The organism is Microvirga terrae, assembly GCF_013307435.2.
Lineage (GTDB): Bacteria > Pseudomonadota > Alphaproteobacteria > Rhizobiales > Beijerinckiaceae > Microvirga > Microvirga terrae.
In genome coordinates this window covers 1970804-2027530 of sequence record NZ_CP102845.1, presented here as the reverse complement: position 1 = coordinate 2027530, position 56727 = coordinate 1970804, and the positions used below count along the sequence as shown (strand labels likewise).

55 protein-coding genes, 1 tRNA gene and 1 pseudogene (2 of these 57 only partly in view) are annotated in these 56727 nt (G+C 63.0%); 16 read left to right on the top strand and 41 right to left on the bottom strand.

All coding sequences use genetic code 11. The features are described from left to right. From HPT29_RS09615 to HPT29_RS09600, 4 genes are all read right to left on the bottom strand, one after another. Nucleotides 1-953, bottom strand: partial view of a GAF domain-containing hybrid sensor histidine kinase/response regulator gene (locus HPT29_RS09615; RefSeq protein WP_173947477.1) — the start only. It extends 1927 nt beyond the left edge of the window; only the first 953 of its 2880 coding nucleotides appear in the window; its start codon is at nt 951-953; its stop codon lies off the left edge, out of view. A gap of 56 nt (nt 954-1009) precedes the next feature. Next, a complete protein-coding gene (locus HPT29_RS09610) occupies nt 1010-1201 on the bottom strand; it encodes a type II toxin-antitoxin system ParD family antitoxin (RefSeq protein WP_173947478.1) in 192 nt (63 codons plus the stop codon). A gap of 88 nt (nt 1202-1289) precedes the next feature. After that, nucleotides 1290-1694, bottom strand: a complete 405-nt coding sequence (locus HPT29_RS09605; RefSeq protein ID WP_173947479.1) for a hypothetical protein — start codon at nt 1692-1694, stop codon at nt 1290-1292. A gap of 15 nt (nt 1695-1709) precedes the next feature. Further along, nucleotides 1710-2330 (bottom strand): recombinase family protein, encoded by a 621-nt coding sequence (locus tag HPT29_RS09600; protein WP_173947480.1) that lies wholly within the window; start codon nt 2328-2330, stop codon nt 1710-1712. Nucleotides 2331-2742: 412 nt separating this feature from the next. Here HPT29_RS09600 and HPT29_RS09595 point away from each other — a divergent pair, with 412 nt between their 5' ends. Both HPT29_RS09595 and HPT29_RS09590 read left to right on the top strand, forming a co-directional pair. Further along, the gene (locus HPT29_RS09595; protein WP_210272106.1) at nt 2743-3609 is read left to right on the top strand and encodes a hypothetical protein; all 867 of its coding nucleotides are present in this window, start codon (nt 2743-2745) and stop codon (nt 3607-3609) included. A 110-nt stretch (nt 3610-3719) separates the two neighbouring features. After that, the gene (locus HPT29_RS09590; RefSeq protein ID WP_259060528.1) at nt 3720-7217 is read left to right on the top strand and encodes a DEAD/DEAH box helicase; all 3498 of its coding nucleotides are present in this window, start codon (nt 3720-3722) and stop codon (nt 7215-7217) included. 402 nt (nt 7218-7619) lie between these two features. Here HPT29_RS09590 and HPT29_RS09585 read toward each other — a convergent pair whose 3' ends face one another. From HPT29_RS09585 to HPT29_RS28815, 4 genes are all read right to left on the bottom strand, one after another. Next, complete coding sequence (locus HPT29_RS09585; protein ID WP_173947483.1) at nt 7620-8105, bottom strand: phage terminase small subunit-related protein; 486 nt, start codon at nt 8103-8105, stop codon at nt 7620-7622. 705 nt (nt 8106-8810) lie between these two features. Next, on the bottom strand, nt 8811-11456 hold the full coding sequence (locus HPT29_RS09580; RefSeq protein WP_173947484.1) for a VapE domain-containing protein: 2646 nt from the start codon (nt 11454-11456) through the stop codon (nt 8811-8813). After that, a complete protein-coding gene (locus tag HPT29_RS09575; protein WP_173947485.1) occupies nt 11453-11896 on the bottom strand; it encodes a hypothetical protein in 444 nt (147 codons plus the stop codon). The genes HPT29_RS09580 and HPT29_RS09575 overlap by 4 nt, the downstream gene beginning before the upstream one ends. A 138-nt stretch (nt 11897-12034) precedes the next feature. Next, nucleotides 12035-12187, bottom strand: a complete 153-nt coding sequence (locus HPT29_RS28815) for a helix-turn-helix transcriptional regulator (RefSeq protein WP_432807300.1) — start codon at nt 12185-12187, stop codon at nt 12035-12037. Nucleotides 12188-12910: 723 nt separating this feature from the next. Between HPT29_RS28815 and xth the strand changes: the two genes are divergently transcribed. Beyond that, nucleotides 12911-13696, top strand: coding sequence for an exodeoxyribonuclease III (gene xth, locus HPT29_RS09570; protein ID WP_173947487.1), 786 nt, complete (start codon nt 12911-12913; stop codon nt 13694-13696). Between the two features lie 32 nt (nt 13697-13728). Here the strand turns inward: xth and HPT29_RS09565 are convergent, their stop codons facing one another. From HPT29_RS09565 to lipB, 6 genes are all read right to left on the bottom strand, one after another. Beyond that, on the bottom strand, nt 13729-14571 hold the full coding sequence (locus HPT29_RS09565) for a tetratricopeptide repeat protein (RefSeq protein WP_173947488.1): 843 nt from the start codon (nt 14569-14571) through the stop codon (nt 13729-13731). Then, the gene (ilvD, locus tag HPT29_RS09560; protein ID WP_173947489.1) at nt 14558-16288 is read right to left on the bottom strand and encodes a dihydroxy-acid dehydratase; all 1731 of its coding nucleotides are present in this window, start codon (nt 16286-16288) and stop codon (nt 14558-14560) included. Before ilvD ends, HPT29_RS09565 begins: the two co-directional genes overlap by 14 nt. Before the next feature lie 357 nt (nt 16289-16645). Beyond that, entirely contained in the window at nt 16646-17476 is an 831-nt protein-coding gene (locus HPT29_RS09555; protein WP_173947490.1) for a protein-L-isoaspartate O-methyltransferase family protein, read from the bottom strand. A gap of 56 nt (nt 17477-17532) precedes the next feature. Continuing rightward, nucleotides 17533-19140 carry a carboxyl transferase domain-containing protein gene (locus HPT29_RS09550; protein ID WP_173947491.1) on the bottom strand — a complete coding sequence of 536 codons (1608 nt, stop codon included), beginning with the start codon at nt 19138-19140 and terminating at the stop codon, nt 17533-17535. Nucleotides 19141-19256: 116 nt separating this feature from the next. Continuing rightward, nucleotides 19257-19634 carry a hypothetical protein gene (locus HPT29_RS09545; protein ID WP_173947492.1) on the bottom strand — a complete coding sequence of 126 codons (378 nt, stop codon included), beginning with the start codon at nt 19632-19634 and terminating at the stop codon, nt 19257-19259. 89 nt (nt 19635-19723) lie between these two features. After that, nucleotides 19724-20458: a lipoyl(octanoyl) transferase LipB gene (lipB, locus tag HPT29_RS09540; protein ID WP_173947493.1), complete on the bottom strand. Its 735-nt coding sequence runs from the start codon at nt 20456-20458 to the stop codon at nt 19724-19726. A gap of 253 nt (nt 20459-20711) precedes the next feature. On the opposite strand from lipB, the gene HPT29_RS09535 reads away from it, so the two are divergent. The 8 genes from HPT29_RS09535 to HPT29_RS09500 all read left to right on the top strand — a co-directional run bounded on the left by HPT29_RS09535 (nt 20712) and on the right by HPT29_RS09500 (nt 28973). Continuing rightward, nucleotides 20712-20796: transfer RNA gene (locus HPT29_RS09535), tRNA-Leu, on the top strand. A 222-nt stretch (nt 20797-21018) separates the two neighbouring features. Next, nucleotides 21019-22443, top strand: a complete 1425-nt coding sequence (mgtE, locus tag HPT29_RS09530) for a magnesium transporter (RefSeq protein WP_173947494.1) — start codon at nt 21019-21021, stop codon at nt 22441-22443. A gap of 90 nt (nt 22444-22533) precedes the next feature. Further along, nucleotides 22534-23439, top strand: coding sequence for a glycoside hydrolase family 25 protein (locus HPT29_RS09525; RefSeq protein ID WP_173947495.1), 906 nt, complete (start codon nt 22534-22536; stop codon nt 23437-23439). 141 nt (nt 23440-23580) lie between these two features. Further along, the gene (locus HPT29_RS09520) at nt 23581-25020 is read left to right on the top strand and encodes a calcium-binding protein (RefSeq protein ID WP_173947496.1); all 1440 of its coding nucleotides are present in this window, start codon (nt 23581-23583) and stop codon (nt 25018-25020) included. 187 nt (nt 25021-25207) lie between these two features. Then, the gene (locus HPT29_RS09515; protein WP_173947497.1) at nt 25208-26380 is read left to right on the top strand and encodes an isovaleryl-CoA dehydrogenase; all 1173 of its coding nucleotides are present in this window, start codon (nt 25208-25210) and stop codon (nt 26378-26380) included. A 123-nt stretch (nt 26381-26503) separates the two neighbouring features. Continuing rightward, nucleotides 26504-27157, top strand: a complete 654-nt coding sequence (locus HPT29_RS09510) for a glutathione S-transferase family protein (protein WP_173947498.1) — start codon at nt 26504-26506, stop codon at nt 27155-27157. Nucleotides 27158-27251: 94 nt separating this feature from the next. Further along, nucleotides 27252-27956: a ribonuclease activity regulator RraA gene (locus tag HPT29_RS09505; RefSeq protein WP_173947499.1), complete on the top strand. Its 705-nt coding sequence runs from the start codon at nt 27252-27254 to the stop codon at nt 27954-27956. Between the two features lie 147 nt (nt 27957-28103). Continuing rightward, a complete protein-coding gene (locus tag HPT29_RS09500) occupies nt 28104-28973 on the top strand; it encodes a YdcF family protein (protein ID WP_259060527.1) in 870 nt (289 codons plus the stop codon). Here the strand turns inward: HPT29_RS09500 and HPT29_RS09495 are convergent. Continuing rightward, complete coding sequence (locus tag HPT29_RS09495; RefSeq protein ID WP_173947501.1) at nt 28937-29215, bottom strand: DUF3253 domain-containing protein; 279 nt, start codon at nt 29213-29215, stop codon at nt 28937-28939. The genes HPT29_RS09500 and HPT29_RS09495 overlap by 37 nt on opposite strands. Beyond that, complete coding sequence (locus HPT29_RS09490; RefSeq protein WP_173947502.1) at nt 29208-29900, bottom strand: DUF599 domain-containing protein; 693 nt, start codon at nt 29898-29900, stop codon at nt 29208-29210. Before HPT29_RS09490 ends, HPT29_RS09495 begins: the two co-directional genes overlap by 8 nt. Nucleotides 29901-29970: 70 nt before the next feature. Between HPT29_RS09490 and HPT29_RS09485 the strand changes: the two genes are divergently transcribed. Continuing rightward, on the top strand, nt 29971-30381 hold the full coding sequence (locus tag HPT29_RS09485) for a rhodanese-like domain-containing protein (protein WP_173947503.1): 411 nt from the start codon (nt 29971-29973) through the stop codon (nt 30379-30381). Here the strand turns inward: HPT29_RS09485 and HPT29_RS09480 are convergent. The 5 genes and pseudogenes from HPT29_RS09480 to HPT29_RS09465 all read right to left on the bottom strand — a co-directional run bounded on the left by HPT29_RS09480 (nt 30378) and on the right by HPT29_RS09465 (nt 33999). Further along, nucleotides 30378-30671, bottom strand: coding sequence for an acylphosphatase (locus tag HPT29_RS09480; protein WP_173947504.1), 294 nt, complete (start codon nt 30669-30671; stop codon nt 30378-30380). The genes HPT29_RS09485 and HPT29_RS09480 overlap by 4 nt on opposite strands. Before the next feature lie 178 nt (nt 30672-30849). Then, entirely contained in the window at nt 30850-31356 is a 507-nt protein-coding gene (locus tag HPT29_RS09475; RefSeq protein ID WP_173947505.1) for a gamma-glutamylcyclotransferase family protein, read from the bottom strand. Nucleotides 31357-31471: 115 nt separating this feature from the next. Next, nucleotides 31472-32020: a biotin/lipoyl-containing protein gene (locus tag HPT29_RS28810; RefSeq protein ID WP_432807299.1), complete on the bottom strand. Its 549-nt coding sequence runs from the start codon at nt 32018-32020 to the stop codon at nt 31472-31474. After that, nucleotides 32006-33472 (bottom strand): annotated as a pseudogene (locus HPT29_RS09470) (acetyl-CoA carboxylase biotin carboxylase subunit); the annotation flags it as partial. The gene HPT29_RS28810 and the pseudogene HPT29_RS09470, both read right to left, overlap by 15 nt. A 113-nt stretch (nt 33473-33585) precedes the next feature. Next, nucleotides 33586-33999 carry a hypothetical protein gene (locus tag HPT29_RS09465; protein WP_173947507.1) on the bottom strand — a complete coding sequence of 138 codons (414 nt, stop codon included), beginning with the start codon at nt 33997-33999 and terminating at the stop codon, nt 33586-33588. Nucleotides 34000-34319: 320 nt separating this feature from the next. Here HPT29_RS09465 and HPT29_RS09460 point away from each other — a divergent pair, with 320 nt between their 5' ends. Together HPT29_RS09460 and HPT29_RS09455 are read left to right on the top strand one after the other, a co-directional pair. After that, a complete protein-coding gene (locus HPT29_RS09460) occupies nt 34320-35249 on the top strand; it encodes a ring-cleaving dioxygenase (protein WP_173947508.1) in 930 nt (309 codons plus the stop codon). A gap of 200 nt (nt 35250-35449) precedes the next feature. Next, nucleotides 35450-36067 carry an alpha/beta hydrolase gene (locus tag HPT29_RS09455; RefSeq protein ID WP_173947509.1) on the top strand — a complete coding sequence of 206 codons (618 nt, stop codon included), beginning with the start codon at nt 35450-35452 and terminating at the stop codon, nt 36065-36067. A 160-nt stretch (nt 36068-36227) separates the two neighbouring features. On the opposite strand, the gene HPT29_RS09450 is transcribed toward HPT29_RS09455, so the two are convergent. From HPT29_RS09450 to HPT29_RS09415, 8 genes are all read right to left on the bottom strand, one after another. Next, nucleotides 36228-37316, bottom strand: coding sequence for a PLP-dependent cysteine synthase family protein (locus HPT29_RS09450; protein WP_173947510.1), 1089 nt, complete (start codon nt 37314-37316; stop codon nt 36228-36230). Nucleotides 37317-37423: 107 nt separating this feature from the next. Next, nucleotides 37424-38269, bottom strand: a complete 846-nt coding sequence (locus HPT29_RS09445) for an SGNH/GDSL hydrolase family protein (RefSeq protein ID WP_173947511.1) — start codon at nt 38267-38269, stop codon at nt 37424-37426. Further along, complete coding sequence (locus tag HPT29_RS09440) at nt 38179-39345, bottom strand: OpgC family protein (protein ID WP_173947512.1); 1167 nt, start codon at nt 39343-39345, stop codon at nt 38179-38181. The genes HPT29_RS09445 and HPT29_RS09440 overlap by 91 nt, the downstream gene beginning before the upstream one ends. A gap of 240 nt (nt 39346-39585) precedes the next feature. After that, complete coding sequence (locus HPT29_RS09435; RefSeq protein ID WP_173947513.1) at nt 39586-41118, bottom strand: acyl-CoA carboxylase subunit beta; 1533 nt, start codon at nt 41116-41118, stop codon at nt 39586-39588. Between the two features lie 141 nt (nt 41119-41259). After that, nucleotides 41260-42207, bottom strand: a complete 948-nt coding sequence (locus tag HPT29_RS09430; protein ID WP_173944981.1) for an IS110 family RNA-guided transposase — start codon at nt 42205-42207, stop codon at nt 41260-41262. A gap of 336 nt (nt 42208-42543) precedes the next feature. Continuing rightward, nucleotides 42544-43335 carry an ATP12 family chaperone protein gene (locus HPT29_RS09425; protein WP_432807284.1) on the bottom strand — a complete coding sequence of 264 codons (792 nt, stop codon included), beginning with the start codon at nt 43333-43335 and terminating at the stop codon, nt 42544-42546. Between the two features lie 10 nt (nt 43336-43345). Next, nucleotides 43346-44023, bottom strand: a complete 678-nt coding sequence (locus HPT29_RS09420) for an HAD-IA family hydrolase (protein ID WP_173945675.1) — start codon at nt 44021-44023, stop codon at nt 43346-43348. A gap of 31 nt (nt 44024-44054) precedes the next feature. Further along, on the bottom strand, nt 44055-44180 hold the full coding sequence (locus tag HPT29_RS09415; protein WP_256439450.1) for a hypothetical protein: 126 nt from the start codon (nt 44178-44180) through the stop codon (nt 44055-44057). Between the two features lie 171 nt (nt 44181-44351). Between HPT29_RS09415 and HPT29_RS09410 the strand changes: the two genes are divergently transcribed. Then, nucleotides 44352-45899, top strand: coding sequence for a sensor histidine kinase (locus HPT29_RS09410; RefSeq protein ID WP_173945676.1), 1548 nt, complete (start codon nt 44352-44354; stop codon nt 45897-45899). 25 nt (nt 45900-45924) lie between these two features. Here HPT29_RS09410 and ftsH read toward each other — a convergent pair whose 3' ends face one another. Together ftsH and HPT29_RS09400 are read right to left on the bottom strand one after the other, a co-directional pair. Further along, a complete protein-coding gene (ftsH, locus tag HPT29_RS09405; protein WP_173945677.1) occupies nt 45925-47649 on the bottom strand; it encodes an ATP-dependent zinc metalloprotease FtsH in 1725 nt (574 codons plus the stop codon). Between the two features lie 164 nt (nt 47650-47813). Then, nucleotides 47814-48089: a GNAT family N-acetyltransferase gene (locus tag HPT29_RS09400; RefSeq protein ID WP_173945678.1), complete on the bottom strand. Its 276-nt coding sequence runs from the start codon at nt 48087-48089 to the stop codon at nt 47814-47816. Nucleotides 48090-48231: 142 nt separating this feature from the next. Between HPT29_RS09400 and HPT29_RS09395 the strand changes: the two genes are divergently transcribed. Further along, nucleotides 48232-48699 (top strand): 5' nucleotidase, NT5C type, encoded by a 468-nt coding sequence (locus tag HPT29_RS09395; protein ID WP_173945679.1) that lies wholly within the window; start codon nt 48232-48234, stop codon nt 48697-48699. Between the two features lie 3 nt (nt 48700-48702). On the opposite strand, the gene HPT29_RS09390 is transcribed toward HPT29_RS09395, so the two are convergent. The 10 genes from HPT29_RS09390 to rpsK all read right to left on the bottom strand — a co-directional run. Further along, nucleotides 48703-49293 (bottom strand): GNAT family N-acetyltransferase, encoded by a 591-nt coding sequence (locus tag HPT29_RS09390; RefSeq protein WP_173945680.1) that lies wholly within the window; start codon nt 49291-49293, stop codon nt 48703-48705. A gap of 120 nt (nt 49294-49413) precedes the next feature. Continuing rightward, on the bottom strand, nt 49414-49875 hold the full coding sequence (locus tag HPT29_RS09385) for a hypothetical protein (RefSeq protein WP_173945681.1): 462 nt from the start codon (nt 49873-49875) through the stop codon (nt 49414-49416). Between the two features lie 114 nt (nt 49876-49989). Continuing rightward, the gene (locus HPT29_RS09380) at nt 49990-51249 is read right to left on the bottom strand and encodes an RluA family pseudouridine synthase (protein ID WP_173945682.1); all 1260 of its coding nucleotides are present in this window, start codon (nt 51247-51249) and stop codon (nt 49990-49992) included. 43 nt (nt 51250-51292) lie between these two features. Continuing rightward, nucleotides 51293-51679 carry a fluoride efflux transporter CrcB gene (gene crcB, locus HPT29_RS09375; RefSeq protein ID WP_173945683.1) on the bottom strand — a complete coding sequence of 129 codons (387 nt, stop codon included), beginning with the start codon at nt 51677-51679 and terminating at the stop codon, nt 51293-51295. 3 nt (nt 51680-51682) lie between these two features. Continuing rightward, nucleotides 51683-53002 (bottom strand): replication-associated recombination protein A, encoded by a 1320-nt coding sequence (locus HPT29_RS09370; protein WP_173945684.1) that lies wholly within the window; start codon nt 53000-53002, stop codon nt 51683-51685. Then, nucleotides 52999-53445 carry a GNAT family N-acetyltransferase gene (locus HPT29_RS09365; protein ID WP_210271944.1) on the bottom strand — a complete coding sequence of 149 codons (447 nt, stop codon included), beginning with the start codon at nt 53443-53445 and terminating at the stop codon, nt 52999-53001. The genes HPT29_RS09370 and HPT29_RS09365 overlap by 4 nt, the downstream gene beginning before the upstream one ends. Next, nucleotides 53442-54848 (bottom strand): Do family serine endopeptidase, encoded by a 1407-nt coding sequence (locus tag HPT29_RS09360; RefSeq protein WP_173945685.1) that lies wholly within the window; start codon nt 54846-54848, stop codon nt 53442-53444. The genes HPT29_RS09365 and HPT29_RS09360 overlap by 4 nt, the downstream gene beginning before the upstream one ends. Before the next feature lie 141 nt (nt 54849-54989). Next, nucleotides 54990-55412: a 50S ribosomal protein L17 gene (gene rplQ / locus HPT29_RS09355; RefSeq protein WP_173945686.1), complete on the bottom strand. Its 423-nt coding sequence runs from the start codon at nt 55410-55412 to the stop codon at nt 54990-54992. A gap of 123 nt (nt 55413-55535) precedes the next feature. Further along, complete coding sequence (locus HPT29_RS09350; RefSeq protein ID WP_173945687.1) at nt 55536-56558, bottom strand: DNA-directed RNA polymerase subunit alpha; 1023 nt, start codon at nt 56556-56558, stop codon at nt 55536-55538. 89 nt (nt 56559-56647) lie between these two features. Beyond that, nucleotides 56648-56727: the 3' end of a 30S ribosomal protein S11 gene (gene rpsK, locus HPT29_RS09345; protein WP_009764323.1), read on the bottom strand. The gene runs 310 nt beyond the window's last position; the window shows 80 of its 390 coding nt (coding positions 311-390); the start codon falls outside the window, past its right edge; the stop codon is at nt 56648-56650.

Sequence of the window (56727 nt, the reverse complement as noted above, 5' to 3'; positions counted from 1 at the left end):
CCGTAGCCGGCCCTGCTCACCTCCAGGGTCCGTCCGAGGATCTCAGCCGCAGCAAACGACAATTCGTCGGGATCGCCGATATCGCGGATGCGGTCACCGAGTTCGAGAAGGGCCCGGTGGTGGGTTTCAGCCCGGATCCGATCCGTGACGTCATACCCCTCGATGAAGATGCCCGTCACGGCACCGGTCGCGTCGGTCAGCGGCTGATAGACGAAGTCGACATACCGCTCGTCGATGGAGCCGCCAGGTGCTGTTTGGGCGGCGTACTTCGCACCGATCAGGTTGAGAGCCTTGCCGTTGCGGTAGACCTCGTCCAGCAGACCAAGGTAGCCCTGCTCGACCGCATCCGGCAGGGCCTCTGCGACCGTCTTGCCGATGATGGCGCGATGCCCGACCAGCCGCATGTAGGCGGGGTTGGCGAGCCCGAACCGGTGCTCGGGTCCCTCGAGCATCGCCACAAAGCCGGGCGCCTGCTCGAACATCCGGGTCAGGCGTTCGCGTTCGGCCTGGGTGCGGCTGTAAGCCAGAACTTTCTCGGTTGTCTCCTGGGCAACGCAGAAGATGCCCGTGATCCGGTCGTCGTCGCCCCGCAGCGGCGTGTAGGAGTAGCTGAACCAGCTCAGGTCCCGATCGCGGCCGGCGAGCGCGAACGGCATGTCCTCGAACCACTGTGCCTCACCGGCGAGTACGGCCGCGTTGAGCGGGCCCAGGGTATCCCAGATCTCCGCCCACAACGCCGCAGCGGGCTGACCCAGCCCGGCAGGATGCTTGGTGCCGAGGATCGGAATGTAGCCGTCGTTGTAGAGCGAGATCTGTTCGGGGCCCCAGGCGATGTAGGCCGGCTGGCGCGCGTGGAGCATGAGACTGACGGCCGTCTTGAGCGCCTGAGGCCAGCGTGTGGGAGGCCCAAGTGGCGACTCCGACCAGTCATGGGCCCGGATCAGCGCTCCCATCGTGCCCCCACCGGCTAAAAACCCGGGAGGAGACGGGATGTCAGGCTTGGAGTTCATCATCCACCCGCCGGATCCAGGGGCAGAGCGGCGCCTTTGCGCCGGCTGCGCTGCTCCTGCTGCTGGAGCAGGCGCAGACTGGCCCGCACCACCTCACTGGCATTCTGATATTGGCCGGAGGCGACCTGAGCGCGGATGAACGCGTTCAGCTCCGCCGTAAGGGAAACGTTGCGGGTCTGGTCTGTAGCCATGTAGGAGGTTCCGTGAGAGGAGGCATCTAGTTGTCAAGCATTGATAATCAAGAGAGGCTTAGCATCGTGCGACAAAGGTTGCCCGGGGCTATCGGCTGAGGTCGGGCTTAGGATTGAAGAGCGCCGACGATGCCAAGGCATCTGCTAATGCCAGCTTGTCTTCTTCAGTGACGCGCTTCGAGTAGGGTTCATCCGTAATAGGAAAGAACGTCGATCCGCCAATACACCAGAAGTGCTCCGTCACGAAGTTAGTGACCAACGACCAAAGGTCCGAGACCAAAATAGCGCGCAGGTACGGCGCACCATTTTTCCGAATAAATAGCACTGCCTCAGCGTACACCCTGCGATCTACAAAGATCTCAGTCCCCATACGCCGATCCCAAAGAGGTGTGCCGGGTTTGCTGAACGAGAATAAACTCAGAAGAGTTTCGCCCTTCTGAAACAACGTGGCGAGCACTCGCTCAACGGCTTCGAGATGCACACCTTCGGCCATGATCAACTCCCGCGGTTAGGCAGCCAGTTCGTCGCGAATCCTGGTCACCGTGTTAGTCGAGCATCCTACCACCCGAGCGGCGGCCCTGACACCGAGACCGGCTTCCAATGCATCGCGCACGCGACGATGAAGCTCAGGGTCCGACTTGCGACCTGTGTAAGCGCCCTCTTTCTTCGCTTTCTCAATTCCCTGCGCCTGGCGCTGACGGCGCTGCTCGTAGTCTTTGCGGGCAATAGCCGCCATCATCTCAATCATCATGCCATTAATGGCCGCCAGCATACGACCGGTGAACTCATCTCCCTTGTCGATCACCTTCATGCCCTGATGCGATGTTGGTAGGTCAATCGCCACAACGCGCAGCCCTTTGGAGTCGATGGCAGTTTTCAGTTTGCGCCAGTCGTCTTCCGGCAGACGCGAAAGGCGGTCGATACTTTCCACCAGCAACACATCGCCGGGCTGAGCATCCGCCAGCAGGCGAAGCAGCGCCGGACGGTCAGCGCGGGCGCCGGACTCGTTCTCGATGTAGCGGGAGGCAATCACCTTCCCATGTTCGGCAGTGAACTTGTCCAGCATCTCCCGGGCGCGTTCTGCATCCTGCTCTTTGGTGCTGGCGCGAAGGTATGCGCGGATAAACATAAGGCCCTCATGTCTCATTTTGAATGTCTCAAAAATGAGTGTCTCACTTTGGGTGTATTTTATCAACATGCGCAATGAAAATTTCGCGCATTGCTCATTTTTGATGAACGGTACAAGCGTATCATCTGGGATAGACTCAAAGAAGACAGGCCATTGTGGCTCTTTCTGCCAAAGGTATCTACCTTTGGTCGGGCAGTTGGGAACTAGCCTATGCGGGTGACGCTGAACACATTCACCGCAGCACAGAGAGGAATGCCAAAAATGGCTGCCAAGCACCCACAACTCTAAATTTGCGTCTTCAGTGAGCTTGACCGCTACCGAGCCAAAAGCAAAAAAGGCTCAGTAACTCAATATCGAGTATTCCGAAGTGATCCGTTTCCGGCGCCTTTCACCCCAGCTTCTAAACTCTTGGATGGTCGAAGAGAGCATATCAAGCTCCAATGGTCAGTACCGGCTACGGTTATGGCGCGAGAATCGAACAGCTCTGGGTGCCGTTCTGGCCGAGCTAACTGCCTACATCGACGAGGCCTTCGAGGACACCAAACGACGCCTAAGAAAGGGATTTGAAGATGACCTTTCCCCATTCAACGATCCGGCTACTGATCCGGCGGCCAACTTCCCACGTATGATGAATCGCATCACCCTCCAGGGCTATTTTGGAGAAACCCTCGCAGTGATTGCGGTGGAGCATTGGGGGGCCCACAATACTACTGATTGGATCGTCCCCGCCTTTCTCTTCCGAATGCACGATCAAGAGTTTCAACACTTAGAGTGGATCAATGAACGCCTCCTGGAGGGTCAGACCGTCGACCCAGATCAAGTACAAGAACGTCGACCAGGTCGAACGGGCGACGATGGTTTAGCGTTCCGCGTTGATGCCAGCAACACAATCACAGATATATTAACACTTGAGGCAAAATGCCTTGCTCAGAACAATAACGCGACGATAGCGGAAGCTCATCGTAAACTCGCGCAGACAGGCCTAAAGCCATCTGGGATACGTGAGCTCATCAATCTGCTGGCCGAATACGACACGCCAGAAGCCAATACTTGGCGCGAAGCACTACTCAAGCTCTGGCATGGCGGGTATCGTGTAGCCATTCGCCACGACGGTGTTGCATATGCCTGCGGACACATCCCGCAGCGTGGCACCAGAATCGCTTGGCTTCCGACCGACACTCCACATTCAGAGTACAATATTCAGCGCGGTCTCGAGGGTATGGAATTTCAGTTCGAAGACCTTACTGGGATTGTTGACGCGCTCTATCGGAGGCCATGATGCCTACGGCTGCCACTATCCAGATCGCACACGATGTACGCCGTCAGTTAGCTGGAAATGCGCTCACAACAGGCCAAGCTAGGCTTTACAGCCATCGACTGCGCCTAGACATGGGAAGCGACGGCCTCTCATCCTTCAGAGAAACCGATGTCGAAATATACCTAGATGAGGCAATGCTCCTTGTCGAATGTGCATTGATCGAACTGGAAGACGACCCGGACGGCGAGTGGCGCGATGGACTAAAGCGTGCGGCAGAGATCCTAGAGTGGCTCTCGCAGCCTCGGTTACAGCCGCGTGCGGCACCGCTACGACTATTATCCGCAGCAGCCTATCAACTTGCCGGCTATCCTGCGATGGCTCTCGGCCAGTTACGCAATATGCCCGATGGAGAACAATATTCGACTATCCTTCGGGAATATCTAAGAGCTAATTTTCCAGCCGTATTAGAAGCCATAAGCATCTATTGGCAACAAGACCGTGCCCGTGAGGTCGCAAGAGAAATCGACGAGTCCGACCTTACAATTCAGGCAGCCCGCCATGTCGTAATGTGCATCGGGACGATCTGCAGCTATTTACGGACTGGCTCGGATGGGGTCAACGAGCGCGCCCTACAGAAGATTGATCGGCTAGCAGCGGGGTTCCTCCACAGTCGGGACCCTTACTCCTACCTACTCGCGAAGCTCACTGCGCTGGCAAGCAGACGCTATATCACCTCAAGTATATGGCCACTGATTGACAGCTTACGTGAAGTTTCAAGCTCTGCGGCAGGCGACGCACTGGTTCAGTTTGCTCGCTCCGCATTCGTGAACCGCCGGTCCCTAGTATGGCCGGCTCAGGCAGCAGGAATCGAACGTTTAAGGTCGAATACGTCATTCGTCCTTTGCACTCCAACAGGCTCAGGGAAGACAACAGTCGCCACACTCGGAATTGTCCAAGGCCTATTTGCAGAACAACGCGACACATCTATCCAGCTCGAAGGTTTAGGATCAGGCCTTGAAGGTCTCGCTCCAGGAAATTTGGTACTCTACATAGTCACGTCACGGGCACTTGCCGCCGAAGTAGAAGCTCGTCTTGCTCAAGATCTAAAGGGCATCGCAGCGGAGCCTGTAGTCGTCACTGGCCTGTATGGTGGGACAGATTGGGGTCCTACCGATGCTTGGGTACAATCGGATCGCGCGACCATTGTTATCTGCACGTTCGAAAAGGCAGATGCCCTGATCCGTTACCTCGGAGTAATGTTCTTAGACCGGGTGCGGCTCGTCGTGATTGATGAGGCTCATATGGTAGAGCAGAATGAGTCCTTCAGAGGCGGACTACAGGATGGAAGCTCAAGAGCCTTTCGGCTTGAACAACTTGGCTCGCGACTTCTCCGCGCCCGAGAGGATTATCAGTTTCGCATCATAGGACTCTCAGCTGTGGCAGCACGGGCAGCACCTGCGTTGGCACGCTGGATAGGCGGAGATCGTCACTCACTCCCGACCACATCGTCCTACCGCAGCACTCGGCAGATGCTCGGTCGCTTAGAAGTTAGCCCGTCCGGCAACTATAGCATTCACTATAACCTGATGGATGGGCACTCCCTCCGCTTTGATGACGAGCGAGGAGCTGATACACCTTACGTAAGACATCCGTTTCCCGCTCCCCCTGGCGGAATCGACGCAACTGCCGGCCCCGAGGTCCGAATGCGCGGGCCTACTCTATGGGCAGCGCTTCAACTCGCAGCCGAGCGGCCCGACGGAAGTCGTCCTTCAGTTCTGATATCACTAACGCAACAGGTCGAGGCATTCTCCTCCACTTGTGCCGATCTACTGGAGAGCTGGCCGGAAAACTCGCTGCCTAACTTTCGAAATTTCAATGGAGCTGATGAAGCGTGGACACGCTGCTTGGCGAGCGCAGCTGATTATTTTTCGACCGAGTCAGTTGAATACAGGCTCCTAAGCCGCGGCATCGCTGTACACCATGGTAAGATGCCTGCGTTGCTTGCTAGGCGCCTCAAAGTTGTGATCGACAAAGGTTACATCCGAGTCGTGATTGCAACTTCAACCCTTTCCGAAGGCGTGAACACTCCTGTCAACTACCTCTTGATTCCAAGCGTTCACCGCAGCAATACGCCGTTGAGCCTTCAAGAATTCACAAACCTTGTGGGCCGAGCTGGTCGCCCAGGAGTATCAACTGAGGGTATTGCGCTCGTGGTTCTGCCGGAACGTCAAATGCGACGTGTAGGTGGTGGGCGCGTTCAACCGGTTTATAATCGCGAATGGGCAGGATACGAGAGTTTAGTCAGTCAAATTGAACTGACAGCGACCGCAACGGGCGAAGGTCTGCCACAGGACCAAGCATCAAGCCCGCTATCCCTTCTTCTGCGCTCGCTTGAGGACGCATGGTCCGCCCTCACAGGCAGCGCAGATCAGGATGCATTCCAGCGATGGCTAGAGCAGACTGCTGTCTCGCCTTCCTCGGATGGAGAACTTCCGGAGGCCCAAGCGTATTTGGATACGCTCGATGGCTTCCTAATTGCCGCCGTTCAAGAGATCGAGGAACTTCGCCTCCGCCACCTCGAACCGGAGCTGATAGAGGCAGAGCTTACCAGAGTTTGGCAAAAGACTTATGCATTCGCTGCTGCAACTGAGGAAGATCGCTTAGGGCGTTACTGGCTGGCTCGTGGTCGGGCAATTAAACAGCAATACCCAGATGCGGCACAGCGGCGCCGAATTTACAAGACAAGTCTATCGCCCAGATCCGCCAGCAGCTTACTAACAATACAGGATTCACTTCGCTCTAAGCTGGGAGAAGGTTCAATATATATTCGTTGGAGTACGGAGGAGCGCCTTTCATTCGTGGCCGATGTTCTAGAAACTCTGTCGCATGTGCCATCATTCAGAATCTCTACAAAACTGGGAAGACGACGCAACTTCACTGAATGGCGTAAGTTACTCCAGTGGTGGCTGGCTAAAGCGAGCTTAGCGAGGGGTCCGCGACCCAATGAGATCACAACTTGGTTTGATTTCGTTTCGCAAAACTTCATATATCGCGGGAGTTGGGGGCTTGGTAGCATTATAGGCTTGCTGCTTGACAGTACTGATGGGTCTCAGCCCATAAAGGCCCTCGAAATAAGCGACTGGCCGCGAAGCGGTCTTCCTTGGATTGCATTCTGGTTAAAGGAGCTCCTTACCTGGGGCACACTCGATCCAGTAGCGGCATTCCTTCTTGCGCGCGGCGATGCGATAGACAGAGCGGGAGCCGAAGAAGCTGCGCAGTACTACTACGCTGGCTTGGCAGCAGACATTGATCCCAACGACGCATTGGATCCACGGGCAATCCGCGACTGGGCACAGGCTCAGCGGGTGTCTACGCCCGAACTAAGTGCTATAAGACAGTTCATCATAAGAGCCCGCCTCGAACGCCCCGCAGAAAATTATCGTAAGTCTCAGATGACGGTTGCGCCTATCGACGTAGACGAGGGGCTTACATGGATTGATCCTGCCGGCTACACGGTCGCTCGAAGTGCGAAGCCGTCGGATTGGCCACGAACCCCAGCATCGTATAGTTTTGAGTTAGACGTGGCAGACAGCACAGTTGTAGGCGAGGCTTACTTGCGGCACGTGTAATTTTGCATCAGCTAAAAGGATATTTATCGCTTGAGGTTATTGGTCCCTACTTCACGTCGAGAGTCATCTCTCTGCCGTGCGCAGAGAGCTGCTGCGATTGCCCGATACCCCAAATGTATGTTGTAACTACCTGCGAGGAGTTTCCGCTAAGCACTGCGCCCGCACATCCGATTGCTGGATGCTGTAGCAGTAGCCCGGCTCATGATGCTGTTTCGCTCGGCACATCGCACGCAAATCGGGATTGTTTATCGAGTAACAGTACCCAATGTACCCATTGGCTTCTGAAGCCCCTATTGCTGCTATAAGCGCCAGGATCGATGCCGTAACTTTCATCGCCGCCCCCATTTATCGGGTATCATTTTCGAGCATGATAGCGTCGCTGGCGGCAGGATGTCGTCTGGTTTATTCGCGCTCGATGACTACCTGCACTTTCGTGCCAGCATCGGTATCCAGCCCCCACGCCAGGCGCTCGCCCTTTTGCGTGATAGAGGTTGTTTCAGCCACCACCTTCGCCATTTTTGCCTTATCGGTGGAGCGCTCACGAACAGCCTCAGCCAGCAGCGCGCGAGATACCTGCCATTCACGCCGGTGCCGAACCAGCAGCTCGGCGCGCTCGTCGACGGCCTGCTGCTCAGTAATCGCCTCCACGGCCCTCCCCCGCTCTTCCGGTTTTGCGTCCTCAGGAATCTCCGCCAGTCTGGAGGCAACGCGATGCGCGCGTTCACTCAGCTCTGGGGTAGCCGTCACCCGGACCCATCCATCTGCAGCGCTCCAGCGTTCTACGGTGCGGCTGCTAACACCAATCTCCGCGGCGATCTGCTTGATCGTCCCACGACCAGCCTCATAAAGCGTTTTTGCGGTGGCGCGGAGCGCCTTTTTGTCCGCCATAGGTAAGCCCTCAATTGTCGTTCTTTCCGACAGAGTAGCGTCACGCCCTGTCGGTTAGCCTCAATTTTCAGGCGGGGTAAAAAATACGCGGGCGCGACAGAATGCGGATTTCCCTCGCTTTATGCACCAATGATACGTTCTTTGAACCCTTAGCGGGGCTGGGACGCTGCAATTTTATACAATTTGGGTAGTGTCCCAACCTAAATCTTTGAATCAAAAGTAAAAAATCACTGTTGGGACGCTTGGGACGTTAAAACGCCTCCTGCAAAACATTTTTTCTCTATGCGCGTAACATAAGGTGCATGTGAGGTGCCTTACTACTCAGCTCACATGAGATAAGTTTTTTATAAATATTAGTGTCCCAAGTGTCCCAGCGTCCCATTAACTAATACTCTGATATAAATCAGACACTTACAGACTTCGCTCTGGGACACTAGAAATAGGAGTAGTGTCCCAGCGTCCCACCCGCTTCATTGTATTTGAGCAATATCGTGGTGCTTCGCCTGCTCCCGCATGAAAAGGCGATAAATATAAACGAAAAAGAAGTGTCCCAAGTGTCCCAGTGTCCCAACAGATTGGTCAGCGCAAAGGCCTCGCATCGTGGCTCGTAGCCTCCGAAAACTGGCGGAAACCGCCAGGTAACAAAAAACCCGCCGAAGCGGGTTGTTCTTTGCTCTCTGTCGACAGCGCCACTGTGCCCAGTCATTAGATCGGCAGTTCGTCCTCTGCGTCCACCTTCACCCATGCTCGAAACCGGCGCCCGTCGACTCGCACTCGCTCTGATTTCCAGCCGCATTCGGTTAACGCGGATGCGATGAGTTTGCTCTCGGTGATATCTTTGGCCATCATCGTGCGCCCGGTGAACGCCTCGAAGATGTCACTGGTGGACAGGTAAGTCGGAGCGTAGAGACGCGGCGAGCCCCACTCACCACCCGTAAACGCAGGCGGGTTGTGAGACAGGAACTTGCCTACGCGCACCACCCACGGGTTATCCACGGTGCGATCTCTCTGCACCTCTTTGGCCTCGGCCTCTTCCTCGTCGGTAAGCCACCATTGCTCGCCACGCTGGTAAAGCGTCACGGCTTCAGCCCATAACTGGTCGCGTTCGGCCTTCGCTGTTTCAAGGTCAATCTGGGTACACTTGACCGGCCAGAAGCGACGCCCGCCAGTAGTATCCGTCAGATAAGAGCCGTCGCCCTCCGGGTTGATGGTCCCGATGAAAATACAGCGGCGCGGATGCGACACAGTCCTGCGCCCGTATGATGGACGGTATTTGTCGTCTCCGGATGCCATAAAGCCCTTGATCGCTTTCACCTCGCCGCGGGTCATACCGGTCATCTCGGCGAGTTCAACGATCCAGCGACCGGCGAGAGACTGCATGGAGTCCTTGCTGCCAACCTCGCCATCCAGACGGTCAGTGAACCACTCTCCATTGGGCGCCAGAGCGCGAACCAATGAAGATTTGCGAAGCCCCTGCGGCCCCTCCAGCACCAGCGCCGGGTCATGTTTGCAGCCCGGATTAAATGCCCTGGCAACCCCAGCGATGAGCGTGCGCTTACCTGCTGCGCGGTTGAAAAGCGTGTCCTGCGCCCCGGCCAGGCGAAGCAACCAAGTATCAATGCGCGGAACGCCGTCCCACTCCAGTGACTGGAGGTACTCCACGACCGGGTCTCGGCGGTCTCGCATTGCCAGCAGTTGCACGGCCTCAGCCGCGACGTTGGCACCAACCGCCACGCCGAACTGCGCCTCAGCCCATGCTGCCAGCATATCGTCATGCTCATCGCGCCACTCTGAGGGCAGTTCACCCCACGGCGTTTCGCGCTCGACGCGAATCTTCCCTGAGAACTCATCGTACCAAAACACGCCGGACCAGAGGGAGTTACCCTGCATCAGATCCGCCAATGTCGAGGCGGTTGCGCGCACCCGGAGCTGCGCCAGGCACATCTGGCGGCGGACGTAGTCGGTATCCTCAATGCAAGCCAGTTCTGGTTTGAAGAAGCCGATTTCCATCGACGTTTGGATCAGCCAGTTCGCGGCAGCGGCTCGATATTCCTTCAGGCCGCTATCCAGCGCCCACGCCTCCCAGCGCTGGAGTGAAGCGAGCTGGAACAGTCCATGGTCTTTTCCGAGTTCACTCGGCTTCAGCAGAACGATCCCGCGAGTATCTTCACGCCAAAACGCGTAATACTGTCCAGCTGTCCCAACACAGCGAAAAGGCATTCCCAGGTTGTCAGGGATCGCAACATTGTTATCATTATCGGCAACAGCGATCTCGTTCTGCACCAGCTCCGCTCTAGGGTTCAGCGTCTCCTCAAACGCCTTCGCCACGGCCGCCGCGCCTTGGCGCAGGTGCAGATCGTTGAAGTCGGTCGGGTTCCCCTCAAGACTCTTGAAGTCCGGCACCACCAGCAGACCATTAACCGCCCTCGCGGCAGCCTTCGCATGGTAAACGCCAGGATTCTCGACAGGCTGGGTCGTCCAGCGGTCATTATCAGCCGCGAGAATAATGACGACAGGCTTCTTGAGGGCTTGGAAGCGATCATGGATGGCCTGCGCTACTACTGGCAGGTTGCCTGCGTCGAAGCAGACCAGAGTCAGGTGTCCAGTGCATTCGTGAATGCTGGCGCCAGTGGCATAGCCCTCGCTGAGCACGAAGACGGGCGCGCCGTCGTGCATGATGGGCTTGCTGCCGATGGTGTGGAACAGTCCGCGCTTCGCGCCGCCAACAAGGTAATCCTTGTTGCGGTCGCCCATACTCTTCAGCTTGGACGGGAAAATCGCCTGCAGGGAGTGGATTTTGCGCTGACGATCACAAACAGGGATCAGGAGCGCGTTGTCGCTGATGTGGCGCACCTCGCCGGTGGCCTTGTTGACTTTCTCCCATTTCCCGACGCGCAGGCCATGAGCTTTCACGCCCTTGGCTTTCAGGTAAGGGTGATCTTCCGTAGCTTCGGCGGAGGCGTCCCAGAGCTGGTTGGCAGCAGCAGCAGCGGCTTCGTGGCGCGCCTTTTCGGCAGCATCCTTCTCAGCGCGCTCGCGCGCTACGCGTTCAGCCCAGGCCTTACGCTCTTCTGGCGTCCACGGGGTGGCTTTCCTGTCTGCCTGCCACTGAAATTTGTGGTCGCCGTGGCGCTTATTGCAGCCGAACGTGCCAGCTGGGCGCTCATCAAAATGCAGGCAGTACCAAGCGTTGCGTGCCCCCTTGCGATCGCCTTCGGCATGGACACGGTGAAGGTGTCCATCAGCCACAATCTCATCGCTTGTTTCGATGCCCTGCTCCGCCATGGCAGCACGGAACGCTTCGATGGTTTCAGAGAGGCTGGCTTTTTCTGCCAGTTGGGTAGCGCTCATGCTGCCACCTCACCGAAACGAGTCTCGAACAGGTCAACAACCGCGTCGAGGGCGTCGCCCAGCGGCATCTCAACCGGTTCAGAGCCGCGCTCTGGAGAAAAGTGAACGGTCTGCCCGTCAGCAGAGAAGTCGAGGATTGCGCACCCCTCACCGCTACGAGGAATACTGCCAGGTGTCACACCTACGGCATAGATGCGCCGAAAAGTCGGCATGCCATGCAGGCGGAGGATATCAGCCTGCGGGTTTACACCGGCAACACTACGCCCGGCAGAGATCCATGAGATTGGGCACACCTCAATCAGCGGAACGCCGAATGATTGGAGCACGTGGATAGGGAAATCATCGTCGAACGCGGTACTCGCATCCCCAGCGTTGGCATTGAAACGGTCTAGCGCAGCAATGATCGCGCCACGGTGCAGAGTTGAGTATTTATTGCTCATAAGTGCTCTCAAAAAAGATTAATCATTTTCTGGAGCGAACCTTGACCAGTTTCGGTCGTACATGTACTATTCTCTTATCAAATTTGAGTAGTACAGTGGTTCACGCCACCTATAGAAACCCGCCCGCCAGCGGGTTTTTTATTGCCCGTTCGTAGCCATACGGCGTTGCTCAATGGCCTTCTTCACATCGTCCCTACGCCACGCGTTTTTATTGCGTGTCAGCTTGAATGGCCTTGGAAACAGACCATCCTTGATCTCACGATACAAAGTTGCTCGTGAACATCTCAGCATTTCCATTACTTCCGGGAACAACACGTACTCTTTCATACTTCCTCCCGACTCTTTGGGTTCTTGGTGAGTCTGTCATCACGACGAATCATCGTGAGACGGTTCACCCGAAAAAAAATGCTGCTGAGAGCGCCATGCCGGATAACGGAGTGAACACCACCACCAGCAGCTCAGCAGGCGTGAGGCTGCGCATTTCATCGATGTAACGTTTCATAAAGTATCTCCAGGAAGCCCTTCCTACGGGGCTGAGGTGCAGGCGATGGCGGTAGGATAGGGCCTGGAGAACCCGCGTAATGCGACTTACGCTCGCCACCGCCTGCGATTGTTACCGGCCAATGGGTTCAACAGCTCAAGTTCGACCTATCCTTGATGCAAATGGTATCGTCGTTGGGAGCGAGGCCGCAACATATTTTTCCCTTATACATCAGTTACTTGATTGCTCATTTTTGAGCAAGCCACGCGATTTCCATTGCCGCTGAAAGCAATTCGGGTCTCGGCACACGAGGAAGGAGCGAGACGGTATTAGAAAGTTTTTCAGAAATACGATTTTCGCGGCTGCTGCTAATGATGCTATCCGCTGCTTGCGCCGTTCAACTTTTCCCGCCAAGTATGTGCCGAGCCACACCGTGAACAAGCGGTAACGGCGCAAAAATGCGGGTAATGACAGTGGTAACGCTGCCCGATGCCATAAAATTTCATCAATGAACGCAACGGGATAGCCGACAGATGAAAATTGCCACCTGGAATGTGAACTCCATCAAGCAGAGGCTGGATCACCTCGCAACCTTCGTGAAGAGCGCCGACCCGGACGTGGTCTGCCTTCAGGAGCTGAAATGCGTGGACGAGGCCTTCCCGCGCGCGGAAGTCGAGGCGCTGGGCTACAACGTCGTCACCCACGGTCAGAAGGCCTATAACGGCGTCGCGATCCTGTCGAAGCGTCCGCTCGAGGATGTCCGCCGCGGCCTGCCCGGAGACGAGAGCGACGAGCAGGCGCGCTACCTGGAAGGCGTGGTCTCGACCGCGACCGGAGCCGTGAGGGTGGCGTCCATCTATTTGCCGAACGGCAATCCTGTCGGCACTCCGAAATTCGACTACAAGCTCGCCTGGATGGACCGGTTGCGCGCCCACGCGAAAGCCCTTCTCGCCCTGGAGGAGCCCCTGGTCCTGTGCGGCGACTACAACGTCATTCCGGAGCCAAAGGACGCCCTCGACCCGGCCGCCTGGGCCAATGACGCCCTGTTTCAGCCGGAGAGCCGGGCGAAGTTCAGGGAGTTGATCAATCTCGGCTTCCTGGACGCGGTGCGCGCCTGCAATGATCAGCCGGGGCTCTATTCGTTCTGGGACTATCAAGCCGGCGCCTTCCAGCGTAACAACGGCATCCGCATCGACCACCTGCTGCTCTCGGCCCAGGCGCAGGACAGGCTCAGGACGGCGTCGATCCGCAAGGAGGTGCGCGGCTGGGACAAGCCCTCCGACCACGTTCCGGTGATGGTCGATCTGGATATCGAGTAGCGGTTGACCGGCGATACAGGATCGCCGGTCATCTATCGGCGCGACTGGATGTACTGCTCCAGCAGGGCCAGGGCCAGCTTGCGGTCGCTGTCGTCGGCTGCCGCGAAGGCGTCATCGTAAAGCGAGACGATCCACTGATCCTTGGCCGTATCGGTCGAGGCTTCGCGCGCCAGCGTGAGCCACATGAGGCCCTTGGCTCGCTGGCGCGGCACGCCCTGTCCGGTCATCAGCAGATGGCCCAAGAGCGCCTGCGAGGCGGTGTGCCCCTTCTCGGCCGCCAAGTTGAACCAGCGGGCGGCATGGCGGGCGTCCTTCCGGACACCCGTCCCCTCCAGGTAGAGGCGGGCGAGATTGTACTGCGCGTTGGAGTCGCTGAAATAGGACGCCGCGTAGCTGAACATCTCGACGGCGCGCTCCGGATTGGACATCACATAGGAGTCCTTGATGCCATCCAGGAAATAAGTCCCGAGCGCCACGAATGCGCTGGAGACCACCGCCGCGTTCGGAGAATCGGGGCTCTCGTCCGCATGCTGGTCGGCGAGCCGGGAGAAGTACTCGAAGGCTTTCAGGTCGTCGTGCTCGACGCCGTCGCCGTCGGCATACATCCGGCCGAGCTTCCAGAGCGCCAGCGAATGGCCCTGGCCCGCCGCATATTCGAGCGCGTGCACGGCCCCGATCTTGTCGCCGGCATTGTAGTCACGCATGCCGCTGCGCAGCGCATCGCGGACCGAGCCGTACTTGGTCGCCGGAGCGAGCGCCGGGGACAAGGCAGGCGTGAGCGGTTGCGGACGCGGCGCGGCATCGAGGGCATAAGCCGCGCCGGCCCCGAGAGTGGCCACCCACAAGGTGGCTGCGATGAGTTTAAACGTCCGCATAGGTTTCTTTTTCTGCGGCTCCGCCCGGATGGGTGACCGCCCCATCCCGCGCCGGACCCACTGTTTGCGCGTATTTCCAGAGATAGCCCGAGGTGGCGCTCGTCTCGCGCGGCTTCCATTCGGACCGGCGCTGGGCCAGTTCCTCGTCGGAAAGCTCCACGTCGATGGTGCCCTTGATGGCGTCGATGGCGATGATGTCGCCGTCCCGGATCAGGCCGATCGGACCTCCGATCGCCGCTTCCGGGCCCACATGGCCGATGCAGAAGCCGCGGGTCGCGCCGGAGAAGCGTCCGTCGGTGATAAGGGCGACCTTGTCGCCCATGCCCTGGCCGTAGAGGGCTGCCGTGGTCGACAGCATCTCGCGCATGCCGGGACCGCCGCGGGGGCCCTCGTAGCGGATCACCAGGACCTCGCCTTCCTTGTACTGGCGCGTCGAGACGGCCTCGAAGCAGGCCTCCTCGCCGTCGAAGCAGCGGGCCGGGCCGCGGAACACCTGCTTGTCGGTCGCCATGCCGGCCACCTTCACGATGGCGCCTTCGGGAGCGAGGTTGCCCTTGAGCCCCACGACGCCGCCGGTCGGCGTGATCGGCGTGTTCGCCGGATAGACCACGTCCTGATCGTGGTTCCATTTCACGGATGCCAGGTTCTCGGCCATGGTGCGGCCGGTCACGGTCATGCAGTCGCCGTGCATGAAGCCGTGATCGAGCAACGTCTTCATGAGCAGCGGGATGCCGCCGACCTCGAACAGATCCTTGGCGACATAGCGTCCGCCGGGCTTCAGATCCGCGATATAGGGCGTGCGCTTGAAGATCTCGGCCACGTCGAACAGGTCGAACTTGATGCCGGCCTCATGGGCGATGGCGGGAAGGTGCAGGGCCGCGTTGGTTGAACCGCCCGAGGCCGCCACCACGGTGGCGGCATTCTCCAGGGACTTGCGGGTCACGATATCGCGCGGCCGGATGTTCCGGGCGATGAGATCCATGATCTGCTCGCCGGCTGCTGCGCAGAACCGGTCGCGGATCTCGTAAGGCGCCGGTGCGCCGGCGGAATACGGCAGGGCAAGGCCCATGGCCTCGGACACGGTCGCCATGGTGTTGGCGGTGAACTGGGCCCCGCAGGCGCCGGCCGACGGGCAGGCCACCTGCTCGAGCTCGGTGAGATCCTCGTCCGACATCTCGCCGACCGAGTATTTGCCCACCGCCTCGAAGAGGTCCTGCACGGTCACCTGACGGCCGCGGAAGGAGCCCGGAAGAATAGATCCGCCGTAGATGAAGATCGACGGCACGTTGAGGCGCACCATCGCCATCATCATGCCCGGCAGGGACTTGTCGCAGCCCGCCATGCCGACGAGCGCGTCGTAGGAATGGCCGCGCATGGTCAGCTCGACCGAATCCGCGATCACCTCGCGGGACGGGAGCGACGCCTTCATGCCCTGATGGCCCATGGCGATGCCGTCTGTCACCGTGATGGTGCAGAACTCGCGCGGCGTGCCGTTGGCGGCCGCCACGCCCTTCTTCACGGCCTGGGCCTGGCGCATGAGGGAGATGTTGCAGGGAGCAGCCTCGTTCCAGCACGTTGCGACGCCCACGAGCGGCTGGGCAATCTGCTCTTTGGTCAGACCCATGGCATAGAGATAGGAGCGATGCGGCGCGCGAGCGGGCCCCACCGTCACGTGACGGCTCGGCAGCTTCGACTTGTCGATCACCCGCGCATCCATGGTCCGCACTCTTTTCCACCCGGTTCTCACAAGGAAATCCAAGGGCTTTGGAATTCCCGTGATCTGCCACGTGCCACGCCACCGATGCAACGATCCTTCCGAAGGATCCGCTAACAGTCTTAATCCAGGATCTGCCCCAGGTATCGTACCGTAAAGCTTTGGTTTTGAAGCACTTTAACCTGCCCTAGGTGTAGCGCTTGGTTTATGGCGGCATCGCGGCGGAGCTTGGGCCAACAGAGGCAAGATGTTGAAGGTTTGAGGGTGTTGCTCGGCCGCAACAATTTTGGGACAGAATTCCGCTTGTCCCACGCGGCTTCTGCCCTACTAGGGCCCTTCCTCGCGTGCGATCCGCTTCCCTCAGTGGTCGATTTTCTCGGACGAGAACCAGACGTCGTCGTAGACCGCGACTGCGCTCGAATCGGGCGGGCGCTCGTTCCTGATCCAGACGGATCGGATGGCCGCGACGTCGGACTCGGTCGGCAGCCGTCGGACCGAGATCCGCTCCGTCGTGCCGCTGCAGGAGATGAAGCCGACGGTCATAAGCGCCCGAGCAGACAACCCCGTCTCGTGCCGCGTCACCAGGACGGCCGGCCCCCAGCCCTTGTGCGGCTGCCAGGGGAAGATCAGGCGGCCGCCCGGGTTCAGCGCCTTGAGCCACTCGACGTCGGGCGCGATGACGCCGGCATTGACGTAGATGACATCCGCTTTCGGCAGAACCCGGCCGAAGGCGGACGCGGCATGAACGGACGCATTGGAACAGGCGCTCAGGTTCCGCGCCGCCTCGGCGGCGAGGTCCGGCTCGTACTCGAAGGCGTCGACACGCCCATCCGGTGAAACGAGCTGCGCCAGGATCGCCGTGTAATAGCCTGTGCCGGCACCGACATGAATCACGGTCTCGCCTGGTCCCGGGCCGACCGCATCGAGCCAGGCGGCATGCAGGGCGGGCTCGCCGTTGTTGATGCCCCGTTCGAGGTCGATCGCCACGAGGACATTGTCGTAGATCTCGGCGAGCTCGGAGGTCTGGGTGGCGACGCCCATGGTGATGATGGTCCACGGCGCCGGCGGCAGAAAAGCCTCCCGTGGAACGGCCGCAAAGGACGCCTCGATGCGGGCGTCCCGGACATCCGCCATCCGGGCGACCCGCGCGGCATAAGCCCTGCGATACCTGTCGGACTCTTCCTGGGGCATGCCCGAGAAATCCGTTTCGGGCCGCTCCGGTTCCACGCGGCTAAGGCCCTGATCCGCTACATCCTGAAGACGCCGAACTTCGTCTCCGGGACGGGCGCGTTCAGGGCGGCCGAGAACGCCAGGGCGAGCACCCGGCGGGTTTCCGACGGGAGGATGATGCCGTCGTCCCAGAGGCGAGCGGTCGCGTAATAGGGCGAGCCCTCCTTCTCGTACTTGTCGCGGATCGGCGCCTTGAAGGCTTCTTCCTCGTCCGTGCTCCAGGCTTTGCCCTCGGCTTCGAAGTTGTCGCGACGCACGGTCGCCAGCACGCTCGCCGCCTGCTCGCCGCCCATCACCGAGATGCGCGAATTCGGCCAGGTGAACAGGAAGCGCGGGGAATAGGCGCGGCCGCACATGCCGTAATTGCCGGCGCCGAACGAGCCGCCGACCAGCAGCGTGATCTTCGGCACCTGGGCGCAGGCCACCGCCGTGACGAGCTTCGCCCCGTCCTTGGCGATGCCGCCCGCTTCGTACTGGCGCCCGACCATGAAGCCGGAGATGTTCTGCAGGAAGAGCAGCGGGATGCGCCGCTGGCAGCACAGCTCGATGAAATGCGCACCTTTCTGGGCGCTTTCGGAGAACAGGATGCCGTTGTTGGCGATGATCCCGACCGGGATGCCCCAGATCCGCGCGAACCCCGTGACGAGCGTCGTGCCGTAAAGCCGCTTGAACTCGTCGAACTCGGAGCCATCGACGAGGCGCGCGATCACCTCGCGGATGTCGTACTGCTTCTTGAGGTCGGTGGGCACGATCGCATCGAGATCGTCGATGGCATATTTCGGCTCCACCGGCTCCGCGAGATCGATATCGATGCTCTTGCGGGTATTGAGCGTGCCGACGATGCGGCGCGCGATGGCGAGCGCATGCACGTCGTCCGTGGCGTAATGATCCGCCACACCGGAGAGACGGGCGTGAACGTCCGCGCCGCCGAGATCCTCGGCGGACACGACCTCGCCGGTCGCCGCCTTCACGAGAGGCGGCCCGCCGAGGAAGATCGTGCCCTGGCGGCGCACGATGATCGTCTCGTCCGACATGGCCGGCACATAGGCGCCGCCCGCCGTGCATGAGCCCATGACGCAGGCGATCTGCGGGATGCCCAGGGACGACAGGGTCGCCTGGTTGTAGAAGATGCGGCCGAAATGCTCCCGGTCCGGGAACACCTCGGTCTGATGCGGCAGGTTCGCGCCGCCGGAATCGACCAGATAGAGGCAGGGCAGCCGGTTCTCGCGCGCCACGTCCTGGGCGCGCAGATGCTTCTTCACCGTCATCGGGTAATAGGTGCCGCCCTTGATCGTCGAATCGTTGCACACGATCATGACCTCGCGGCCTTCGACGCGCCCGATGCCGGTGATGATGCCGGCCCCGTGGATCGCATCCTCGTACATGCCGTGCGCGGCGAGCGAGCCGAGTTCCAGGAACGGCGCGCCCGGGTCGAGGAGGCGCATCACACGCTCGCGCGGCAGGAGCTTGCCGCGGGCGAGGTGCCGCTCCCGGGCCTTGGCGGGGCCGCCTTCGGCCACGGCCTGCCGCTTGGCCTGGAGATCCTGGGCGAGCTCTGCCCATGCGTCACGGTTCGCCCGTGCGGCGTCCGAGGTCAGGTCGGCAGAGGTGGCAATGACAGGCACGGCGGGTCTCCCTCGGTCTTGTTCTTCGGTCTGTCAGCGACATTGAGCCGTGAGACCAAAGACGTCAGTACCTAGAACCGGGGAGTCCGCGCAACTGGCTTCAGCAGGCCGTCGCGTCAGCCTTTCGCACGAATGACCGTCTCCTGGCGCACAACGCCGGGACCGCACCGGTAGGCGATGCCGCGCACGAGCGACCAGTCGTGGGCGACCTGCTGCAGGTAGAGATGCGTGCCGCCGAGCGCGACGGTCGCCTGGAGCATGTCCTCGGTCGCGTAGCCGAAGGTCGATCGGCCGAGGGTGACGCCGAAGCCGATATTGACCGGCCGGTGGGTTCCCGGCCCGGTCGGCGTGACAGGGCTGACCTCGCCGAGACGGGTGCAGACCCGCACGTCGGCCGGCGAATCGACGATCTTGACGAGCTCCGTGGGTTCGGGCCTGACGGCACAGGCCGAGGCGGCCAGAGCGACGAGGGAAGCGAGAAGGACACGTTGCATGGAAGTTCCGCCAATGATCAGCCGTTTGCTCCAGCTTAGAGCATGAAGCGGCCTTGGGGAGAAGCCTTGCCGTATCCTGTGTGAAAATCCTAGACGCCGTGGCGCGAGAGCAACGGTGTCTCGACCCGCTCGGTCGGCCCGAAAACCTCCTCGAAGGTCCGGCGCATCGCAGCATCGACCTCTGGCATCGTCACCGGGATGCCGAGGTCCACGAGGCTGGTGACCCCGTGCTCCGTGACCCCGCAGGGAACGATGCCGGAGAAATGCGACAGATCCGGCTCCACGTTGAGGCTGATGCCGTGGAACGTGGCCCAGCGTCGGACCCGGATTCCGATGGCGGCGATCTTGTCCTCGGCGGTCTCGCCCTTGTCCGGCCGCCGCACCCAGACGCCGACCCGGTCCTCCCGCCGCTCGCCTCGGATGTTGAAGGCGTCGAGCGTGGCGATCAGCCAGGCTTCGAGAGCCGTCACGTAGCGGCGCAGGTCGGGTGCCCGCCGCTTGAGATCGAGCATCACGTAGGCGACCCGCTGTCCGGGGCCGTGATAGGTGTATTGCCCCCCCCGGCCCGTCTGATGCACCGGGAAGCGGTCCGGATCGACGAGATCCGCCGCCTTGGCCGAGGTTCCGGCCGTATAGAGCGGGGGGTGCTCCACGAGCCACACCAGCTCCCGGGCCTCGCCTGCCGCGATCGCCTCGGCGCGGGCCTCCATGAAGGCGACGGCCTCCTCATAAGCCGTCAGGCCGTCCGTGATCAGCCACTCCACGGGTTCGGAGCCGCTTTCGGCATGGAACTGAACGGTCAGGCTGTCTCGCAGGTTCGACACCGGTTCACCTAAAATCCAGCGGGCCGCGGAGCAGGATCGCTCCGGCCCTTGAAGGAACACGCGTCGGTTCCGCGCTCCTCGTGAAACTCGCGCTTATATAGTCGTGACAGACGCTTATCGCCTATAGCGCCCTTCGCAGGCGAGACATTCGCTTTGATCAATCGCCGCAAGCTCCACGGAGGGGGTTGCAGCGTCCCGATCGATCTGCTAGAGCGGCCACCTCTTCAGGAAAACCACTCCTGAAACCGAGTTCGCGGTCATGGCGGAATTGGTAGACGCACTACCTTGAGGTGGTAGCGGGGAGACCCGTGGAGGTTCGAGTCCTCTTGACCGCACCAACTTTCGGCACGCTCGTGTCGAAGACGAAAAGGCCCCTTTCCGGGGCCTTTTTTGTTGGCCAGGGAGGTCGCCGCCGCAGGCGGTCGAACCATCGTCATACGCTCCTGAAACAAGCGTCCGGGATCAACCGCCAAGCGATTCTTCGAGAAAGTCTTTTAGGCGCATTGCATGGGCCCGCCCGCGCACCTAAAAGGCGGCAACCCACCTTCAGAGGACGGCTGATGCTGGAAGTCGAAGACAAGACGCCGCTCCCGAAGCCCGATGGGCCTGAACCCGAATCCCTGGCCTTCAGGGATGAGGAAGGTGAGCTCAATCCGGAATTCCTGGCCGCCGCCGCCGACGCCATCGAGGCGTCAGAGGTCGAGCGCCTGCAGAAGCTCGTCGAGGACTTCCACGAATCCGAACTGGGCGATCTTCTCGAAGCTCTCGAGCCGGACCAGCGCCCTCGCCTTATCGAGCTTCTCGGGACGTCCTTCGACTTCGCCGCCCTGACCGAGGTGGACGAGGCGGTCCGCGAGGAGATCCTGGAGGAGCTCGAGACCGCGACCGTCGCGGAGGGCGTGCGCGACCTCGATTCCGACGATGCCATCACCATTCTCGAAAGTCTCCCCGAGGAGGAGAAGGCCGAGGTTCTCGATCAGCTTCCGGCGATCGAGCGCGTCGCGCTGCAACGGTCCCTCGACTATCCGGAAGACAGCGCCGGGCGGCGCATGCAGACCGAGTTCATCGCCGTGCCGCCCTTCTGGACGGTGGGGCAGACCATCGACTTCATGCGCGAGACCGAGGATCTGCCGGAGACCTTCTACGAGATCTTCGTGATCGACCCGGCCGCGCACCTGCTCGGATCGGTGCCTCTGGACCGGCTTCTGCGCTCCAAGCGCCCGGTCACGATCCAGGACATCATGAACGCCGAGCCCGACCGGGTGGAGGCCACGGAGCACCAGGAGGAGGTGGCGCGCCTGTTCGAGCGCTACAACCTGGTGTCGGCAGCCGTGGTCGACGAGGCCGGCCGGCTCGTCGGCGTGATCCTGGTCGACGACATCGTCGACGTGCTCGAGGAAGAGGCCGACGCCGACATCAAGCAGCTCGGTGGCGTGAAATCGGACGAGGAGCTCTCCGACACGGTCTTCTACATCCAGCGGAGCCGGTTCCCCTGGCTGTTCGCCAACATGTGCACCGCCTTCCTGGCCGCGAGCGTGATCCGGCTCTTCGAGGGCTCGCTCGAGCGGATGGTGGCGCTCGCCATCCTCATGCCCATCGTGGCATCCATGGGCGGCAATGCCGGCACCCAGACCATGACGGTCGCCGTCAGGGCCCTCGCCACCCGCGAGCTCGGCCGGTCCAACGCCTGGCGCATCATCCGCCGCGAGGCGACGGTCGGCCTGCTCAACGGGCTGGTCTTCGCCGTCATCCTGGGAAGCCTCGCGGGGCTCTGGTTCCAATCCTGGCAGCTCGGCTTCGTCATCGGCCTCGCCCTCATCACGGTCCTGATCTTCGCGGCGCTCGGGGGAATCTTCGTGCCGCTCACGCTCAACCGGTTCGGCGTCGACCCTGCCGTATCGTCAGGGCCGTTCGTCACCAGCATCACGGACATCGTCGGCTTCTTCGCCTTTTTGGGTATCGCAACGGCCTGGTTTCACCTGTAAGCTTGTTTCGCAGCGCTGTCGTAAGGGCCTGTTAACGCTCTTGCGTCATCTCTGGTGTGCTCCAGTCCTGCGTACAATACAGTTGAACCGATGAAGACTCGCCGCCGCTCCTCCAGCCGCTCCAAGAGTTCCGGCCTGAAGACATTCGTCCAGGCTGCTCGGTTCAGCGCGCTCGCCGTCGTCGCCCTGGGGCTCGCCTCCTGCGCGATCATGCCCTCGTCGAGCCGCTACCCGACCAAGGGCGATGCCCGCCCGCACGACGGCGTCGCGACCGCTCACCGGCTTCCGATCCACGGGGTCGACATCTCCAAGTGGCAGGGCGATGTCGACTGGGCGGCCCTGCGCCAGGCCGGCACGCAGTTCGCCTTCATCAAGGCGACCGAGGGCGGCGACCACATCGACAGCAAGTTCCACGAGAACTGGCAGGCCGCCAGGAGAGCGGGCGTTCCGCGCGGCGCCTATCATTTCGTGTACTGGTGCCGCCCTGCCCACGAGCAGGCGGCCTGGTTCAAGCGCAACGTGCCCCAGGATCCCGATGCCCTCCCGCCGGTCCTCGACGTGGAGTGGAACGGGCAATCGGTGAACTGCCCGAAGAAGGTTCCGCGCGCACAGGCGCTCGCCATGATCGACGTGATGCTGCGCGAGATGGAAGCCCATACGGGCAAGCGGCCGATCATCTATACCGACATCACCTTCCATAAGGAAATTCTGGAAGGCGAGTACAACGACTACCCCTACTGGATCCGCAGCACGGCCGCCGAGCCCCACGTGCGCTACAACAACCGCCGCTGGACCTTCTGGCAGTTCACGACCACGGGCCGGGTGCCCGGCGTGAGGGGCGACGTGGACCGCAACACCTTCTACGGCACGGAGAACCAGTGGCGCATGTTCGTCCAGAGCGCCTGCGACCCCCGCGACCACAGCCGCCTGAGCCAGCAGGGCGTCTGCCGCACCATGGATGCAGTCCAGACGGCGAGCGCTGAAGTTACGGAGTAACTTTAGCCTAGACAGCCTTACGCGTAGAGAAACCTACCCAAATCGATCTGGGTAGATTATCCCAGGTTCAGCAGTGAGATCGGTTGACGTTATATTATAACACTGCTTAGTTGTCGCAGCTTGAGACTTCTGGAGCTCGACATGCCCTTTCATATCCCACCCCCAGATCCGACGACCCCTCGTCCCACCACAGGCAATGACATTATCGACGGCACCAATGGCAACGATGTCCTGGAGGCCTATATCGGCAATGATCTTCTGCGGGCGGGAGCCGGCAACGATATCCTCGTCGCCTCCGTCGGCAACCATACTCTCGAAGGCGGATTGGGCGACGATCAATATGTGCTGACAAGCAGCGCCAGTACGTATCTGATCAACGACGTCGGCGGCACGGATACAATCGACTTCGCTCCCTACACGCTGAAGGGCGTCTATCGGGTTGGCGCAGGAGGCGCGGCCGATCCTTCGGGCAACGATCTCTACCTCGTCTTTTCCGCCTTCACTGTGACGGTCCGAAACTATTTCGTCACGGGTGGGAATGGTGGCCATATTGAGGCCCTGAGGTTCAACTCCTACTCTCCGTTCGAAGAAAGCGTCACATGGCAGATGGGCGATGTCTTGAACGCCCTGCAGCAATCGTGGCCCTCCATGGAAGACGAGTTCCTTTACGCCGATCCGACGGGGCTTCCCACCCTGCTGGATGGCGGGCTCGGGAACGATTACCTCCACAGCTATTTCGCTAATGACACCTTGCTGGGTGGTGCAGGCAACGACACGCTTCTGGGCAGTCGCGGCGACAACATTCTCCAAGGCGGCACCGGAGACGATTTTTACAAGATGGAAGAAACCGGCGGCACGGACATTTTGTTCGACGAGGGTGGGAATGACAGAGCCCTCGTCGCTTATATCGTCTCGAAATTCGATCGCACCGGCGACGATCTCTGCATCACATCAACTCGTAACAGCAAGCTGACAATCAAGAATTATTTCTCGGAAGCTCCCGGCACCGCAAAGGGCTTGATCGAGGATCTGTGGCTCGGAGGATACGAGAAGGACTGGTCGATCCCAGGTCGCAACTGGTCTCGTGCCGAGATTTTGGAGGAGATCCAGAAGAACGATCCGGCTGACAACTCGGCAGACACGTCACATGAGGTGGATCCCAAACCTCACAATACCGAGTCGCAAAGCTCACAAGACGATCCTTCCAAGGCAGAGGAGCATATTTTGAGAGCCGATGGAGGGCGCAACGTTCTCGCCGGATCTTCGGAAGCTGACGTGTTCATCTTCTCGAGCGTGAATAAAGCGGGTCTTGGAAAAGATCGGGACATCATCGTCAACTTCGAGCATGGCGTCGACACCATCGACCTCAGTGGCATCGACGCCAACACAAAGGTTGCCGGCAACAACGCCTTCAAGGCGCTTCTGACGGGCAAGAAGCCGTTCACCAAGGCCGGGCAGCTTCATTACGATGCCAAGAAGGGCATCCTCTCCGGCAACACGGACAAGGATGCGGCCGCAGAGTTCCAGATCCAGATCAAGAACAAGCCGGAACTCCTCAAGCTCACCGACTTCGTTCTCTGACCGACAGACAGGAACCAACCCTCGAAACTCCCCGGCCCTAGGCTGGGGAGTTTCCGTTTGTCGCCGTTCAGCCAAATTTCTCCGCCTTCCCGCTTGATAAGGGCAGCATTGCTGACCAAAATGATGGATCAGAAAATCGATCCATCGCGTACTCTTGCGAGTCGACGAATGGAACAGGGAGGACACGATGCTGCCGAACGCCGCCAAGGGCTTCAATTTCGATCTCGGCGAAACCGCCGATGCCATCCGCGAGACCGTGCGCGACTTCGCCCAGGAGAGGATCGCCCCGCGGGCGGAGGAGATCGACCGCACGAACCAGTTTCCGCGCGACCTCTGGCCCCAGATGGGCGAGCTCGGCCTGCACGGGATCACGGTCGAAGAGGAGTACGGCGGGGCCGGGCTCGGCTATCTCGAGCATGTGATCGCCATGGAGGAGATCTCCCGGGCGTCCGCTTCCGTCGGCCTGTCCTACGGGGCCCATTCGAACCTCTGCGTCAACCAGATCCGCCGCAACGGCAGCGAGGCGCAGAAGCGCCGTTACCTGCCGAAGCTGATCTCCGGCGAGCATCTCGGTGCGCTCGCCATGTCCGAGCCGGGCTCGGGCTCCGACGTGGTCTCCATGCGCACCCGCGCCGAGAAGCGCGGCGACCGCTACGTGCTCAATGGTAACAAGATGTGGATCACCAACGGCCCGACGGCCGACACCCTGGTGGTCTATGCCAAGACCGATCCGGCGGCCGGCCCGCGCGGCATGACGGCCTTCCTGATCGAGAAGGACTTCAAGGGTTTCTCCACCCACCAGAAGCTCGACAAGCTCGGCATGCGCGGCTCGGACACCTGCGAGCTGGTGTTCGAGGATTGCGAGGTGCCCGCGGAGAACGTGCTCGGTGAGGTCGGCCGGGGGGTCAACGTGCTCATGTCGGGCCTCGATTACGAGCGCGCCGTTCTGGCGGCCGGCTCCACGGGCATTATGCAAGCTTGCATGGATGTGGTCCTCCCCTACATCCACGAGCGCAAGCAGTTCGGACAGGCCATCGGCGAGTTCCAGCTCGTGCAGGGCAAAGTCGCCGACATGTACGTGACCATGAACGCCGCGAAGGCCTATGTCTATGCGGTGGCCAAAGCCTGCGACCGGGGCGAGACCACTCGCGAGGACGCGGCCGGCGCGATCCTCTATGCGGCCGAGAACGCCACCAGAATGGCGCTCGATGCGATCCAGCTTCTCGGCGGCAACGGCTACATCAACGATTATCCGACCGGTCGTCTGCTGCGCGACGCGAAGCTCTATGAGATCGGCGCCGGCACCAGCGAGATCCGCCGCATGCTGATCGGCCGCGAGCTGTTCGCCAAGACCGCATGAGCGGCTCCCTTTCGACGGCACGCCAGGGCTGCTCCCGAGCACCCGGGCGTGACGCTCGGGTGGTGATTTTCATTCAGGCCGAACCAGCTACAGTGAGGCATTCATGGATCACCGCGAGGCCCGATGACCCTGACGCTGTATGCCCATCCGTTCTCGGCCTACTGCCAGAAGGTCCTGATCGCGCTTTATGAGAACGGCACACCGTTCGAATACCGGACGTTGGGCGACGAGCAGGCCGACGCCGAACTGGCGGCGCTCTGGCCGATCAAGCGCTTCCCCGTGCTCGTGGACGCCGGCCGGACCGTCATGGAAGCCACGATCATCATCGAGCATCTCGGCCTCCATCACCCTGGACCGGTGCGGCTGATCCCGGACGATCCGCGGGAGGCTCTCGACGTGCGGCTAATGGATCGCTTCTTCGACAACTACGTCGCAACCCCGATGCAGAAGATCGTGTTCAACCAAATCCGGCCGGAGACGGACCGGGATCCTTACGGGGTCAAGGAGGCCCGGGCGATGCTCGACCGGGCCTATGGCTGGTTCGACGAGAGACTCGCCGGGCGTGAATGGGCCGCCGGCGGCGCCTTCAGCCTTGCCGATTGTGCGGCGGCTCCGTCTCTTTTCTATGCCGACTGGGCCCATCCTGTCGGCGAGGCGTTCCCACACGTCCTCGATTATCGCAGGAGGCTCCTCGCCCGCCCCTCCTTCGCCCGCGCTGTGGACGAGGCCCGGCCCTATCGCGGGTTCTTTCCGCTCGGAGCCCCGGACCGCGATTGACGCACGACGGGATTGCGCCCGACGGGGCTCCGCCGCGGTAGCGTGCCGGATCCGGGCCCGCTATGAAAGCGTATCTCAACGTCAGGAAACAGCCATGACCCTCGACAAGACCATCGCCGATGCCCTGCGGGCCGCGTCCACCGCCACGATCACCACCGTGCTGCTGAAAAAGGGTGTCCGCCGCTGCTGGATGAATGGACCGATGCCGGCCTTCAACGCCACGGAAAAGATGGTCGGCCGTGCCTTCACCCTGCGATTCGTGCCTGCCCGCGAGGATCTGGCGACGCCGGAATCCTGGGCCTCCCCGCGCTCCACCCGGGCCGCCATCGAGGACATGCCGGAGGGCTGCATTGCGGTGGTCGATTCCATGGGCGTCACCGATGCGGGCATCTTCGGCGACATCCTGACCGCCCGCATGAAGAAGCGCGGCGTCGCCGCCCTCATCACGGACGGGGTGGTGCGCGATGCGGTCGGCGTCGAGGGGACGAATCTGCCGGTCTGGTGCGCGGGCGTCGCCGCCCCGCCGTCGGTCGCCGGCCTGACCTTCGTGGGCTGGCAGGAGCCCATCGGCTGCGGCGGAGTCGCGATCTTCCCGGATGACGTGATCGTCGCCGACCGGGACGGCGTCGTGGTGATCCCGGCCGCCATGGTGGAAGAGGTCGCCAAGGCGGCCGTCGCCCAGGAGCATTATGAGCTCTGGGTCATGCGCGAAGTCGAGAAAGGCGTTCCCCTCCCCGGCCTGTATCCGCCGAACGCCGAAACCAAGGCGCGCTACGAGGCCGAGCTGAACAAGTCTTAAGTCGACGGGCCCAACGGGTCGCCGCGGGCTCTAAGTCGACAACGGCGCCACGTCATGGCCCGGCTCGTCCCGGCCATCCGGATCGGAAAGGTGCGGCGCTTCACACCATCGGGGTCACCGGCACAAGGCCGGTGACGACGTGGGAAGGTGTTCCAAGCGCAAATCGCCAGGAATGAGGACCCGCGCGTGTTCTACTACCTTTCAAAGGTCACGTGGTTCTTCGCCACGCCGTCCAATCTCCTGATCAGCGTCATCCTGCTGGGGCTGATCCTCGCCCTCGTCAGGCGACTGCGCTCCATCGGCATCGGCCTGAGCCTGATCGCTACCCTTGCGACCATCGCCCTGGGGCTTCTCCCCATCGCCAATTACGTCCTGCTGCCGCTCGAGGAGCGGTTTCCCACCTTCCGGGACGACGGGAGACGCGTGGATGGAATCATCCTGCTCGGCGGATCCGTCGAGGCGGCGGATTCGGCCTCTCGCGGGATGATCGTGTCGAACGAATCGGCGGAGCGTGTCCTCGACACGATCCAACTCGCCCACCGCTACCCGAGCGCCCGGATCCTGATCTCCGGGGGCGGCGGCACGGTCTTCGGCGACGGCGCGGCCGAGGCTCCCATCATCGCGGCCTATCTGAAGAGCATCGGCATCGACCCGACCCGCATCATGGTGGAGGACCGCTCGCGCACGACCTCGGAGAACGCGCTCTTCTCGCGTGACCTGGCGAAGCCGCAGGAGGGCGAGCGCTGGCTTCTCGTGACATCCGCCTGGCACATGCCGCGGGCCGTCGGCGTGTTCGAAAAGGTCGACTTCCCGGTCACGCCCTACCCGGTCGACTTCCGCACCGGCGGCGGGGGCAACAATCACCGCCCCTTCGGCTTCATCTCGGAAGGCCTGCGACGGCTCGATCTGGGCACGAAGGAATGGGCCGGATTGATCGGCTACTACGCGACCGGGCGCACGTCGCGGCTGTTCCCTGGAGCTCAGGATTCCGGACCGGCCGGCCGCGCCAGCCGATAGGTCCCGCGAAAATCATCCGGATCGACCGGACGCCCTTTTCGCAGAATGATGATCCGGCCTTCCTTCATCAGGCGCACCGCCACCTTCCGCACGGGCTGCATCAGGGGGCCCCATCCGTCCGGCTGGTTTCCCCCGATGGCCTGAGCCACGTCGCCTGGACCGATGGTTTTGCCGGGGCCGCGCTCCTCGAGCAGCGCCAGCAGGGCGGCCTCGATTTCCTCGGGCGTTGCGTGCTTAGACATCTGTGGACCTCAAGGCTGCGTGGTGGGCATCCGACAGGAACTGGCGCCGCCACATGACGAGCAGGACGCCGGCCGTGGCCCCGATGAAGAGATAGGCGCTCACGAACCAGCCGAGATAGGCAAGCGAGAAGAAGAAGGCCCGCTGTCCGCGGTTGAAATGCTTGCCGGCCACCGCGTTCATCGCAGCAGCCTGACGGGCGACGACCAGGGCCTCGTCACGGCTGTTCTCCTTCAGGACGGGCACCGCCCCGACGATGATCGCCATGTAGTTGAAGAGCCGGTAAGACCAGGCGAACTTGAAGAAGGCATAGACGAAGATCACCGCGAGCCCGATTACCTTCACGTCCCAGGCCAGCCGTGTCGGAGGCTCTCCGAACGGGAGGTCGGCAAAAAGCGGCAGAACGGAATCCGCCGAGCGCAGCAGGGCCAGAACGCCGCCGATGGCAATGAGTGACGTCGAGGCGAAGAACGCCGTCCCGTTCATCAGGGACGCCATGATCGTGGTGTCGACGATCCGGTTCTCCCGCACCACCATCTGCTCCATCCAGCGATAGCGGTACTGGTTCATAAGCTTGTTCAGGCTTTTCTGCCCGGCCGGCGTGAGCTCGAGCGCGGCGTGGTAGCCGATCCAGGCAATCAGGAAGAAAGCCAGCGCCCCGTAATCGAGATTGGTGAAACCCAGCACCCGTTCCTCCGATTGACTCCGCCGCCATCTTGCCCAGTTTGTGGAAAGCCTCAATGGGGAGCGACGCTACATGCCTCAGACCATCACGCGCGGCTACAAGACATTGCTCGGCGAAGCCAATGCAAAGATCCGGACGCTGTCCATCGCCGAAGCCTTGCCTCTGCACGGCCGCGAGGACGTGGTCTTCGTGGATCTGCGCGACCCCCGGGAGCTCGAGCGGGAGGGCCGCGTGCCCGGGGCCGTGCATTGCCCGCGCGGCATGCTCGAATTCTGGATCGATCCGGAAAGCCCCTACCACAAGCCGGTCTTCGGCCAGGACAAGACCTTCGTGTTCTTCTGCGCAGCCGGGTGGCGCTCGGCGCTCTCGGCTGCCACCGCGCAGGACATGGGCCTGAAGCCGGTTGCCCACGTGGAGGGCGGTTTCACGGCCTGGAAGCAGGCAGGCGGCCCTGTCGAGACCGGCGAGCCGTCGAAGCGTTAAACCGTCCCTCGAATTTCGAAGCGCCCGGACACGTCGAACGCGAGGTCGTCAGGGTCCAGGATCTCGACCTTCTCGACGCGCGACCCCGCGGGCCCCTCCCGGCACGCCTTCAGCATCACCTCGACGAGATTGTCCGGCCCTGAGAACACGGCCTCGACCGTGCCGTCGCGCCGGTTGCGCACCCAGCCCTTCAGCCCATGGAGCTCCGCCTGGTGTTGCGTCCATGCGCGGAAGCTCACGCCCTGGACGTGCCCATGGATCAAAACATGCGACGTTCGGCTCTCGGTCATCGTCCCTCAGCGGTGCGCAGGGCGGGCAAGGTGTGTCACCCGCCGTGATCCTCGTTCAGCGTCTGGATAATACGAACCGCATTCTGCGGATCCATCTCGAACTGGATTTTGTCTGGTCTGAGCCCCCTGGACGCCGGGGGCGTGACCGAAAGCGGCCGGCTCTCAGGCATGGGCCGCATCAGCGAGGCTTGGGAATCGTGCCCGATGGTGCATTCCAGAGGGGTCGGACCTTGGGTTGCGGCTGCGCGGGTGCGGCAGCCTGGGACTTCGGAAGCCAGATGCTCAGGCTCCGGATGTAGTCCTCGGGCAGCCCGGCATGTCGAGCCGCCTCCACCACCCCCTCCATGTAGCCCGGGAGGGGCGTCCCCGGCTTGGTGCTCCGTCCGATATAGACGATCGCCCGGCGCGGCCCCTGCTCCGTCACGACCGGCTGGACGACTTTGGTGTAAAGGCCCGTCGACAGGCTCTCGTAGCGGTCGAGGGCGGGTACGTCGGCCAGGGCCAAGTCCCAGACCATGCCCCAGACCGCCCGCTGCGGATCGCGCACCACGGTGGCGTAGCCCTCATCGAAGACGATGAAGCGGTGCCGCATGAGCCGCGCGACGCCGACCGGCTTCGAGGCCGGGCAGCGCTGGAGCATGGCGGCCTGATCCATGTTGGAACCATAGGCGAAGTAGAGGGGCATGAGCTTGAACGCTTCCTTCGTTACCGGCCGCGCCGTCCGGAGGGCCGGGACAAGCCCTGCCTTGACGGGCCGAGTACGGAGTTCGCCGGCAGGCTAACGTCCCAATGTGTCCGCCTTATGCGAATTCCATGATCACCGCGTCGACCGCCAGGCTGTCGCCCTCCTTGGCATGGACCTTCGAGATCGTGCCGTCGCGCTCCGCACGCAGGACATTCTCCATCTTCATGGCCTCCACGATGCAGAGGGGCTCGCCGGCCTTGACCTCTTGGCCCTGACTCACGCTGATCGCCTTCACGAGGCCCGGCATCGGGCAGAGCAGGAGCTTGCCCGTATCGGCCTCCAGCCGCTCCGGCATCAGGGCCGCCAGCTCGGCCTCGCGTTTCGTGTAGACCCGCACCTCGGCCGAGGTGCCCGCATGGGCCAGCACGACCCCGTTGAGGATCGGCCGCACCTGGAAGGCGACGGGCTCTCCACCCACCGTCCCGTTCCAAACGGGCTGACCGGGCACCCAGCCCGACACGATCGGCCAGGCCTGGCCATCGATGACGACCGCGAAGCCGCCCTCGATGTCCTCGATGACGGCTTCATGCCGCTCCTTGCCCAGGAGCACGACGCGCTCGCGATCGAACTGCACGCTCGCGGCCTGCCGCATCTGACCGGAGATGTGTCGCTTGCGCTCGTTGAGCAGATGGTCGATGGCGGCGCCCACGGCCGCCATGCGCAGGGCAACCTCGCCCTCCGGGGCCGGCGCCTTGAACCCCTGCGGGAACTCCTCGGCGATGAAGCCGGTGGAAAGCTGACCCGATTGCCAGCGCGGATGCTGCATCAGGGCCGACAGGAACGGGATATTGTGGCGGATGCCTTCGATGGCGAAAGCATCAAGCGCACTCGCCTGAGCCTCGATGGCCTGGAGGCGGGTCGGGGCGTGAGTCACCAATTTGGCGATCATCGGATCGTAGTAGATCGAGATCTCGCCGCCCTCGTAGACCCCCGTATCGTTGCGAACCGTCACGCCGCCCTGCTCGCCCTCGCGCGGCGGACGATAGGTGACGAGGCGACCGGTCGAGGGCAGGAAGTTGCGCACCGGGTCTTCCGCGTAGATGCGGCTTTCCACCGCCCAGCCGTTCAGCTTCACGTCCGCCTGCGTCAGGCTGAGGCGTTCGCCCGCGGCGACGCGGATCATCTCCTCCACGAGGTCGATCCCGGTGATCAACTCCGTCACCGGATGCTCCACCTGAAGGCGGGTGTTCATCTCGAGGAAGTAGAACGACTTGTCCTGGCCGGCCACGAACTCGACCGTGCCGGCGGAATCGTAACCTACCGCCTTGGCCAGGGCGACCGCCTGCTCGCCCATCAGGCGGCGGGTAGCCTCGTCGAGGAGCGGCGACGGCGCCTCCTCGATGACCTTCTGGTTGCGGCGCTGGATCGAGCACTCACGCTCGCCGAGATAGATCACGTTGCCGTGCTTGTCGCCCAGCACCTGAATTTCAATGTGGCGTGGATCCGTGATGAACTTCTCGATGAAGACCCGGTCGTCGCCGAACGAGGACGCCGCCTCCGACTTGGCGCGAGCGAAGCCCTCGGCGACCTCGCCGGCCGAGTTGGCGATGCGCATGCCCTTGCCGCCGCCCCCCGCCGAGGCCTTGATCATGACTGGATAGCCGATCTCGTCGGCGATCTTGACCGCCTGCTCCGGGCCCTCGATCACCCCGAGATAGCCCGGCACGGTGGAGACCTTCGCGGCCGCCGCCGCCTTCTTCGACTCGATCTTGTCGCCCATCGCCGCGATGGCGCCGGGATTCGGGCCGATGAACACGATGCCGGCCTCGGCCAGGGCTCTCGGGAAGGCCTCGCGTTCGGACAGGAAGCCGTAGCCCGGATGGACCGCTTGGGCGCCGGTCGCCTTGCAGGCTTCGATGATCTTCTCGATCACGAGATAGGACTCGGCCGCTGCGGCGGGTCCGATGTGGACGGCCTCGTCGGCCATGTCCACGTGAAGCGCGTCGCGGTCGGCATCCGAATAGACGGCCACGGTCTTGATGCCCATGCGCCGGGCTGTCTTGATGACCCGGCAGGCAATTTCGCCCCGGTTCGCAATCAGGATCTTGTCGAACATGAACCCTCGAACGCTCCACCCAACCAAAACTTGGCCCCACCTCCGTTACTGCACATCCGTGCCTTGGGGAAGCGGGGCCGATTCAGCATTTAGCGTTAGATAGGACGCTGCCCTCAGGCGGCGATCTGGGAGAGCCTCGCCTGCTGGCGTCCGCGCATGATGAAATCGAGCAGCGCCACATCGACATAGCCCGCCTCGTCGAGGATGCCGTAGGCGATGTTCATGGCGTTCGGCGAGGGGCCGCTAACCTCCAGCAGGGTGGCGAGCCAGAAGGCATCGTCGTTGCTGACCACGCCTTGGGGCGCCCGGTTCCAAACGACGAAATCGACCACGAGCTTGGTCAGTGTCGGACCCCAGCTCTCCGCGGCATCGACGATGCGATCCAGCGCCAGCAGGGATTCGACTTCGAGTCGGCTGCGAATGCTGCCCTCCAGGATCTCGCCCTGAAGCATCGTCACGTCCTCGTCCGAGACCTGCCTGGATTCGGAGATCCTGTCGATGAAATCGCGAAGTTGATCCTTCATCATCCGTCTGACTCCCGCCGGCTTTTCTTCGGCTGTAAGCCGGTTGATCGCTTGTCCGATACGGACTCTCACACGGATGGGCGGCTGAAACCGTTAATACGACACGCTGAATCGCCGTTGAGGTTAAGCGTTGTTGAGTGACTTTGGTTGCCGGAATCTTGCTGCGCGAAATTCTCAAGGAACTGCGTGGGTTTGTCGGCAACGGACGGACGAGCTTTGCAATCCCGCAAGGTCACCCTTTCCACACTTTAGCGGCTCTCGATGGTACCTATGTTCTCGTCAACGCAGCGCAAATCCGCGCTTGCCCGTTAAGGAACAGTCCCATGCGGCACCACGGTATCCATCACGTCACGGCCATTGCCGGCCCGGCCCGTCGCAACCTCGATTTCTACACCCGCGTGGTCGGCCTGCGCCTCGTCAAGAAGACCGTCAACTTCGACGATCCGGGAACTTACCATCTCTACTTCGGCGACAGCCTCGGGCAGCCGGGCTCGATCCTGACGTTCTTCCCGTGGGAGCATGTCGCACCGGGGCGGAACGGAATCGGGTCGACACAGGAGACGTCGTTCCGGGTGCCCGAATCGTCCCTGGGCTTCTGGGCGCATCGCTTCATCGAGCAGGGCGTCGAGCATGGCACCGTGGAGAAGCGCTTCGGTCAGAGCGTGCTGACCTTCAAGGATCCGCACGGCACGAGCCTCGCGCTGGTCGGCGCTCCGAACGCGGAGGCGGAGCCCGCCTGGGCGGTCGACGGCATTCCGGCGGAGCATGCCATCCGGGGCCTCGACGGCGTCACGCTCCTCGTGGAGAACGGCGATCGCACCGGCGCGATCCTGACCGATGTGTTCGGTTTCCGCGAGACGGCCCGTGACGGCTCCCTCGTCCGCTACAAGACCGATGCCCTGATGGGCAGCACGGTCGACATCCGCAGCGCCGGCGGCTTCCTTCCGGGCCGGTCGGGTGGCGGCTCCGTCCACCACGTGGCGTTCCGCGCCCGGGACGATGCCGAGGAAGCCGAGATGGTGAGGAAGCTCGCCGAGAACCACGGCCTGCAGACAACGGAGCAGAAGGACCGCAACTACTTCCGGTCCGTCTACTTCCGCGAGCCGGGTGGGATCCTGTTCGAGATCGCTACGGACGAACCCGGCTTCGCCGTGGACGAGCCTCAGGACAGTCTCGGCGCCACGCTGAAGCTCCCGGCCTTCCTGGAGCCTCGGCGTGCCGAGATCGAGTCCCACCTGCCTGAACTGGTCTGAAGGGGACCATCCTCAGTCATGGCCGGGCTTGTCCCGGCCATGACGATCCTGTGAAGCGCCAAGCTCTTCCGATCGAGATCACCGGCGCAAAGCCGGTGATGGCGGACGGCATGAAGCGCGCTTCCTTCATTGACGACTCACCCCCCTGCCCGTCCCTGCGACGGCAGGAGAACGCACCACGCGTTTGATGGAATGATACCATGACCGAGCTGTCCTTCATCCACCGCTATGAGCCGGCAACGGACCCGAACCGTCCGCCGCTGCTCCTGCTCCACGGCACGGGCGGCGACGAAAACGACCTCCTGGGTCTCGGCCGCATGATCTCGCCGGGATCGGCCCTGCTGTCCCCGCGCGGCAAGATCCTGGAGAACGGGATGCCGCGCTTCTTCCGCCGCCTTGCGGAAGGCGTGTTCGACGAGGAGGACGTGAAGTTCCGCGCGAACGAGCTCGCTGATTTCGTGGCCGAGGCCCGCAAGGCCTATGGGCTCGAGGCGCCCGTGGCCGTGGGCTTCTCCAACGGGGCGAACATCGCCGCCGCCATGCTGATGCTGCGTCCCGAGGCCCTGTCCGGCGCCGCATTGCTGCGGGCCATGGTGCCCCTGTCCGAGGCGCCGAAGGCGGACCTGTCCGGCAAGCGCGTGCTGATGACCTCAGGCGCCATGGATCCGATCATCCCGGCCGACAATGCGAAGCGGCTCGCCGCTGCGCTGTCGGAGGCTGGCGCCGACGTTGAGCATCAGGTCCTGCCTACGGGCCACAACCTGTCGCAGACCGATCTGCAGCTGCTGGTGAAGTGGTTCGCCGAGCGGAGCCGCTGAGGCTCTTGGGCGTCCCATGTTCGTCATCACCGGCCTTGTGCCGGTGATCCCGAGCACCCCAGACGCTGTGCTTTCCCGTACCGGGATGGCCGGAACAAGCCCGGCCATGACGAGATAGGCCGGCGCCTAACTGACCTTCTTGGGGTCGGGACAGCCTGTTCTACCCGTTCGGTGCGAGAACACCCGTCTCGAAGAACCGCTCCATGGCCTCTTCGGCGGGTTTGATGTCGATTCCGCGCTCGCGGAGCCAGGCATCGTCGAAATGCGTGCTGCGGTAGCGCTCGCCGGAATCGCAGAGCAGCGTCACGACCGAACCTTGCTGGTCGTGACGCACCATCTCGCCGACCACTTGCGCGACCGCCCACAGGTTCGTCCCGGTCGAACCGCCGCAGGAGCGGCCAATCCGGCGCGACAGCACCCGCGCGGCGGCAATGCTCGCTGCATCCGCCACGGAGAAGGCGCGGTCGATGAGCTCCGGCACGAAGGACGGCTCGCACCGAGGGCGGCCGATACCCTCGATCACCGAGGGCGGTTCCGACACGCTGCACACGGCCCGGTCAGCGAGGTGACGATGGAACACGGAAGCCTCCGGATCCGCGAGACAGAGCTTTGTCGGCAGGCGGCGGTAGCGGATGTAGCGACCAAGCGTCGCCGACGTTCCGCCCGTCCCCGCCCCAACGACGATCCAGCTCGGGATCGGGTGCTCTTCATGCGACATCTGGCTGAAGATGGATTCGGCGATGTTGTTGTTGCCGCGCCAGTCGGTCGCCCGCTCGGCATAGGTGAACTGGTCCATGTAATGGCCGCCGAGTTCACCAGCGAGGCGCGCGCTCTCCGCATACATCTCGGCGGGACTGTCCACGAAATGGCTCTCGCCGCCGTAGAACGCGATCTGCGCGATCTTTTCCGCCGACGTGGAGCGCGGCATCACGGCAATGAAGCGCAGACCGAGCATGCGCGCGAAATAGGCCTCCGACACGGCGGTCGAGCCGCTCGACGCTTCGATGATGGTGGTCTCCGGCCCGATCCAGCCGTTGCACAACCCGTATAGGAACAATGACCGGGCCAGCCGGTGCTTCAGGCTGCCCGAGGGATGGGTCGATTCATCCTTGAGGTAGAGCGCCACGCCCGGAACCGCCGGCAACGGCACCCGCAGGAGATGCGTGTCGGACGAGCGGTTGAAATCCGCCTCGATGATCTGAATGGCGGTGGAGACCCAGGAGCGGTCGCATGACGTCTTCAGGAACATGTCTCAATGGGCCTCGCCGAAAGCGCCCGGAGGGGACCCGGGGATGTTCGAGGGCATGCCTTATCCGAGATCGAAAGACCAGCGCAATGGGCCTGGGCGACCCTGCCCTATGGACGCACGGCTGCCGCTACAGTAGAGCCCGACGAGGCGCTCGCAGGCGCCGCCAGGGCCTGAAGACTGCCAGCGATGAGCTGCGCCATGCAGTCATAGCCGCGGTCGCCCAGGTGGAAGCCGTCTCCAGACAGCATCGAGACGAGAACCTCCGGCGCCTGCTCACTCCAGGTTTTCATTAGCTTGTAGCGCGAGAACACAGACACCTGCTCGGCCGAGGCCGTCGTGCCGACGAGGTTCACGAAGCGCTCGTAGCGGACGAGATCGGTGATCGCAGGATAATATTGCTGGTCGACGAGAAGCACATCGACGCCGAGCGCCCGCGCGGCGTCGATTCCCCGCTTCAGCAGGGCCGAGAATTGGACCTCGTCGCCTCCGTTGACCGCATCGTTGGTCCCAACCTGCCAGATGACGAGATCAGGCTCGGTCGACCCGAGAGCCGCTTCGAGACGTCCGACGGTCTCGGAAATCGTCTCGCCTGCCTTCCCGGCATTTTCCACATGGACGGAGTGATTCCAGATTCGGCCGAGATCCGCCTCGAGCTGAGCCGGATACGAAAATGCCGGCGAGGACGCCCCGATCCCCTGGGTGGAGGAGGACCCGATCGCCAGGATCCGGACGGGATCATGGTGCCGGAGCCTGGCGGCGAGACGGGCAACCCCGGTCCTGATGGAGACGATCGGCTGGTGAGCGTGGCACCCGGGATCCTCCGCCAGGGCGGGAGCGCCCCAGCCGGCGAGGAGAAACGACGCTACTGCGGCAGCCGTCCGGACGCGGCCGGGAGGAGGCCGGCTTCTCCGGTCCGCTCCTGTCTGGGAACGGGCGAGCCCTTCTTTTTCCATTCGAGATATCGTGCCAGCAGGAGGAGTCCGAGGATGCCGAACACGGTGAATACCATGCCGACGACGTGCGGACTAGCGGACGACTTCACCGCCGCAAGCGTCATCGTGACCTCTCCGAGGGCGCTCAGGATGGACCCGACGGCGAAAACCGGTAGGGCGTTGCGCCCGAGACGCCTCATCTCGACGCCGAAGGCCGTGTCCTGCAGCGCCTCGCCGAAGCGAAGTTGCGTCACCACATAGGCCAGGGCCAGGAAGTGGACCAGGCGGCCGAGACCAAGATCGCTCTTGATGATGTCGATATTGACAAAGGCGCTCCAGAGCAGGTTCGGAGCCAGTCCGAACGCGTTCGTCATGGTGATCAGCGAAGCGGCCAGGAACGCGACGGCGCCCAGGAAGGCCGGGCGCCAATAGGGTACGCCCTGCTCCGACAGCCAGGCACCCGTGACGATCCCCATGGTGAACAGGAGCTGCCAGGCAAAAGGATTGAAGAACCATCTCCCCGGCTCGGGCCAACTCGGGATGGCGAGGATATCGGCACGTGCGAGCGCGTAGAATCCGATCGACACGGCGGCGGCCAGGACGATGTTCATCCGCATCAGGACCATGACCACCGGCGCCCAGAGCATGAGGGCGATGTAGAGGGGAAGGATGTTGAAGTAGCCTAACTGATGGCCGAGAAGGAGCACGCCCGTGATACCGCGCGCCGTATCGTCGAACACGGCGCCGCGGCCGTGAGCCTCGAGCATGCCGACATCGTCGCTGAGCACATACCCGACGGAGAACAACGCCACGGCCACACCGGTCATGACGAGGTGCATGCGATAGAGCTCGAACGATCGTCGGACACACCGCCTGACGACACCAATAATGCCGCTCTGTGCCAGCTTCGGATAATACACGAGGGCAACCGACAAGCCGGAAATGAAGACGAACGCCTCCGCGGCGTCGGAGAAGCCGTAGTTGCGGGGGGTCAGATGCTCGAGAATATTGCCCGGAACATGATTGACGAAAATGATGACGAGGACGAGCCCACGCCAGAAATCGATCACCGTGTTGCGGCCTCTCAAGGCGTGCATTCCCAACCCTCGTGGTTTTTCGGATAACGTCAGAATGCCGGGCAACGGCAGCGGGATCCGATGATCGACATCAATTTTTCGAGACGGATTCGGCCCTCGAGGCGGTATCTCAAATCAAGCTTGGCGAGACAAGCGTGACAGAGCATCGCGCGTGACATGGATCAGGCGCTGCGGGCATGTGAGATGTGGGATAGATGTCGCCTGAAGTATCGTGAGGGCCGTCGTGGCCCTCACCTGCCATTACAACGGAATATTGTCGTGCTTCTTCCAGGGGCGCTCGCTCTCCTTGTGGCGGAGCATCGCCAGCGCTCGGGCGATCCGGCGCCGCGTGGAATGGGGCATGATCACCTCGTCGATGTAGCCCCGCTCGGCCGCCACGAAGGGCGACATGAAGCGGTCCTCGTATTCCTTGGTGCGGGCCGCGATCTTGTCCTGGTCGCCGAGATCCTGGCGGAAGATGATCTCCACCGCGCCCTTGGCTCCCATCACGGCGATCTGCGCCGTCGGCCAAGCGTAGTTGATGTCGCCGCCGATATGCTTCGACGCCATCACGTCGTAGGCGCCGCCGAAGGCTTTTCGCGTGATGACGGTGACGAGCGGCACGGTGGCCTCCGAATAGGCGAAGAGCAGCTTGGCGCCGTGCTTGATGAGGCCGCCGTATTCCTGTGCGGTGCCGGGCAGAAAGCCCGGCACGTCCTCGAAGGTGACGATTGGGATGTTGAAGGCATCGCAGAAGCGCACGAAGCGCGCGGCCTTGCGCGAGGCATCCGAGTCGAGCACCCCCGCCAGCACCATCGGCTGGTTGGCCACGAAGCCCACGGTGCGCCCCTCGACGCGCCCGAAACCCGTGATGATGTTCCGGGCGAAGGATTCCTGGATCTCGAAGAAGTCGCCCTCGTCCACGACCTTCAGGATCAGCTCCTTCATGTCATAGGGCTTGTTCGGGTTGTCCGGGATCAGGGTGTCGAGGCTGTCATCGGTGCGGTTCGGGTCGTCGAAGCTCGGAATCTCCGGCACGCCGTCCTGGTTGTTGGCAGGCAGGAAATCGATGAGGCGGCGCACCTGCAGCAGCGCCTCGACGTCGTTGTCGTAGGCGCCGTCCGCCACCGACGACTTGGTGGTGTGCACCTTGGCGCCGCCGAGCTCCTCCGAGGTCACGGTCTCGTTGGTGACGGTCTTCACCACGTCGGGGCCCGTGACGAACATGTAGGAGCGGTCGCGCACCATGAAAATGAAGTCGGTCATGGCGGGCGAATAAACGTCACCGCCCGCGCAGGGCCCCATGATGACCGAGATCTGGGGAATGACCCCCGAGGCGATCACGTTGCGCTTGAACACCTCGCCGTAGCCGCCGAGGGCCGCCACGCCTTCCTGGATGCGGGCGCCGCCCGCATCGAACAGGCCCACGATGGGCGCGCGCATCTTGAGCGCCATATCCTGAATTTTGATGATCTTCTGGGCATGGGCCTCCGAGAGAGACCCACCGAAGACGGTGAAATCCTTGGCGAAGACAAAGATGGTACGGCCGTTCACGGTTCCCCAGCCGGTCACGACGCCGTCGCCCGGGATCTTCACGTTCTCCATGCCGAAATCCGTGGAGCGATGCTCGACGAACATGTCGAACTCCTCGAAAGAGCCCTTGTCGAGCAACAGCTCGATGCGCTCGCGGGCGGTCAGCTTGCCCCGGCCGTGCTGCGCCTCGATGCGCTTTGCGCCGCCGCCCAGGCGAGCCTGTGCACGCCGCTCCTCAAGCCGTTCAAGCATGTCTTTCATCGCAAATCCCTGGATGCCGGGGGAAAGTTCCTTCCCGCTTAGCACAGCCGTGCGGAGGTCAAAATCCCACTATCGGCGTGGGCCCGGCGCCATTTCACAGGATTGCCCCGGAGATTCGGCGCGCTAGAGTATCCGTATTGATCAAGCGGGTTTTGGGGACCAGTTTCGCTGATCTCGCAAGAGCGCATTGGCCAGGATGATGAGCTTGCGCATGATGGCCGTCAGGGCGACCTTGGCCGGCTTGCCCGCCGCGAGCAGGGCCTGGTACTTGGCCTTCAGATCCGGATTGAAGCGGGCCGCCACCAGCGCTGGCATGTACAGCGCCTGACGCAGATGGGCGCGGCCGCCCCGGATCGTGCGGCGACCGCGCGAGGTTCCGCTGTCGCGCGCCACCGGAGCCAAGCCGGCGAGGCTGGCCACCTGGCTCTGATCGAGGCTGCCGAGTTCAGGCATCTCGACGAGCAGGCTCACGGCCGTGGCTTGAGCAATGCCGGGAATGCTCATGAGGATGGCCAGACGCGGGGCGAGATCCGCATCCGCCTGACACAGGCTGAGAAGTTGGGCGTCGACCGCAGCCAAGTGGCGGACTATCTGGCGCAGCCGCTGGTCGAGCTGACGTCGCAACAAGGGAGAGCGGACCACCTTCTGCCGGTTGAGAGCGGCCGTGCGGTCCTTGATCAGCGCCTGCCGCGCCACCACCAGCTCCTTCATGGCATCCAGAGTGGGACTGAGCACGGGCCGGGTGGGAGGCTCGAGCAGGGCTCCAAAACGCGCCAGCAGGGCCGCATCGAGCCGATCGGTTTTGGCGAGCTGTCCCAGGGCTTCCGCGAAGCGGCGGGCGTGGCGGGGATTGATCTTCGCCAGCGGCAGGCCGGCACTGGCAAGACTGCGCTCCAGCCCGCGGTGATAGGCGCCGGTCGGCTCGAAGACCACGCGCTGAATGGCGTACGCGGCCAGCCAAGCGATGAGGGCGCGATGGCCTTTGGCGTCGTTGGGGAAGTGGCGCGTGGCCCCGTCGGGGCAGAGACAGACATCGAGCTGATCTTTGGCAATGTCGATGCCGGCGGTCTGTGGTATAGGATGATCCATCTTTTCCGCGTCCTTGGCTTGTCATGCGGGCCATCACGCCCGGGTATCCGTTCAGGCCACGAGGAAAAGAGAGGGGCGGTCTGACTCTAGCTCGACCCGCTCCGGTCTGCGTCGGAACGACCCGTCCCCTCCCACCGCCAGCGAGCTCGCGACCCGCTGGCGGTGTCCTCATCTTGCTCGATCAGGACGCGAAAATCATAAGACAAGCATCGGACCCAAACGTGGACCCACTTTTGGGATCGGATCCGATGCTCCCTCTCTTGGCCGGCGCATCGTTCACCGTGGACCCGAAGGGCCGCGTCAGCGAAAACCGGATCCACTTTTCCACGGAATGCGCTATGACGGCGTCGCGAGCCGGTAGACCGTGGAAGCGGCCCTGAAATCGGCCTCGCGTCGCCGGCGGCGTTCCATCGCCTCGTAATCCTCGCCCCAGATGCTCTCCTGATAGAGCTCGTCCACATGCGCGGCGGCCCAGGCCTGATCAAGGTCCAGCTGACGCGCCGCGTGGGCGAGAGCAATCAGCACCGACCCGGAGAGAGTCGTCATCACATGCAGGGCGGCGAGCGCGAACGGCGACCGGATCTGCTCGACAGCGCCACGAATCGCCGTGACAGCCTCGTCCGGCTGAGCCACATGCATGACGCCCTCGCCCAAGGTGAAACGGGCGCCGTGGGCGTCCCGGGCCCAGTCGAGAACCGGGCTCCAGGCCTCGTCCTGCGCATTGGCAAGACGTTCGGGCTCGCCGGCGCGGTAATAGACCAGGTCCGACCCGGCATAGCGCACGAGATCCTCCACGACCTCGGTGTGCCGGGGCGCTACCCCGTCGATCGCGGAATTGACGATGCGGGTAATGGGCATGGTGGAGGGATCGATCTCGTCCCCCTGCCCCTGCCATTCCGCGGCGATTGCTTCGGCCAGCTCGCGGGTCGGCACGGCCAGGGCCTGCTTGCTCGGCGTCTTGGCCGTACGCCCGTCGAGGGTCAGATGGAACAGGCCGTCCCGCTCCTCGACGCCGGCCTCCTTGTAGAAGCGCTTCGGCAGGGTGGGCTTCATGCCGGCCTGGGCAGCCCGCATGGGGTTGGGTTCCTCTTCCGACGGGAACCAGTCGCGTGGATCTGTCATGGGCATAAGATGGGGTTCAGGCGGAAATCGGCGAGGGAGCGTCCAGGAATTCCTGCAGAGCCGTCTCGAGTTCCTGAAAGGAATGGACGATGGGTCCCGCTCCCGCCTCGGTCAGAGCGGCCACGGTCTGAAATCCCCAGGATACGCCCACCGGCAGGACGCCCGCCGCACGAGCCATGGCCATGTCGAAGCTGGAATCACCGACCATGACCGTGTCGTGGGGCTCGGCCCCAACCTCCCGCGTCGCCTGCAGGATCATGCCCGGATGAGGCTTGGAGGGGGCATCGTCGGCGGTCTGGATCACCGAGAAGACGTCTTGCCATCCCTGGCGGGTGAGCAGATGAGCAACGCCACGCCGGGATTTTCCGGTGGCTATCCCGAGCAGCACGTCGCCCCGACGTCGGAGCCATTCAAGGCAATGGTCGACGCCGGGGAAGATCGGCTCCGCATTTGCCGGATCTTGGCGCAGGGTGAGAAAAGCGTCCTTGTAGGCCGCGACGAGCCCATCGACAGGCCCCTTGGATCCGACCAGAACCGTAAACGCCTCCGCGAGGGACAGCCCTACGATGGAGAGTGAGCGTTCCCGGCTCGGCGGCTCCAGCCCATGGGCCGCGAACGCCATGCGCTGCGCCGCGACGATGATGTCCTGGCTGTCGACCAGCGTGCCGTCGACATCGAAGAGAACGAGCTTCAAGGATCTTTCCCGATCAGGATCAGTCGGCAGGTCAGGACTGCGGCTTGTCGGCGTGACAGAACTGCGGCGTGTTCATATTCCAGTTGCCGCACTTGTCGCAGGCCGTGGCGAGCAGCCCAAGACCGACGACGGCGGCGACGCGAATGATATGTTTCATGTGGGAGCCCCCTTATGGGCGGGCACCATATTCAATAATCGGCGCTGCATCCAGGACGCGTTTCGGGGAACGATCCCCGAAGCCCCGGGTTTTTTCCCGTTGTCTTTCTATCTTCCGACCTAGACCATGAGTAGCATGGGGTTCATGCGAAAAATGGGCCAAGAACAGTAGATGATAACAGTCGAGCCCATGGACCGGGACGCTCTGCTGCACAGGCTGGCGGAACTGGAGCGCGAGAACCGCGAGTTGCGGGCGCAGCTGCAGACCAGCAGGTCGTCGGTCGGCGCCCGCTCTGATTCGGCACATGGCCGCTCCACCGAGAGCACCGAATGGCCGCCTCATGTCAGCGAGCAGAAGCTCCGGCAGATCGCCGATCATCTTCCCGCCCTGGTGGCCTATGTCGACGCCGATCAGCGCTACCGCTTCAACAACCGGGCGTACGAGATCTGGATCGGGCGCACGCCGGAGAGCCTGTATGGCCTCCACCTGTGGGAAGCCGTAGGAACCCCGGCTTATGAGCGGACGAGGCCCTATATCGAGGCAGCCCTCGCCGGGGAGCGGACGGGTCACGAGTGGTGGGCGCCCTTTCGCACGGGCATGCGCTACGTCAAGTCCGACTACATCCCCGACTTTGACGAAGATGGCCGGGTCATCGGCTTTTATGTGCTGGCCGCCGACCTCTCCGAGATGAAGCGCTCACAGGCGGCTCTGGCCGAAAGCGAGGCTCGTCTGCGCCTCGCCATCGACGCGGGGCGAATGGCCGTCTGGGAGGTGGAAACCGCAACGGATTCGGTGACAGCGTCACCGGAGCTCAAGCGACTCTTCGGCCTTCCGTCGGACGCCGTCCTGACGACCGAGGAGCTCAGAGCGCACTACTGCCCGGGCGAACGGGAACGCCTTCGAGCCATCGCCCGGGAGGCCATGGCCCGTGGGGACAGACATATGGAAACGGAGCTTCGGATCACCTGGCCCGACGGCTCCCTGCACTGGCTGCTGCTCCGGGCCGAGATGCAGGACTTCAAGGACGGTCTACCGGCGAGGACCTTGGGCGTCGCGCTCGACGTCACGGAGATGAAGCGGGCCGAGGAGCACCAGCAACTTCTCATCAACGAACTCAATCATCGCGTGAAGAATACCCTGGCGACCGTGCAGTCCATCGCGTCGCAGAGCCTGCGCAACGCGGAGACCGCGAGCGAAGCCCGCGATGCGGTCGAGGGACGCTTGTTTGCCCTCTCCCGTGCTCATGACGTACTGACCCGCGAGAACTGGGACGGAGCCTACCTGCGCGAGGTCGTCCAGGAAGCCATCGCGCCGTTTCAGGCCGATGGGCACGGCCGGTTCGATCTGCATGGGCGGGACGTGCGCCTGCCGCCCCGGATCGCCCTCGCGGTCGCCATGGCGCTCCAGGAACTCGGCACCAACGCGGTCAAATACGGCGCCCTGTCCGATTCGACGGGACGCGTCGCGATCACCTGGTCGCTGCGGGAGCAGGCCGATGGGACGAGGCTGGAGCTGACCTGGAGGGAAACGGACGGCCCCCGCGTCGTCGAACCGAGCCGACGCGGGTTCGGCACCCGGTTGATCGAGCGCAGCCTTGCCCAGGAGCTGCACGGGGATGTCGCCATCACCTTCGCGCCGACCGGGGTCGTCTGCACGATCCATGCGCCCCTCCAGGAGGACGGCGCGATGAAGCAGGACCTCGCCCGCATCTCGGGATGAATGGCAGGTGAGAACGGTCGCCTGGTCAGGCGGCCAGTCTCGTCTCCAGCTTCGCGACGATCTCACGGACCTCGTCGCCTTCGATCGTCTCGTGCTCCAGAAGGGCCTGGGTCAGGGCGTCGAGCGCATCGCGGTTGTCCTCGATGCAGGTCTTCGCGGCGGCGTACATCTCATCGATGATGCGGCGGATTTCCTGCTCGACCTCGCGGGGAAGGCTATCTCCCGAGCGGGCGACTCGGACCATCCCGATCGCCGGGCTCATGCCCCACTCGGTGACCATCTTGGTCACGATGTTCGTGGCGTGAGCAATGTCGCTGGCGGCTCCCGTCGTGACTCTCTTGGCCCCGAACACGATCTCCTCGGCCGCGCGGCCGCCCATGGCGACGATGAGATCCGCCTCGAGCTTCTCCACCGGAATGCAGAATCGATCATGATCGGGCAGCCGCATCACGAGCCCAAGCGCCTGGCCGTGCGGGATGATGGTGGCGCTGTGAACCTTGTCGGAGGCCGGCAGCAGGCAGGCGCAGAGGGCGTGGCCAGCCTCGTGGACGGCCACCAGCCTGCGCTCCTCGTCCGAGATCACGAGGGAGCGGCGCTCAAGCCCCATGATGATCTTGTTGCGAGCCGCTTCTAGGTGATCCCGAGTGACCTCCTCGACGCCCTCGCGGGCCGCGAAGATCGCCGCCTCGTTGAGGAGGTTGCCGAGGTCGGCGCCTGAGAAGCCCGGGGTGCCCTTGGCGATCGATGCGAGGCTCACACCCTCGGCGAGCTTCACGTTGCGGGCATGAACGTTGAGGATCGCCTCGCGGCCGCCGATATCGGGAAGTCCGATATGGACCTGACGGTCGAAGCGGCCGGGACGCAGGAGCGCCGGGTCGAGCACGTCGACGCGGTTCGTCGCCCCGATGACGATCACGCCGGCCGTGGTGTTGAAGCCGTCCATCTCCACCAGAAGCTGGTTCAGGGTCGACTCGAATTCCCTGTCGGCCGCTGATCCGCCGCCGCCGCGCTTGCGCCCGATGGCGTCGATCTCGTCGATGAAGATCAGGCAGGGGGCCTTCTTGCGCGCCTGCTCGAACAGCTTGGCGACGCGGCTCTTGGCAATGCCGATCAGGGGTGCGGAGAAGTCGCTGCCCGAGACGGCCATGAACGACACGCCGGCTTCGCCCGCCAGGGCCTTGGCAATCAGGGTCTTGCCCGTTCCGGGCGGACCGACCATCAGCAGACCGCGGGGGATGCGGGCCCCCACCTTCGTGAAAGCCTCCGAATCGCGCAGGAATGCGATCACCTCCTGCAATTCGGCCTTGGCCTCTTCCTGACCCGCGACGTCGTCGAAGCGATTGGGCAGGCTCCGGATCACGCGGGGCCAGCGCGAAGTCGGCTTGAAATCGGTCTGGATCGCCAGCATCACCAGCACGGCCGCGACGAGAACCAGCGGCACGAGGATGCTCGCCAGATGAGCCGCATCGAAGCCGGGCTTCTTGAAATCGACCTCGGCGCCGGAAGCCGTGACCCGCTCGATATAATCGGCGCTCACGAGGCCGTTGGGCATGCGCACAAAGACATTCCTGTCGCTCGTCGAGACGGAGAGCCCGCCGCTCTCGATCAGAACCTTCTGGACCTTCTTGGCAGCCAGGTCCCGGGTGAACTCGGAATAGGAGATCTCGACAGGCGGCTCAGCCAGCAGGCGGGGACCGATGAACACGGCGGCCGCAATGACCAGGGCCAGGACAGCGGCAAAAACGGCCACGCTTTTATTCGCCAGAACCCTTCTGGCTTTTTCGATCACGTTCGTCACAGGCGGCGCCCCCATAGCGCGATAGGAAGTTTTTTGGAGGTGCCGCTGTTTAGTCTATTTTGACGCAGATCGCAGTACGGCGAATGGGCACACCCACCGAACAGGGAGGATCCGGCTCAATTCAGCAGGTCGGCGTATTCCTTGTGCCGCCGGATCCAAGCCCAGGCGTAACCGCAGAGCGGCGTGATCGTCCGTCCCTCGGAGCGGGCGATCTCGGCGACCCCCCGCATGAGTTCGCCGGCGGCACCGGTGCCCCGCAGCGGAACGGCGGCCTCCACATGGCGGATCACGAGATCGGACCCGCGCCGCTCGTAATTGGCGAACGCGATATGTCCATTCTGCTCCAGTTCGAACCGACGGCGGTCGGCATTGTCGCGAACATTGCTGCTCATGCTTCAACTCATAATGTGGACCCTGTCGGAGACCAACGTGATCCACCGGGCGGCGTTCCTCAGGCGGCCAAGCTCCGGCGCGAGGCGGGAACAATGCGTAGTGACAGGCGGTTTGAGGTGGAAAGATGGGGAGATTGGCCGCGTGCCGACGGTGTTCCTGGACTGTGACGGCGTGCTGGCCGATTTCGACGAGGGTGCCGCCCGGGTGTTCGGCATGCCTCCGGCCGAATACGAACGCCGGTTCGGCCTGAAGCGCTTCTGGTCGGGCCTTGCCGCAACACCGGACTTCTTCAACACCCTTGAGCCTCTTCCCGACGCCATGGAGCTGTTCGACGCGGTCCGTCACCTCGACCCGGTGATCCTGACCGGCTTACCACGTGGGAACTGGGCCGAGCCGCAGAAGCGACGCTGGGCCGAGAGATTCTTTCCCGGAACCAAGGTGATCACCACCACGGCCGCCCTGAAGCGCGAACATTGCCATCCTGGCGACGCGCTGGTCGATGACCGGGAGAAGTATCGCCATCTCTGGGAAGGAGCAGGCGGCATCTTCATCCACCATCGGAATGCAGCGGCCTCGACCAGGCTGCTGCGGGAACACGGCTTCATCTGACGGTCAGGCCGAGGCCATCTTCCTTTCGAGGCCCGCCTTCACCGCAGGCCACTCGTCCCGGACAATACTGTAGACCGCTGTATCGCGGATATGCCCATCGGGCATGATCATGTGCTGCCGCAGGATCCCGTCGAGCCTGGCGCCGAGACGTTCGATGGCGGCGCGGGACTGATCGTTTCGGGCATGGGTGCGGATCTCGACCGCGAGACAGTCCAGAACCTCGAAGGCATGCCGCAGCATGAGGAACTTCGCGTGCGTGTTGACAAAGGTCCGCTGCCAGGACCGGGCGATCCAAGTGGTGCCGATCTCGACCCGGTGATTGGCCGCATCGATGTTCATGTAGCGTGTCGAGCCGACAAGCCGGGTGCCATCGTTCACCACCGTCGCGAATGGCAGGGCAAGACCAGCCGCCTGAAGCTCGAGGGCCTTCTGCACGTAAGCGTCGAAGCCCTCGGGCCGGGGCACCGTCGTGGTTTTCTTGTCCCAGAGTTCGCCGTCAGCGGCGGCCATGCCCAGAGCGGGCACATCGGTGAGGCTCAAAGGACGCAGGGTCAAAAGGTCGGTGGAAAGGGTGACAGGCTCGATGTGCAGCATGGGAAAAGCGCCTTTGCGGTCTGCCGCTTTGTCCCCGATTCCGGAACGGCCCGCAATGGTCAAGGCTCCATCAGGAGGCCTCACCGCCTCCTGACGAGGCCATCCATGGTGCGGCCCTGCTCAGCTCAACAGATAGACGAGGCCCGGCAGACTGACGGCCAGGGCGGCCAGTAACCAAGCGCCGACTGCCGACTCCCAGGCGACATTGCCGGTCGCATTCCGCAATCTCTGAGCACAGGTCCCGGCCTCCATCGTGCGGCCGCTCAGGCAGGAGCAGAGGGCATAGTGAGCCTGGCCATCCGACAGGGCGAAGTAGCGCATGGCATCGCCGAGCCGGTCGCTCGACAACCCGTCCGCGCGCAGGACGGGGTCCTCATAGGCCACAGTGAGCGGCGAGTCGTCCTCGCGGAGCAGCGCGCGCTCCGCTGGCGGCTTGTACTCGATTTCACCAAGGGAGCTGAGGCGGCGCTTGGGATCCGTTTCGAGCAGATCGATCCACCGCTGGAGTCGTTCCTCGCGGGACAAAGGTCTCGGCTGAACGTCGGCTACGCTACGGAGCTGATCAAGAGGCTTGTGTTCCATCGATCTCCTCCCTGCCAGTCACTCAGACAGCCGAAGGGCTGACGAGACGCTCGATGCTGCGCTCCATGCGCGGCGAAAGTGCGACAGGGACGAAGAGCGAAGGAGGTATGGAGGCTACTCTTCAGGTGCCTCGACGATGGGGTCGTAACGGCTCGTGTCGAGCCCGAGCAGGTTGAAGCTCTGCTGCATGTGCGGCGGCAGCGGCGCCGTCACGTCAATAGGCTTGCCTGTGCGCGGATGCGCGATGACGATGCGGCGCGCCAGCAGATGCAGCTTGTTTTGAATGCCGCCGGGCAGCTCCCAGTTCTCGATGTCGAAATATTTCGGGTCGCCGACGATGGGGTGCCCGATATGGGCCGTGTGGGCGCGCAGCTGGTGCGTGCGCCCCGTGACCGGCTTCAGCGACAGCCAGGCGAGCTTCTGAGCGGCCGTATCGACCACCGCGTAGTAGGTGAGCGCATGGCTCGCACCCTCGTCCCCATGGCGCGCGACCCGCATGCGGGAATCGCCCTCGTCCCCCTCCTTGGCGAGATAGGTCGAGACCCTGCCCTGACGGACGCGTGGCACGCCGGCCACGAGCGCCCAGTAGATCTTGCGGGTGGTGCGAGAGCGGAAGGATTTCGCCATGGTGGACGCGGCAAAGCGCGTCTTGGCGATCACGAGGCAGCCGGCCGTGTCCTTGTCGAGACGATGCACGAGGCGCGGTTTCTGCCCATCCTCGTCGGTCAGAGCATCGAGCATTCCGTCCACATGCCGCTTCGTGCCCGACCCGCCCTGGACCGCAAGGCCCATCGGCTTGTTGATGATGAGAACGTCCTTATCCTCGTAAAGCGTGATCGACTTTAGGAAGTCGCGGTCGTCCTGGTCCTTGGCCGCGCTGCGGGAAACCGGACGCGGCTGATCGAGCTTCAGAGGCGGGACGCGGACCTTCTGGCCGGGCATCAGACGCTCGTTCGGCTGCGCCCGCTTTCCGTCGATGCGCAGCTCCCCTTTTCGGACGATACGCTGGATATGGGTGAAGGCGAGCTGCGGGAACCGGGCGACCAGGAAACGGTCGACGCGCATGTCGGCCTCGTCCGGTTCGACCACGAGAGTCTGAACGCCGGTCGCCAGCACCTCCTGGGCGGCCGCCTTGGCCTGAGCCCGGGTCGGACCGCGAGGAGCCTCCGCGGCAGGTCCCGGCTGCTTGGGACGCGCGGCCGGCTTCTCGCGCAGTGTTGATGGCGCGCGGGTTGTGCCAGCCGCCGATTTCGCCGTGCGCTGCTTGGCCGGGGCCGACTTGCGGGCGGGCTTGTCCTCGCGCGAGCGAAAACCCTGCCGGGCACCCGAGCGCCCGCCACGGGCGCCATTCTGTCCTGAACCGCTTTTTCTCATGAATCTGTGGGTACCAGAGCGCCGCGCGGGCGGCAATCGAGGTTTAGCCGGAGACCGCCCGGATCAACCCGAGACCGACAGCCAATCCTGCGATGGAGAGAATGAGCGAGGCAATGACATAGGTTGCCGCAATCCCAGCCTGCCCCCGTTCCCAGATCAGCACCGCATCGAGGGAAAAGGCCGAGAAGGTGGTGAAGCCGCCCAGGATCCCAGTCGTGAGGAACAAGCGGAGTGGCTGGCTCCAGCCCTCGCCGGCCTTGAAGGCGAGCCATCCCGCAAGGGCTCCCATGACGAAGGACCCCACAACGTTTACCGTCAGCGTCCCCCAGGGGAATGCCGTCCCGCACATGCGGGCGCAGCCGACATTCACCCCGTGCCGGAGAGCACCGCCGATGCCTGCGCCTAGAAAGACGAGGAGATACGCCTTCATGGGCTATTCGCCGTTTCCACTGCGCCGCTCCCGGCGCAGCCTCTCCCACCACTCCAGCCGCTTCCTGATCTCCCGCTCGAAGCCACGGTCCACGGGTTCGTAGAACGATTTCCGCCCCAGCTTCTCGGGCCAGTAATCCTGCCCGGAGAATGCATCCGGCTCGTCGTGGTCATAGGCATAGCTCTCGCCGTAGCCGATCTGCTTCATGAGCTTGGTCGGCGCGTTGAGGATCGTCTTGGGCGGCATGAGAGAGCCATGCTCCTTCGCCACCCGGGTAGCGGACTTGTAGGCGGTATAGAGCGCGTTCGATTTCGGCGCGGTGGCGAGATAGACGGCCGCCTGCGCGAGGGCCAGTTCCCCCTCCGGGGAGCCGAGGAAATCGAAGGCATCCTTGGCCGCATTGGCGATGACCAGGGCCTGCGGATCGGCCATGCCGATGTCCTCCACGGCCGCCCGGACCAGCCTGCGCGCGATGAAGAGCCGGTCCTCGCCTGCGTCGAGCATGCGGGTCAGATAGTACAGTGCCGCATCCGGGTCCGATCCACGGATGGTTTTATGCAGGGCGGAGATGAGGTTGTAATGGCCTTCCTGACCCTTGTCGTAGATCGGGGCGCGGCGCTGGATGATCTCCTGCAGCTGCTCCGCGTCGAAGACCTCGCCGGGCTTCGCCGAGCGCCAGACCTCCTCGGCGAGCGTCAACACGGCCCGCCCGTCCCCGTCCGCCATCCGCACGAGGGACGCCTTCGCCTCATCGTCGAGGGGCAGTGTCTTCTCTGTGACCTCCTCGGCCCGGGCCAGGATCTGCCCGATGGCCGTTTCGTCGAGCGACTTGAACAGGAGCACGCGGGCGCGGGAGAGAAGCGCCGCATTCAGCTCGAAGGACGGGTTCTCCGTAGTCGCTCCCACCAGCGTGATGGTGCCGTCTTCCATCACCGGCAGAAACGCGTCGAGCTGAGCCCGGTTGAAGCGGTGGATCTCGTCGACGAAGAGCAGCGTGCCCTTGCCGGTGGAGCGGCGATGGCGCGCCGCCTCGAAGACTTTCTTGAGATCGGCCACGCCGGAAAAGATCGCCGAAATCTGCTCGAAATGAAGATCCGTCTCATGAGCGAGCAGCCGCGCCACGGTGGTCTTGCCGGTGCCGGGTGGTCCCCAGAAGACGAGGGATCCCAGCGTCTTGGACGCGATGAGCCGGGTGAGGATGCCGTCGGGCCCGACCAGATGATCTTGGCCGACCACCTCGGACAGCTTGGTCGGACGCATCCTGTCCGCCAGGGGACGAGGCGCGTTCCGGTCCAGGCCGGCAGATGAGAACAGATCGCTCATTGTGATGCAGAGCTCAAGCGCGCATAGACGTCGGGATCCAGCCGCACCATGAGTCTTTCAGGATTTTCAGGGGTTTGGAAGCCGAACGGCTCATAAAGCCTGTGGGCATCGCGCGTTACGAGCATCCAGCGCCGGAGAAGCTGCAGCTCGGGATGCCCCATGATGGCCCGGATCAAGGCCTTGCCGGCGCCCTGCCCTCTGACCGAGGCGCAGACATAGACGTCGCAGAGATAGGCGAACGTGGCGCGATCGGTCACGACCCGGGCGAAGCCCCGCAGATCGTCCGCGGCGTCATGGAGGCCGAAACACAAGGAATTCGCCACGGACCTCTCGAACATGTCCCGCGGCAAACCCTTGGCCCAGTAGCTCTCGGCCGATATCCAGCGATAGGCGGTCTCGACATCCGGCGGCGCCAGATCGGTCGAGATTGTCCAGGTGCTCACCGGCCGAGCACCGTCGTAAAGACCCGTCCACCGCGGTTGACGGTGATCTCCCAATAACCGCCGTTGCGGTTGATCAGGCGATCCGCGTCCTTCGTCGATGTCACGCGTTCGCCGTTGATAGCCACGATCTGGTCACCCTTTTCGAAGCCCACGCTGGCCGCGACGCTGCGATCCTCCAGATCCGCCACGACGATACCATCGTCGGCGATCTCGATCTGCAGTTCGTCCGCGACGGCCGGCGACATGTTCACGAGGGTCGCACCGGCGAACGGCGTCCGGGCCTTCCCGCGCACCGGCTCCCTAGGCGGGTTTTCCGGCGGGGGCATCAGCCTGACCGGGATCGTCGTCTGCTTGCCGCTCCGGAGAACGGTCAGCGGGGCTTGGCCCTGGGTGCCCTTGAGGGTGAAGCGGTAACCGAAGGAATCCGGATTATCGACCGGCTGCCCGTCGACCATCAGGATCGCGTCACCGCGCTTGAGTCCCGCCTCGGCGGCGGGCCCCTTGTCATAGACGGAGGTCACGAGAACGCCTGTGGGACGTTCGAGGCCAAGACCACTGGCAATGTCGCCGTCCACCGGCTGGAGGCGCGCGCCGAGCCAAGGCCGCACCACGTTCTTTGCGCCTCCCTTGGCGGAATTCAGCACCACCCGGACCATGCTCGACGGAACGGCGAAGCCGATGCCGATGCTGCCGCCGGACCGGGAATAGATCGCCGTGTTGATGCCGACCACGCGGCCGTTCATATCGATGAGAGCGCCGCCGGAATTACCCGGGTTGATGGCGGCATCCGTCTGGATGAAGAATTGGTAGTCGGAAATGCCGACCTGGGTGCGGGCAAGGGCCGAGACGATCCCCTGTGTGACCGTCTGTCCGACACCGAAAGGGTTTCCGATGGCCAGCACGAGATCGCCGACCTGCAGGGCTTCAGAATCGCCGAGTTCGACGGCCTGAAGATTCGTGGCGTCCTTGAGCTTCAGCACGGCGATGTCGGTGCGCGGATCGCGCAGGAGAATATCGGCTGCGAATTCTCGCCGATCCGCAAGCGCGACCTTCACCTCGTTCATGTTCTCGATCACATGGTTGTTCGTGATCACGAGCCCGGACGGATCGACGATGACCCCGGACCCGAGGGAGCTCTGCGACCGGCCGCGCGGAACACCCGGGGCGTTGTCGCCGAAGAAACGGCGAAAATACTCCTCCATGGCGGCGTTCTGCCGGCGTTCCGAGCGGCTGGCATAGACGTTCACGACCGACCCGGCCGTCTGCCGCACCACAGGCGCGAAGGAGAGCTGAACCTGGGCTTGGCTATCGGGGATCACGCGTTGCGTCTGGCCCTGCGCTCCTGCGACCCCGAGAGCGAGCAGGACAGCGGACAGTGACAGGCGAAAAGGCGAAGAGCGCATAACGGGCGAATCCTTTGATCGGCGAGGTCATTCGATAGAGCGCGGAACTCGAAACACCAAGTTCCGCAACGTCAGATTGACCGTTTCAAACAAAAAGGGCGGTCCGAAGACCGCCCTTGATGAAATCTCTGGAGCCGAGACTTACTCGGCTGCCTCGACGAGCTCGTCCTTCTGGGTCGGGCCCGAATCCTGACCGCGCGCATCGACGTCGCGGTCCACGAACTCGATCACGGCCAGCGGAGCGTTGTCGCCGTAGCGGAAGCCTGCCTTCAGGACGCGGGTATAGCCGCCGTTGCGGTCCTGGTAGCGCTTGCCCAGCACGTCGAAAAGCTTCTTGACCATGGTCTCGTCGCGCAGCTTGGACATGGCGAGGCGGCGGGCATGCATGTCGCCGCGCTTGCCGAGGGTGATCAGCTTCTCGACGACGGGACGCAGGTCCTTCGCCTTCGGCAGCGTCGTGACGATCTGCTCGTGCTTGATCAGCGCAGCCGCCATATTGGCGAACATGGCCTTGCGGTGTTCGGTCGTGCGGTTGAAGCGACGACCACGGAATCCGTGACGCATTGGCTTTCTCCTAGATTCTACGGCCGCCGTGCCAAGGAACGGACCGCCTCTCTTGATTGACCACCCTTAAGGTGGGGCAGATGAAGGAGCCGCCGCTCATGAAGGACGGCGGCTCCGACGAACTTAGTAGTGCTCTTCGAAGCGCTTCGCGAGGTCTTCGATATTCTCCGGCGGCCAGCCCGGCACGTCCATGCCGAGGTGCAGGCCCATGCCGGCCAGAACTTCCTTGATCTCGTTGAGCGACTTGCGGCCGAAGTTCGGGGTGCGGAGCATTTCCGCCTCTGACTTCTGGATCAGGTCGCCGATATAGACGATGTTGTCGTTCTTCAGGCAGTTCGCCGAACGGACCGACAGCTCGAGCTCGTCGACCTTCTTGAGAAGAGCCGGGTTGAACGGCAGCTGCGGCGCGGCGGCAGCGGCCTCTTCCTTGCGCGGCTCTTCGAAGTTGACGAAAACCTGGAGCTGGTCCTGCAGGATCCGGGCGGCATAGGCCACGGCATCCTCAGGGGTCACGGCGCCGTTGGTCTCGACCGTCATGATCAGCTTGTCGTAGTCGAGAATCTGGCCTTCGCGGGTGTTCTCGATGCGATAGGAGACCTTCTTCACCGGGCTATAGAGCGAGTCGACCGGGATCAGTCCGATCGGAGCGTCCTCGGAGCGGTTGCGCTCGGCCGGAACGTAGCCCTTGCCGGTGTCGACCGTGAACTCCATGCGGATCTCGGCGCCCTCGTCGAGGGTGCAGAGAACGAGATCGGGGTTCAGGATCTGCACGTCGCCGATCGTGTTGATGTCACCGGCGGTCACGGCGCCAGGGCCGGTCTTGCGGAGCGTCATGCGCTTCGCACCCTCGCCCTGCATCTTGATGGCGATCGTCTTCACGTTGAGGACGATGTCGGTCACGTCCTCACGGACGCCCGGGATGGACGAGAACTCGTGCAGCACGCCATCGATATGGATCGCCGTCACGGCCGCGCCCTGGAGCGACGACAGGAGGACCCGGCGCAGCGAGTTGCCGAGCGTCGTGCCGAAGCCACGCTCGAGCGGCTCGGCCACGACCGTCGCGATGCGCTTCGGATCGTCACCGGGGGCGACTTCAAGCTTGTTCGGCTTAATCAGCTCTTGCCAGTTCTTTTGGATCACAACCACACCTCATGAGGTACGGCTTGAAGGGAGGCTTGCGGCCAGCCCTTTAAACCGGAACGCGCGTGGGCTTTGGACCCACGCGCCGGATAACCTTAGACGCGGCGACGCTTGCGCGGGCGGCAGCCGTTGTGCGGGATCGGCGTCACGTCACGGATCGACGTGACGGTGAAGC

What these genes read in the sequence shown, in the direction of transcription:
- HPT29_RS09610 (WP_173947478.1), bottom strand. Translation starts at nt 1,201, where the DNA reads ATGGCTACAGACCAGACCCGCAACGTTTCCCTTACGGCGGAGCTGAAC.
- HPT29_RS09605 (WP_173947479.1), bottom strand. Translation starts at nt 1,694, where the DNA reads ATGGCCGAAGGTGTGCATCTCGAAGCCGTTGAGCGAGTGCTCGCCACG.
- HPT29_RS09600 (WP_173947480.1), bottom strand. Translation starts at nt 2,330, where the DNA reads ATGTTTATCCGCGCATACCTTCGCGCCAGCACCAAAGAGCAGGATGCA.
- HPT29_RS09595 (WP_210272106.1), top strand. Translation starts at nt 2,743, where the DNA reads ATGGTCGAAGAGAGCATATCAAGCTCCAATGGTCAGTACCGGCTACGG.
- HPT29_RS09590 (WP_259060528.1), top strand. Translation starts at nt 3,720, where the DNA reads ATGGGAAGCGACGGCCTCTCATCCTTCAGAGAAACCGATGTCGAAATA.
- HPT29_RS09585 (WP_173947483.1), bottom strand. Translation starts at nt 8,105, where the DNA reads ATGGCGGACAAAAAGGCGCTCCGCGCCACCGCAAAAACGCTTTATGAG.
- HPT29_RS09580 (WP_173947484.1), bottom strand. Translation starts at nt 11,456, where the DNA reads ATGAGCGCTACCCAACTGGCAGAAAAAGCCAGCCTCTCTGAAACCATC.
- HPT29_RS09575 (WP_173947485.1), bottom strand. Translation starts at nt 11,896, where the DNA reads ATGAGCAATAAATACTCAACTCTGCACCGTGGCGCGATCATTGCTGCG.
- HPT29_RS28815 (WP_432807300.1), bottom strand. Translation starts at nt 12,187, where the DNA reads ATGCTGAGATGTTCACGAGCAACTTTGTATCGTGAGATCAAGGATGGT.
- xth (WP_173947487.1), top strand. Translation starts at nt 12,911, where the DNA reads ATGAAAATTGCCACCTGGAATGTGAACTCCATCAAGCAGAGGCTGGAT.
- HPT29_RS09565 (WP_173947488.1), bottom strand. Translation starts at nt 14,571, where the DNA reads ATGCGGACGTTTAAACTCATCGCAGCCACCTTGTGGGTGGCCACTCTC.
- ilvD (WP_173947489.1), bottom strand. Translation starts at nt 16,288, where the DNA reads ATGGATGCGCGGGTGATCGACAAGTCGAAGCTGCCGAGCCGTCACGTG.
- HPT29_RS09555 (WP_173947490.1), bottom strand. Translation starts at nt 17,476, where the DNA reads ATGCCCCAGGAAGAGTCCGACAGGTATCGCAGGGCTTATGCCGCGCGG.
- HPT29_RS09545 (WP_173947492.1), bottom strand. Translation starts at nt 19,634, where the DNA reads ATGCAACGTGTCCTTCTCGCTTCCCTCGTCGCTCTGGCCGCCTCGGCC.
- mgtE (WP_173947494.1), top strand. Translation starts at nt 21,019, where the DNA reads ATGCTGGAAGTCGAAGACAAGACGCCGCTCCCGAAGCCCGATGGGCCT.
- HPT29_RS09525 (WP_173947495.1), top strand. Translation starts at nt 22,534, where the DNA reads ATGAAGACTCGCCGCCGCTCCTCCAGCCGCTCCAAGAGTTCCGGCCTG.
- HPT29_RS09520 (WP_173947496.1), top strand. Translation starts at nt 23,581, where the DNA reads ATGCCCTTTCATATCCCACCCCCAGATCCGACGACCCCTCGTCCCACC.
- HPT29_RS09515 (WP_173947497.1), top strand. Translation starts at nt 25,208, where the DNA reads ATGCTGCCGAACGCCGCCAAGGGCTTCAATTTCGATCTCGGCGAAACC.
- HPT29_RS09510 (WP_173947498.1), top strand. Translation starts at nt 26,504, where the DNA reads ATGACCCTGACGCTGTATGCCCATCCGTTCTCGGCCTACTGCCAGAAG.
- HPT29_RS09505 (WP_173947499.1), top strand. Translation starts at nt 27,252, where the DNA reads ATGACCCTCGACAAGACCATCGCCGATGCCCTGCGGGCCGCGTCCACC.
- HPT29_RS09495 (WP_173947501.1), bottom strand. Translation starts at nt 29,215, where the DNA reads ATGTCTAAGCACGCAACGCCCGAGGAAATCGAGGCCGCCCTGCTGGCG.
- HPT29_RS09485 (WP_173947503.1), top strand. Translation starts at nt 29,971, where the DNA reads ATGCCTCAGACCATCACGCGCGGCTACAAGACATTGCTCGGCGAAGCC.
- HPT29_RS09480 (WP_173947504.1), bottom strand. Translation starts at nt 30,671, where the DNA reads ATGACCGAGAGCCGAACGTCGCATGTTTTGATCCATGGGCACGTCCAG.
- HPT29_RS09475 (WP_173947505.1), bottom strand. Translation starts at nt 31,356, where the DNA reads ATGCCCCTCTACTTCGCCTATGGTTCCAACATGGATCAGGCCGCCATG.
- HPT29_RS09465 (WP_173947507.1), bottom strand. Translation starts at nt 33,999, where the DNA reads ATGATGAAGGATCAACTTCGCGATTTCATCGACAGGATCTCCGAATCC.
- HPT29_RS09460 (WP_173947508.1), top strand. Translation starts at nt 34,320, where the DNA reads ATGCGGCACCACGGTATCCATCACGTCACGGCCATTGCCGGCCCGGCC.
- HPT29_RS09455 (WP_173947509.1), top strand. Translation starts at nt 35,450, where the DNA reads ATGACCGAGCTGTCCTTCATCCACCGCTATGAGCCGGCAACGGACCCG.
- HPT29_RS09450 (WP_173947510.1), bottom strand. Translation starts at nt 37,316, where the DNA reads ATGTTCCTGAAGACGTCATGCGACCGCTCCTGGGTCTCCACCGCCATT.
- HPT29_RS09445 (WP_173947511.1), bottom strand. Translation starts at nt 38,269, where the DNA reads ATGGAAAAAGAAGGGCTCGCCCGTTCCCAGACAGGAGCGGACCGGAGA.
- HPT29_RS09440 (WP_173947512.1), bottom strand. Translation starts at nt 39,345, where the DNA reads ATGCACGCCTTGAGAGGCCGCAACACGGTGATCGATTTCTGGCGTGGG.
- HPT29_RS09435 (WP_173947513.1), bottom strand. Translation starts at nt 41,118, where the DNA reads ATGAAAGACATGCTTGAACGGCTTGAGGAGCGGCGTGCACAGGCTCGC.
- HPT29_RS09430 (WP_173944981.1), bottom strand. Translation starts at nt 42,207, where the DNA reads ATGGATCATCCTATACCACAGACCGCCGGCATCGACATTGCCAAAGAT.
- HPT29_RS09425 (WP_432807284.1), bottom strand. Translation starts at nt 43,335, where the DNA reads ATGCCCATGACAGATCCACGCGACTGGTTCCCGTCGGAAGAGGAACCC.
- HPT29_RS09415 (WP_256439450.1), bottom strand. Translation starts at nt 44,180, where the DNA reads ATGAAACATATCATTCGCGTCGCCGCCGTCGTCGGTCTTGGGCTGCTC.
- HPT29_RS09410 (WP_173945676.1), top strand. Translation starts at nt 44,352, where the DNA reads ATGATAACAGTCGAGCCCATGGACCGGGACGCTCTGCTGCACAGGCTG.
- HPT29_RS09400 (WP_173945678.1), bottom strand. Translation starts at nt 48,089, where the DNA reads ATGAGCAGCAATGTTCGCGACAATGCCGACCGCCGTCGGTTCGAACTG.
- HPT29_RS09390 (WP_173945680.1), bottom strand. Translation starts at nt 49,293, where the DNA reads ATGCTGCACATCGAGCCTGTCACCCTTTCCACCGACCTTTTGACCCTG.
- HPT29_RS09385 (WP_173945681.1), bottom strand. Translation starts at nt 49,875, where the DNA reads ATGGAACACAAGCCTCTTGATCAGCTCCGTAGCGTAGCCGACGTTCAG.
- HPT29_RS09380 (WP_173945682.1), bottom strand. Translation starts at nt 51,249, where the DNA reads ATGAGAAAAAGCGGTTCAGGACAGAATGGCGCCCGTGGCGGGCGCTCG.
- crcB (WP_173945683.1), bottom strand. Translation starts at nt 51,679, where the DNA reads ATGAAGGCGTATCTCCTCGTCTTTCTAGGCGCAGGCATCGGCGGTGCT.
- HPT29_RS09370 (WP_173945684.1), bottom strand. Translation starts at nt 53,002, where the DNA reads ATGAGCGATCTGTTCTCATCTGCCGGCCTGGACCGGAACGCGCCTCGT.
- HPT29_RS09360 (WP_173945685.1), bottom strand. Translation starts at nt 54,848, where the DNA reads ATGCGCTCTTCGCCTTTTCGCCTGTCACTGTCCGCTGTCCTGCTCGCT.
- rplQ (WP_173945686.1), bottom strand. Translation starts at nt 55,412, where the DNA reads ATGCGTCACGGATTCCGTGGTCGTCGCTTCAACCGCACGACCGAACAC.